Raw genomic sequence first — 52,760 nt, 5'->3', positions numbered from 1 at the left:
TCCGTACAACGCTCACAGAACCGGCTTCAGGAAGTGCGGAGGCTCGCTGCATCGCAGCGATTGCCGCCAGATTCCCCGGAGGCGTTCCACATATCTTTGGTCTTGCTAGCTGCATCGGACCCAGCACGCGCACATATGCCCTCCGCCCACATCGGTGAATGGCGGTTCCTTCTCTCGGCATATGTCCTGCGCCAGGCGACATCTGGTATGAAAGCGACACCCGTTGGGTGGCTTGACCGGACTGGGCACGTCTCCCTCCAGGATGATCCGTTTCCTCTCACCCCTGAGTTTCGGGTTGGGCACAGGCGCCGCCGACATCAGAGCCTCGGTATACGGGTGGACGGGGTTTGAGTATAGCTCTCGTTTCTTCGCAATCTCTACGATCTTGCCGAGATACATCACTGCCACCCGGTCGCTGATGTGGCGCACTACTGCAAGATCATGAGCGATGAAGATGTAAGTCAGCCCGAACTCCTGCTGCAGATCCCGCAGCTAGTTGATGACCTGCGCCTGGACCGACACATCGAGAGCTGACACTGGCTCGTCGAGAATAATGAGTTTCGGGTTCAGAGCAAGAGCCCGCGCAACGCCTATGCGCTGGCGCTGTCCTCCGGAGAACTCGTGGGGATACCGGCGCGCATGCGAACGGTCGAGCCCCACCACTTCCAGCAACTTCGCTGTCCTTCGCTCCAGTTCGGCGCCTTTTGCGACACCGTGTATGAACATGGGCTCCCCAATGATCTCTCCCACGGTCATCCTCGGGTTGAGCGAGGAGAACGGATCCTGGAACACTATCTGCATGTCCTTGCGCGCGCGCCGAAGGTCACTCTTGCCCATGGCCAGCCAATTGCGCCCGCCGAAATCGATAGTTCCCTCTGTGGGCGGTTCGAGGCGCATCAGCAAGCGACCGGTCGTGGATTTTCCGCATCCGCTCTCCCCAACCAGCCCCAGGGTCTCCCCGTTCAGGACGACAAACGATATCCCGTCGACGGCATGAACTGCGCCGATCTGCTTTTGTCGAATGATGCCCTGGGTGATTGGGTAATGCTTCACCAGGTTCTCAACGCGCAGCAGCTGTTCAGCAGAGCCTGTGCTCACCTCACTGCCGCCTCCCCTCTGGCCTTGATGCACCTGACCTCGTGCCCAGGGGCAATCGCCTTCAGCTGGGGCGCCTCGCTCCTGCACCCGGCGTCAGCGTTCGGGCAGCGTGGGGCGAACCTGCACCCATGAGGCATGTCAAACGGACTCGGCACGACGCCTTCAATAGAGTGCAGGCGATCCGTGTCCTCAGTCAGTACGGGAACCGACTGTAGGAGCCCTCTGGTGTAGGGATGCGCCGGGTTTTCGAAGATGGTCTCAACGTCGCCCGACTCAACGATCTGCGCCGCATACATCACGGCCACTCTGTCGGCTGTCTCTGCGATCACTCCGAGATCGTGGGTGATGAGCATCACAGATGCCCCGGAATCGGCCTTCAATTGGCGTATCAGGTCCAGTATCTGCGCCTGGATCGTCACGTCGAGGGCAGTGGTGGGTTCGTCGGCGATTAGGAGCCTGGGGTTGCAGGCAATCGCCATGGCGATCATCACCCTCTGCCTCATCCCACCGCTCATCTGGTGCGGATACTGGTCCACGCGGCGCTCAGGCGAGGGAATTCCCACCTTGCGCAGCATCTCTATCGCTCGCTCGCGTGCAGTCCGCTGGTTCACCGCCTGGTGAAGCAGGATGGCCTCCATGATCTGATCGCCGATTGTGAAGACTGGATTGAGGCTGGTCATCGGCTCCTGGAATACCATGGAGATATCGTTGCCCCTGATCGCCCGCATCTCATTATTAGAAAGGGATAACAGATCGCGCCCTCCAAACATGACCTCACCGCGCGCGATATTCCCTGGCGGGGTCGGGATGAGGCGCATGATAGAAAGGGACGTGACGCTCTTGCCCGATCCGCTCTCCCCCACTATGCCTAAGGTCTCGCCTGGCATCACGTCGAAGCTCACGCCATCGACAGCCGTCACTTCGCCGTCCTCAGTCACAAACCGCGTGACCAGGTCTTTCACCGACAGCAACGGTTCACGTAGTTCCGGCAATTCCAGCTCCTCCTCACAGTCCCCTGGCCTCGAGAACTACAAGAAGCGCTCCATACTGAACCTGAACCAGATTCCTTATGGGAACGACTTCGTATGCGAGGTTCTCTTCGATCTCCGAGGCCCAGCCGTCGATCTCCATCCGCAGCTCATCCAGAACACGCCGGAGTGTCGCCTGTCTGGACTGACCGCAGCAGGATCCGCAGCACTTCGCGCCCGGTTCTTGTCCCTCGGCGCCAGCCGTCTTCAGCTCGCCTTCTACGGCACGGGCGAGCATGCTCGCGACGAGCATTCTGTAGAACACTTCAACATACAGGGAGTCTGCAGCCTGGGCCACGGTCGCCAGCTGCTCCATTCCAGGGGTCTCCCTGGCCCATCGCTCCTGGCTCGGAAGCGATTTCCTGCCCGCCTCGACGAACGTGGCCACCGCGCCGCGGAGGAGTGGGCCGGAACCCGTGCAGATCAGATCCTTCGTTGCCTCAAGGGCCTTCGAGAGCACATCGTAAACGTGCCTTGACTTGCTGATCCCCTCCAGAATCACATCGCGACGAGTGCGAGCGGTGGGAGTCTGGTCGCCGATCTTCGCCGACATGAAGTATGGGACTTCAGTGACCAGAGAGAACGGGTGGGCCACGTTCTTCGCCCACTCCGAACTGCCCGCTCCGCCCACAATGTACTGGGCCGGGTCTCCGGGGGCGAACTTGCTGTAGTAGTCGTATGAGTCAGTCACCGAAGTCTCCTTGAAAACTCCAGGGTACAGCTGAATCGACCACGGCATCTCCGGCTCGCCCAGAGAAAGCGCGATGCCGCGCTCCACTGGAATCCTGTGGAGCTCAGCGTAGTGTTCCGTGCCTAGTCCGTCCGTCATGTAGTAGTACGCCCCGCCGAATCCCGCATTGTGCAGGGAATACATGACGTCTGGACGTGTCTGCTCTATGGCCTTCATGAGAGCCTGAGTCTCGGGTTTGGGATTGTCCCATTTGAGCGTCTTGTACTCGATGGGGAAAGTCCATTCTACCTGATCCTGCGGGCGCGGCCTGTAGAAGCCACGAGCGTAGTTTCTGATGCTGAACGGCCCGGCGAACCAACCCTCGTTGAGACGAGTGCCATCAGGATCGACACAGGGAAGGATGTGCCAGGTGCGCCCTGCGCGTAATTGCTCGTCTGTGACAAGCTCATCCATGAGGAAGTAGGTCATCATCGCTCCGATGGGCTCGTTTGGATGAGGGCAGGCGAAAACGAGTACACTGGCGGGCCCGCCTCCGATAGAGATCATGGGTATCTCGCTGCCGGCAGTGGACTTCCCGACGATGGTGAGTTTGGCGAACTCCGGATGTGCCGCCGCTGCCTCGTGGGCGCGGGCGTAGAGCTGGTCGACTGTAACAAACCGAGTGTACTCCGGCACCTTCGCGAGCCGATCTTCTATGGAAATGGCTGCGTTCTTCATTTGCAGACCTCCCGTTCATTCTGTTCGAGCGCACCCCGCGTCCACGCTGGCCGCGCTCAGTTCAGCTGCTTAGCGAGGCGCGGATCAAGCGCGTCACGCAGGGCGTCGCCGACGAAGTTGAAGCTCAAGACCACGAGGAAGATGCACATCCCAGGCCATATGATCATGTTGGAGTTGAGAAGCATGAAGTCCTTAGCCTCGCTCACCATGGCGCCCCATTCAGGGGTTGGCGGCTGAACTCCGAATCCGAGGAATCCTAGGGATGCAGATGACAGAATGGCGCCGGGAATGCCGAGTGTTGCGGATACTATCACAGGAGTGAGTACGTTCGGCAGTATGTGCCTGAACATGATGCGGGCGTCACTGCAGCCCAAAGCCCTTGCGGACTTGATGAAGTCCTCCGACTTCAGCGACATCACCTGAGCCCTGACCAGCCTGGCATACAACGGCCAGCTCACAACGCCCAAGACCCACATCACATTGAAGATGCTTGGGCCAAGAAGAGCCATCACCGCGATCACCAAGATGAGAAATGGAAACGAGTAGAAAACCTCCACAAGCCGCATCACGGCGCCGTCGATCCATCCACCGTAGTAGCCTGCGAAAAGGCCAAGGCACGAACCGAGGACGCTCGCTATCGAGACCACCACGACGCCGATGAGCAGGGAGATTCTCGAGCCGTATACGAGCCTGGAGAAGATGTCTCGCCCGAAGTTGTCGGTGCCCAGAATATGCCCTGGCGACCCAGGCGGCATGAACGGATAGGCGAGATCCATCTCGAACGGATCCCTAGGCGCGACCACCGGCGCAAACACTGCAGACGCGATGAACGCCAACAGCATGACCACGCCGATGACTCCGAGCCTGTGCCTTAGAAACACGCGTACAACGTGCGCGAACTCAGATCTGATCGTTCTCTTTGTTTCCTGCATTACACCCGTATCCTTACTCATATCTGATCCTCGGATCGATGAAGACGTATAGTATGTCAACTGCAAGCGTCACGAGCACGAAGCAGAGGGCGAAAACGAGCGTGGTCCCTTGGATCAGGGGGATGTCACGCTGCTTTACCGCATTCACTGCGAGCATGCCTATACCTGGCCATGAGAAAATGGTTTCAGTTATCACTGCGCCGCCAAGCAGGGCGCCAAACTGCATGCCGAAGGTGGTAGCCACTGGCAGCAACGCATTGCGGAGTGCATGCTTGTAGAGAACGATCTGCTCATGCACTCCCTTGGCTCTAGCAGTGCGCACGAAATCCTGGGACAAGGCCTCCAGCACCGACGATCTTGTGAGGCGAGTAAGGATGGCAGCCATGCCGCTGCCGAGAGTTATGGACGGCATGATGAGGTGCCTGACATACGCCCACACGCCTGCCCCAGTTGCGCCGATGCCCCTGATCGGAAGCCATCCGAGTTTCACTCCAAACAGGATGATCATTAGAATGCCGAGATAGAAACCTGGAAGCGACACTCCCAGCATGGCAAGGGTGGTGGCCGTGTAATCCACCCAGCTGCGCCGATTGGCCGCAGCGAGCACCCCCAGAGGAATCGACACCGCCAGCGCGAAGAGCGTTGAGCTTACGGCGAGGATTGCAGTGTTCCCAAACCTCTCCCGTATCTGGTCGGCAGCGGGGCGGTGGTACACGATCGACCTTCCCATATCCCCATGGAGCAGGCCGCGCATGTAGCTCAGGTATTGCTCGTACCACGGTCTATCCAGGCCAAGCTCTTTTCGCAGGCGCTCCACATTCTCCACATTCACCGTCTCTGAACCGAGCATCAGCTTGAGAGCGTCCCCCGGGGCGAAACTCACCATGGCGAACACTATGAAGGTGATGCCGATGACAACTGGTATCGTCGCCAGCAGGCGACGGACAATGAATCTCGCCAATTGCGTTCTTCCCCTCTTAACTTCAGAGGGGAGGGGTCCGCATTCCAAGCCTCGCCGCCTGGAAAGCCCGCCCTCCCCGCCAAAGCTCCCTGGGTTCGACTTCACACTCGGAACAACATGCCGAGCGTACTAGTTACTTTGAGATCCACACGTTGTTTTCCATGCTCACTAGGTGCAGACCACCCCACGGCGGCACGAAGTCGTTTACCTTCTTGTTTACAATCGAGTAACCCCACTCAAAGTACAGCGGTATCGAGGCTCGGTCCATCATGATCTGCCGCTGCGCCTGCTTCCACAGGCTCGTGATCTTGTTGATATCGGTAGTGGCAAGAGCTCGATCCAGCAGTGAGTCCACGGTCGCATTGGAGTAGAAGTGGCCGTTTGTCCTGCCGATCGAACTGCTGTGGAAGAGCGAGTGCAGACCAGTGGTTCCGGCGAAGCTGAAGTCGAAGAAGACTCCGGCGTTGCCGTCAACGATATCAGACACCCACACCGCGGAATCCTGCTGCATTACTGATGCATCGATTCCTATCTGCTTGAGCTGGGTAGCGAGGATCGTCAGTACGCGCACCTGGGATCCGGGTATGGTTCGTATCTCCACCTTGAGAGGCTGGCCATTGCGATCGAGAATTCCATCGCCGTTGGTATCGCGGAATCCTGCCTTCTGCAGAATGGCGAGGGCCTCCTTGGGGTCGTACTTCCAAAGGCTCTTGAGGGTCGGGTCATAGCCATGCGGCAGCCAAGGCGCGCACTGTCCGTAGGCTCGCTCGCCGTGAGGCGCCACAACCGCCTTGAAGGCCGCGTCGATATCCATTGCCTTTGATATGGCGTCGCGCACTGCCAGCTCGTTGAAGGGAGGCTTCGTCACGTTGAAGCCGAGGCCCCTGTATGAGCCGCCGCGTCCCATAGTCTCAAGCTTGGGGTTCTTGGCGACAGTCGCCATAGCGTCGATGTTGAACAGATACGGAACCACGTCAACCTCGCCCGCAGTCAGCGCCATTATCTGGACCGTCGGGTCTGGGATGACTACGAATTCCACCTTATCGATGTGCACGGGCAACCAGTAGTTGGGGTTGCGCTCAAGCACCGCGCCTTGGTCAGGAGAGAAGCTCTTGAGCTGGAAGGGGCCAGAGCCTATGGGGCGCTTGGCAAAGCCATCCTCGCCCAGCTTCTCGATGGCCTCATGTGGGACAATTCCTACGCTCGCCAGCCGATTGGAGTCGGCCACCAGGAATGGAGACGGCGTCGGAGTCTTGATCTCCACAGTGTAGCGATCCAGTGCCTTTACGCTCTTGATATCGCCGAGGGTGAACTTGGTGCTCACTTTGAGGAACCGGTTGATGGAGTAGACAACATCATCTGCAGTGACTTCGCGCTTTGCGCCCTTCTTGAAGATGTCGTTGCCCTCCTGGAAATACACACCCTTGTGGATTCGGAAGATCCATGTGAGATCATCCGGCGTCTCCCACTTCTCTGCAAGATGCGGTATGGGCATGAAGTTGTCCTTGCTGATGATTACCAGGGGGTCGAATACGAGCCCACACAGGTTGGTCTCATCATTGGCGGCGGTCTTGTACGGATCGAGCTGCTGCATAGATGTGGCAGCAATCTTCAGGGTCCCGCCGTTCACCGGGGTCGCCCCAATGACCGAGACTGACGCGGTTACGATCAGAAGACATGCCGCAATAGTCAGAATCGTCCTCTTCAGCATATAGTGTTCTCCCTCCTGCCATGATCACAAGTCTGGCCGTCCCAGTTGACTTGCGTTCATTATATGCACGCCATACACCTAAGTCAAGGAAATCCATGCTCAGCCCGGCCTCTTAAACCAGCTATCACCTGGCTTCAGAACTGGAAACCGAGAGTCTGAACGCAGTGGATAATCCAAGTCTGCTCATAAGCATGCGCCTGGCAGGCCCCCCTCAATGGCTTCGCTCCTTCAGCTTGAGAACAGCAGTGACCGGGTTGTGGTCGCTGTACTCGAACCCGAGGTCGTGCCCATGCACGCTCACGATCTCAATGTTGTTTGAAACAAGGAATCCATCTATCGTCACAAGGAATGATCTCCCGGGGTCATAGGGGGCGTCGACGCCTCTGTTGCTTGGCGTCGACTCGTCATACGCCCAGGCATACCCATCGGGCGTGAAGTCATCCGGAAGTGTCTGCAGCCAGCTTGGCCACGAATCGCCCGCGGCAGCCCGCTTCTCTTCTGCATTCTCAGAAAGCATGTGGTTCCAATCGCCGCCGATGACCACGTAGTTGCCCTTCTCAAGCTCAGCTTCGGCGTAATCCTTCACGAAGCCGAGCTGCTGGTCGCGTATTGTACCGCCTTTATCGTAAGCTTCGAGGTGAAGATGGGCAAGAACCAGTTCGCGCCCGCTGGTCAGCGGAATCCTGCTCTCCAAGAGGCATCTATCCAGCATGAAGAGCTGTGTGGGCCAGGAGTAGACGCCGGGCAGCGAAAACCTGCGTGACCTCGCTGCCTCGAACCTCGATAGAGTCGCCAGCCCGCCCAGGACCCGCCCATGGGGCCGCATCACGGGCACAGGCACCCACCCCACCTTGTAATTGGCAGCGAAGGATGCAGCGTACTCCGGCACGCTCTTCGTGACTGCATCATACTCATCCACGTTGTAGCTCCGCGTGCTCCTTCTGTCTATCTCCTGTATGAAGAAGAAATCGGAGTTCGCCCCCTGCAGGAACCTCAGCACCCCGTCCAAACTCGCAAGGACGTGCTCTTTGCTGATGGCCCTCGACATCGTCCCGCCATCCATGAAGAAGTCGGTTTCCTTGTCCAGACCACAGTAACCGATGTTGAAGGTGGTGATCGCAAATTCGCGATCTGCATCGAGCACCCCAGAGCGTTGGTTGTCCACGTCCACATCCTCAACGGGCGCGGGCCGATAGTCGGTGATAGACACCACTGCCACAAATCCCGCGAAAGCCAGCATCACGGCAGCGACCAGGATCAGCACTGCCTTAAGAAGCCTTTTCATGTAAATCCCCCCTCGCCGCCCAGCCCACGGCGGCCTCACAGAGAACGCAGTCAACACAACGCAACGACAATCGGACCAGCACAGCACTTTCCATACACGGTGCATAGGCCCGAGATGAGACCCTCTACTTACCAGTAACAGAACACCCGTCTAGCTGAATGTATGGAACCGTGAACTCGGCAATCGCCAGGGTCTCCTTCGACAGATCAACTACCTGTTTCAGAAGCTCATATATGTTCCCAGCGATCATGGCCTCTTTCACTGGACACACCACAGCGCCTGCTGCGATATACTGACCGCCCTTGACCACCCCGGAGAAATCGCCGCTCACGGGATCCACATTTCCGGAGAACCTGTTCACGATCAGGGCCTTGGAGCAGTTGCGAATCATGTCCGAAAGCGGCGTCCTGCCGGAGGCGATAATGACATTGGTGGGGCCCACTTCAGGCAGATTCTCATCTCCTCCAGCTGCATGGCCGTTCGACGCTACTCCATCTTTCCGTGCGGTGCGGCAGTTGTGCAGATAGCTGCCGAGCACGCCGTCCTTTACGATCTCGAGAGCGCGCGGAGGCGTCCCCTCGCGGTCGAACGACGTGGAACTGACGCCTCCTGGCATTCCCGGGTCATCGACGATGGATAGCAGCGGCGATGCGACCACCGAACCGAGCATCCCCTTCCACCTGGATCTGCCTCCTTGCACATTCTCAGCATTGACCGAGAAGAGCACTGGCTCGATGATCAAATCCATCGCTGCGTATGGAGTGATAATCACGCTGCCCTTGAAACCTGGCGCCGTGGAAGCGCCCAGGGAAGCCACGACCTTCTCGCCGAGCCTGCGGCCTGCCGCCGCTGGGTCGATGCCGTCCTTCCGGCAGGAGGCTGCAACCTCCAGATCAAAAGAGGACATAGACTCGCCATCGACGGCAAAGCCCATCCCCACGCAGCTGAACGTAGTCCGCCTCTCCGAAAGGCCAATGCCTGTTGAACTCGCGATGGCCTTCTCGGCCAGCTCCACACTGTAGCTGGCTGAGTCCACCGTGACCCTGGGATCGTAGCCGCGCGCGGAATCCACGAATGCCCGGCCCTGCTCCAGAGCATCGCGAAGAGTGATCCCGTAGGCGGAATCATCGCACAGTCCGGGCACTGCGTACACAGGTGAAGGCTGAGGAAGCCAGACATTTGGGTCTTCAGGCGATGCCTCAGCGATAGCCATGGCCGCCCTCAGGGAGTCGTCGAGCGCCTCGTCCGACAGGATGTTGGTGGCCGCGAAGCCCTGCTTCGCACCGTTCGCACCGCGCGCGCAGTGTGCACGGCCCGTCCCCGAGGCGCCGCTCCCGCCTGTGCGCGTCACTCGTATTCCTATTCCTTCGTATGCATCACCCTTGGGCACTTGTAGATCATTTTTCTCGAATACGGCCTCAAGCGTTCGGGCCTTGCGGTAGAACACCTCCGCTCCGTCAGCCCCCATAGCCAAAGCACGTTCAACCAAACGCTGGCAGAGGCCGAGCCCTCTCAAGCTGCTCCCTCCCCTACTCATGTTGGCCTCCAATGGTGACCCGGCAGCGCAGGTATGGTCCGCCGGCATCGACCTTGGCAGGCTGCCACTTCCCGCAGTGTCCGGCGCCCATGGCCATCTCGAAATCGGACGAGACCGCATCCACGCTCTGCAGCACTTCGAACGCCTGGCCAGAGATGCTTATCCCCTTGACCATCTGCCCGACCTTGCCGTGGCTGATCTTGTAGGCCTCGGCCACGCCGAACATGAACTCCGCCGTCGAATCGGCCTGTCCGCCCTGGCCCAGTCCCTTGAGAAGGAGCCCATGGTCTATCTCGGCTATCATCTGATCCAGGTTCCCTGATCCGCTCTGTATGAAGGTGTTCGTCATCCTGATAATGGGCTGATCTCGATAGGTGAAGGCTCGGGAGTTCCCGCGAGGCTCCGCGCCGAAGGAAGCGGCCGTCTCACGGTCGTGCAGATACTCCCTGAGGATGCCCTTATCGATTATGACAGTGGGCTGACCAGCCACGCCCTCGTCGTCAGCCAGAACCATGCCGGACGCCCCAGCCAGAGTGCCATCGTCAACCATGGTGACCAGCTCCGAAGCGACCTTCTGGCCGATCTTCCCTCGAGCCGCCGAGCCGCTGAGCACGAAATCCGCCTCAACAGTGTGGCCTATGGCCTCATGGGACAACACGCCCACGAGCATCGGGTCTAGGATCACAGTGTACAGGCCGCCAGGCGCGTAACCGGCATCGAGCTTGCCAACTGCAAGCTCCACCGCCTTATCCGCGAGCGCCTCGGGGCTTGCCTTCCGGATCAGGTCTTTCCACGAACCGGTAACCCCACACGTCTCGGTGGCCATCTCCAGCTTACCATCGCGGGCACAAGTGGCCGAAATATGGAAGCTGGGCTTGTTGTCGCGAATATGAACGGCCGCCCCGTCCGAGGCGGCGATGTACTTCTCGTCTTCATACTGGTTGTACCTCACAATGCTCCCAACAACCAACGGCGAGCGTTCGCGCATCCGCCTCTCCGTATCCATCACGACTCCGATGATCTCCGCGATCCCTGGCTGGCCCACCGAGTTGTAATATTCCAGATCCCCCTTGGCAAGCTTGGCAGGGGCCAGGACGGCCTTTTCGCGCCTGAGCAGTGACCCCGCTCGCGCTGCCTCCTGAGCCTCTGAGATCGCCTTCCGAAGCCCATCCTCGGTGACCTCGGTAGTAGACACAAATCCCCAGCAGCCATCCACCAGGCATCTCACCCCAGCTCCGGCCTGGGTCTTCCGTTCCACACGAAAAAGGGCGCCATTCCTGGCATCGACGGCCGTCTGCACCCGCTTGTGGCGCCGGATCTCGACATAGCCGGAACTCCCGGCAAGCACCTTTCTGAGAAGGTCGAGCATTCAATCGCCCTCCTTGAAATGAAATCTGCGCCCTTGGCGAGATCAGTGAGGTCACGGCATACCTGGACGGATCCCTGTGATCGGCAGGCAGTGCAGGGCCAGGTTTCACGAGTGCCTCAGACCCTTCTGAACCGCAGCTCGAATCCTGTCTGCCGCCGGTATTCCTCATTGAGCGCCGAGGCCGTGTCGTCGTCGATATGCACAGAGCTCCTGGCCTCTGCGTACCCCTCGAATACTCCAACTTTCATATCGCCCATCCCCCGAGCGCGCAGCAGGCTCCTTGCCGCCTCGGCCAGTTCGTTCACCCTCACACTCGCCTGCACCTGCAGGCGCCAACCGGTGGTCCGCTCAAGTTCCTGTAGAAGGCCGTCGTACCTATGCCCCACCTGCGGGCTGACAAACGATAGCGCCAGGACACCTTCCTCGCGGTATATTCCCACCTTGGGCCTGTGAGGCCGGCTCGCGAAGGCCTCCTCAACCGCACCCTTGGCCACATTCTGTTCGAGCCTCGGGAAGTTGCCAGTGATCGGTGCGGCCACCGCAGCCGACGCCGCGACCGTCACCGTCACATCATCGGCTGCCGCGCTTGCCGCGCCTGCCGCGCCCAGAGCCGACTGGGCATCCTGGAGCGTTCCATCGCTCCTGAATATCAGCTTGAGCCCTGTTTCGTCCTCGAAGGCCGCTATGTAGTCCTCCAGGGTGAGCCCGCTTCGAGGGTCGCCGTCGCATGACTCGGGCAATCTGACCGTAACCACGTCGCCCTGGAAGGAAGGGTCCCGTTCAAGCGAAAAGCCAAAACCAGCGGCAAGTTCCGATCTCAGCTTCGCTTTGATGAACTCAGCGTTGACAGTCTGGGCCACATCCACCTTCCTGACGGTCTCGTCCCGGATACGCTCAATGATATCGGCGCATCGCTTCGCGTACTCCGGGGTGGGAAAGTAGAGAGTGATCGTCCCATCGCTTCCGAACCCCAGCCTCTGCAAGCCGCATCGGCCAAGCCGTTCCTGCACTAGGGACCTGGCGGCGTTCTGCTCCATGGGGTGAGGCGTGACCGCATCAGTGTACTCAGCCTCTGTGAGCACGTGCACCAAGTTGGGATTGCCAGCGGCGGGCATGAAGCGCCGATCATCGCGCACTGCCTGTCGGAACTGCTGCTTCTCGTCGTCGCCCAGTTCGCGCCGGCCATGCCATACAGTGAGCAGGTCCCCAACCGTCACTGCCGTTCCGCCCACTCCGTTGGCCAGAAGATGACGCCAAAGCTCTGTTGGATCAAGATGGTCCTCCCTATCAAGAGCAATCTCCTGCACATGCGGGTTCAGCGAGTATCTTCTCGAGGCGCTCGGCACGCCTAGTTGCGGCCCATCCGACCTGCCCGCACCTGTCGATTGGGAAGGAGCATACTCGTGCGCCTGCCCAACCGCTGCGATCTCAACTCGCGCCTCTGGCATTTGATCCGCAAGGGATTCCGCGAGGGCCGAGAGCGATTCGTCGCTCCCATGATTTACCAGAACCAATCGTGGCTGCAAGGCTTTCACTGATGCGACTATCCCGAACGAATCCGCGTGGGCCGACAGCCCGAAGCCCTCCACTTTGCACTTCACTTGGCGCTCCGAACCGTTCAGCACCACCTTCCGATCCACCTCGGGCTTAGCAGCAAGATCTAGGAGCTTCCGTCCTGGCGACTCCTCATCCTGGTAGCCCACTATGGCAAGAAGGTTTCCGGAATCCTGCACGATTCTCTCGGCGTAGATGGGCGACACGCCTCCGGTGAGCATGCCCGAGCTTGCGATGGCGACCCACGGTCCATTTGACGCTAGGATCTTGTCGCGCTTGGCTTTGCTGTCGATAGCCTCGATGCCATTTGTGTAGAACAGATCATCCCCTCGGAGGACTTCCCTCTTGTACCTCTCGGCGAGATAGTTCGGATTCCGCTCAAATACGAGGTTCACATTCCTGATCAGCCCATCGACGTACACGGGGATCTTCTTCTTCGTCCTGCGGATGTAATTGCGGAGGGCAAGGATGATCTCCTGAGCGCGCCCAAGTGCGAAGGCGGGAATCAGGGTGCGACCGCCGTTTTCGGCTGCAGCGCCTATCGCATCCAGTAGCCTCTGAACCTCCTGCACCCTCGGCGCATGTAACCGCGATCCGTACGTAGCCTCGGTGATCACGACATCCACGCCCCGCCGCAGACCATGGCTGAACTTCTGCATCCCCACGGTCTCCTGTTCGAACGTGGTGAAGTCGCCAGTGTACAGGAGAGTCCCTTCATCCATCTGGAGCAGCACCGCCGCAGCCCCTAGTATGTGCCCGGCCGGCAGAAACATGGCCTGCACTCCAGGAGCGGCTTCAAATGAAGCGCCGTATCCATGGGTCATTGTGGCATCGAGGGCTCGCTCCGCGTCGCTGTCATCGTAGAGGCTTAGCCCCTCCCTGAACTCCGCCACCTTGATCGCATCGTACAGCATCACCTTGGCGATGTCGCGCGTGGCGTTCGTTGCATGCACCCAGGTTCCGGGCGACAGCTTCGCGACCACGGGCAGAGCGCCGCAGTGGTCGAGGTGCGCGTGGGAGATGATTATGGAGTCGATGGTCACGTCGTTTAAGGGCTCTAGGTTCGGGAGCATCCCCGTGCCTTCCTCGTTCACCCTAACACCGCAGTCCAGGAGTATGTTGCGCCCCGCAGCAGTCGTCACAAGCACACACGAGGCGCCGACTTCCCGTGCGCCCCCCAGGAACCGTATCTGCATTGTCCGTCCTCAATCCTCCGTGACCCGAGCCATTGCTCGCTACTCCGGCAGCCGCCGCATCAATCGTATGCCCCATAGCATGGGGGCGATATGCACAGGGTCAGCGCCTCCGCTAGCAAGAGCGCGCTCGAAGAGTTCTGTGGCTACCTTCACCCGTGCGGCGATCATTGCCTCGCCAGCCTCGCGCGTCGCCCTGCTCGGATCGCCCATGTATGGAACCATGTTGGGATCGCTCACCCAGGCCAAGGTGTTGGCCAGGTGCTCAAGGTCCTGTCCGAGAACACGCCCGCCCAGAGCCCGCAGGAACCTGCCAAGGCCAGCCGTCAAAGCCGCGCCGCCCTTAACCGGCGGCGGCAGCGACGGCGCTGCCTCGCGATAGTTCGCGGGCGCCCGCTCCGGGCATGATGCAAGCATCAGGGATGTCTCGTTCGTCCCGGCGTGGCTATCTGGGTCGTCACCGCACACTCCAGGGCCCAAGCCGGTCTTCTTCATAAAACCCGGATCATGCTGCACCATGTAGCGAAAGTCTAGGTTGAACGGGTCGATCAGATAGAATCTGTGATTGCGCCACAGCCTCCTGGCAGCTGCTTCAGTGGCCATCTGATGCCTCGGCCCGCCATGGTTATCGGCCACGAACAGGTAATGGAAGCCTTGCCTCGCAAGGCCCTTTCCGTACGCAGTAAGAACGCCCTCCACATGGGCCGCCGGCACCGAAAGCGACCCCTTCACTGGAAGGGCGTCTGATCCCGCGTACAGCGGAGGCAGCTTCACGAACGCCAGCTCCGGGTGACTCTTGTGCAACTCGACGGCGTATCGGATGACCAAGTCCTCTGAGATGAACACGTCGGTCCCTACAGGAAGGTGGGGTCCATGAACTTCGATAGGGCTCACGCTGATAAGAAACACGGTGTGATCGCGATCCAGCGCCGTCAGTTCCGGCAAGCGCATCTCCACATACTCCCGGATTGTGATATCGCCTGGGTCTGCCATTATGAAGCACCTCCTGCGCTAGAATAGCTGATGCATCGCCATCAGGCATCGACAGCACGTATTGACATCAGGCATCAGTTTTCAACCCCTCGGCTTGGCGCGTCCGCCCTCTCTGCGCACGGCCCGGCCCCCGAACAGCGAGGCCAGAAGCAGCGGTATGGGTATGAACACAGCACACCAGGCCAAAAGGGCGATGCTTCCAAGGCGGACCGCTCGGGTCGTGGCCTCCCCCTGCGGCGCCGACATGAGCAATGGGTAGACGACGGTGGGAACCGCCAGCAATCCGTGGATAGTGCACAGCCTCGATAGCCACAGGCCGTTCTTCGCCCCTGTGAACACAGGCGCTGCGAACCAGGTGGACAGGGCCATGAGCGTATACCCAAGCATGTCGACGGCGAACATCACCGAACCGGCATTGAAGCTCAACAGGTTCAGGGCCTCGCGGGAGAGCAGCGCGGCGCCAGCGCGCACCACAGTGAGCTGCGTGTAGTAGCAGGCGCTGACCAGGACCGCGTACATAATGGCAAACGATAGGCTAATCTGGCTCCACACGCGCTTCTCGCGTGGCGCCCATCTGTTGACCGACGCCATCATGGCCACGAACCCCCACGCAAGGATGATGCATGTTCCGTACGAGAGCATCTCTGTGTGATGACCCGTAAGGCCAACTGCCAGAAGGGCCGCAAACAGCGCAACGGCGCTAGCTGCCACTATCGACGCCCAGCGGCCAACTACGTATGTATCTCTGCCGGTCACTCTGGATCACCTCAATTCCCTTCGCCTGCTGCGTGTCTGTTCTACTCGCGCAGCCCATATCCTTCAACCGCAGTCCACCCCATGCGCCTGACGCCGACAGGAAAGCACCCTGCAGATACCGAACAGATGCCTGTTGCCATATGTGGACTATCACATCTGAGGGAGTCGATGAAGTGGACGCAATCGATTGGATCAAGCGAACCTTGGCGCCGGAGCAATGCACTTCGGAGCGGTTCATCTACGATGACATGGAATCTCAGTCAGGCGGGGAGTTGCCCATCGTGTACCGGCCTTTCGACACTGCGCGCAGGTCCCACTGGAATGACCGCGGGCACATACTCGATTTCCTCCTCGCCACTCAGGGCGAAGGCGGAGGGTTGCTGGACTACGGCCCCGGGGACGGCTGGCCTTCTCGATGCGCTGCACGGAGCTGAGTGCGAGGCTCACTGAGGTCGGATTCACGGAGGTCCTCCCTACCACAGCGGCGGCGCATTCGCATCCCGGCTGTACAGCAATCTGCCAGAGGCGAAGCGCCCGAGCAGCCTGGAACAGGTGGACGAGGTATTGCGTCCAGCAGTTCAGGTTGTTGTGGGAATGCCAGCGCCGATTGATGACAATCCGATGATCACGGCTGTGAAGTAGGGCCAGGTGGCCCCAACCTCCAATTCTCACGCGCGACCCCTCGGCGGAAGAGTCTCATGCCAGTTCAGCGTGTTGTACTTGCGCATGACCCGCAGCAAGTCGTCTATGTTTATCGCCTCGACGGTATTTCCGTCTCGCCCCACAACCGTTGTGGCTCTGAGAATGGAATTGAGCACCGCTTCCTCCGTCGCTTCCACGACTGCAAGGAAAAGGGCTGATACTGCGTCATTGCTCATCACTGCAGTCGTTAGCACCGCCGAGCCGGATGAGTGCGGAACTCGCTGCGCTGTTGAGAAGGAAATGAAGAAGTCGCCGGAGCCGTTGCTGCCGAAGAATCCCGTCCTGGCAAGGCCCATGCCCGCCCGTTTCGCCAGCCGCCTGAGCTGGCGGTGGTCCATGGGCGCATTCGTGGCGATGATCACCATCACCGAGCCATCGTCTACCGGCCCGACAGCCGATCCGTTCTCAAGATGTTCATCAGGACTCTCCGGGAGTCTCTCTTCGAGGCACTCCTTGTACGCAAACCGCCCAAGCTCGCGCCCAACAGGAGCCCCGTTTACAGTGAGCACACCTCCGAAGTTCGACTGCACAAGCACGCCGACGGTGAATCCTCCCAGCTTCCCCGGAAGCAACCTGGACGCGGCGCCGATGCCGCCCTTCCACCCCATGCAACTGCTTCCGGCGCCTGCTCCGACCGAACCCTCGTCAACGGGCCCTGAGAAGGCGTTCCGTATCGCCGAAAACACATCTTCCTTGTGAACGTGTCGCCCCTGAATGTCGTTGAGGCTGCCATCGTTGATCTCTCCCACCACGGGATTGACGGTCCCGGTGTTCACGCCGATCTCCGGGTTCTGCCCAAGTGACCACTCGACGACCGCGTCGGCGACGATCCCCACGTTCAACGTGTTCGTCAGCACTATCGGCGTCTCAATGTTGCCCAATTCGTTCACCTGGCAGATCCCTATGGACTTGCCGAAACCGTTCAGAACGTAGGCAGCAGCAGGCACTTTCTCCTGAAACAGATTCCCATCGTGAGGCAGTATCGCGGTGACGCCTGTTCTCACAGGCCCCTCCCCGCGGACCAACTTCCCCTCGCCTCTCGAAATGGTACAGTGCCCCACCATTACCCCGGGCACATCAGTTATTGCGTTGTACGCGCCTGGCTCGAGTATCCCTGTGTGTATTCCGATATCTCGGGCCCGCGGACGTGGCTGAACCCTCTCCTGAGCTTGAGGCAGAACGCCAGACAAGGCCATCACCTGATTTCAAAAACGTGCCCAGCCGGGCAGGTGTTACACCACACAGCAACACGCTGCATCACGCAGCAATCGCGCCGTACCTGCTAGGTGTAGTACGCGCCGCAATATGCATTCACCGTCACACAGACTAATCCTGCATCAGCGCCATCCCGTCTAGCGCCCCAAAAGTGACGGTCACAGCGGCTGGTTTCCTCGTGATCGCCGTAGCCGCCACTCCCGGGCCCGGATCGGCTGAGGGAGATCCTTCTTGCAGAAGGGATGAATCCGGTTTAGGCAGGAGCGCGGGCCGCACAGCCGAGAGCCGCATTTAGGGTTCAGCGTATCGCAACAGGTATAAGGCCCGGGCGGCAGGACTCTCGCCTGTCGCCCGGGCCTTGCAGTTCCAGATCGATGGTCTCAGATCGATAGCCCTAGATCAATTGTCCTAGCTCAGGCTTGCCCAGGTCATATCTTCAGCTTGATCCACTCGGAGATGACCTCGACTGAACCCTGCTCGAACTTGGGCTTCATGAACTTCATGAAGTACATCGAAGCCTTGCCTGACCTGAACTCTGGGGTGTAGGTGATTCCCTTTGCCATGATGCCGTCCCAATCGTTGAAGGTCTCCATTGCTGCAATGAGTCCCTCTCGGGTGGGGTTGTTGCCGGCCCGCTTCAGGCCCTCGGTGAAGACTTCAGCCGCAATGAAACCGGCAGCGGCGAAGGCGCTCGGCATCTCCTTCGGGAAGCTCTTCTGATAGATCTCAAGGTACTTGGCGGAATCGGCGTCGTTTCCGAGCACGGGCACCCATCCTGGGGCGATCAGGCCCACGCACGCCTCGCCGGCGAGGGCAGGCATCTGAACGGGATCGGCGTTGACGTAAGTGGTCAGGAACTGGGCATTCAGGCCCATCGTGGCCGCCTGCTTCAGGAGACCGGCGCACGGCTTCAGGGTTGAGTAGATGATGACCGACTCAGGCTTGGCCTTGATCAGCTTGAGGATCTGAGAGCTGAAGTCCACGTCGGCGGCGCCGAAGTTGACGACCTCCACAGGCTCCATGTTGTACCTGGAAAGCTGGTCCTTCACGCCGCGAAGGCCCTGGGATCCGATATCGGTCTGCTCACACGCAACCGCGATCCGCTTGTGCTTGAGGTGCTCAACCACGTACTGGGCGATGATGCGGCCTTCACTGATGTAGTTGGGCTGGACCGGGAAGAACTGCTTCTTGGGAGGGTACGCAAGAGACGAAATGCCGCTCCCCTGATAGATCGAGGGCACGTCCTTCTCCACGATGTAGTCGATAGTCGCAGCCAATCCGGGAGTCCCCAGAGTGCCCACGAGCGCGAACACCTTGTCCTGCTCCACGAGCTTCTTTGTGGCGGCGATTGAACGGGATGCCTGGAACCCGTCGTCCTCCACGATGAGCTTGATCTTCCTGCCATTGACGCCGCCCTGGGCGTTGATCCAGTTCAAGTAGGCCTCCATGCCCTTACGCATGTTGATGCCAACGACAGCAGCCGGCCCGGACTGATCCTGGAATGCCCCAATTAGGACTTGGTCAGCAGTTATGCCAGGCACTGGCGCGGCGATGATCGTGCCGGGGATGGTCACTAGGAGAAGAGCGACGAGGCACGCCGAGACCGAAAGCCAGAACTTCTTCATGCTTTTCGCCTCCACATATTTGTCATCTGAACACGCAGGACCCAAGTGCGACTACCTGCCCGCATTCCCGCCCAAGTAAGACCGCTTCACCTCCTCGCTCTTCATAAGCTCTTCGCTCCGGCCGGATAGGACAACTTTGCCTATCTCAAGAATGTAGGCCCGTTTCGAGATGGCCAGGGCCAGCCGGGCGTTTTGCTCAACGAGGAGTATTGTCGTGCCCTCATCATTGAGGGTCCTAATGATATCGAATATCTGCCTCGTGACTATGGGCGCGAGTCCGAGAGAAGGCTCGTCAAGGAGAAGCAGCCTCGGACTGGCCATGAGAGCGCGGCCGATCGCCAGCATCTGTTGTTCTCCTCCGGACAGGGTGCCGGCCGGCTGGGTTTCCCGCTCCTTCAGGATGGGGAAACGCGCATACACCCGTGTGAAGTCATCGGGGATGCTCCTGCGATCGCGGCGCGAGTAGGTCCCTATCAGGAGGTTCTCCTTCACTGACAGCTCCGGGAAGACCTGCCGTCCCTCCGGCGCCTGCACGATGCCTAACGAGACTATGCGTTCGGGCGGGCAGCCATCGATGCGCTTGCCTGCAAACTCGATGCTTCCAAAGGCCGGTCGGCATATGCCTGAGATCGCCCTTAGTGTGGTGGTCTTCCCAGCTCCGTTTGCACCGAGCAAGGCCACTATTTCGCCCTCGCGGACCTCGAGAGACACGTCAGTGAGTGCAGAGACCATGCCGTAGTTGACCTGGAGCTTACTTAGTCGCAGCATCTTCTGTGTCCTCCCCGAGGTATGCTTGGATAACCGACGGGTTTCTCTGCACCTCCGAAGGGGTCCCCTCCGCGATCTTGCTGCCGAAGTTCATCACGGTGATCGCGTTGCACAGGCCCATAACGAACGACATGTCGTGCTCCACTAGGAGGACCGTCATCTGGAATTCGTCCCTTATCCGCCTTATCACCTTCGCGAGCTCAACCCGTTCTGTTGGATTCATCCCCGCCACGGGCTCATCTAGAAGGATCATGCTTGGACGCAGAGCCAGAGCCCTACCGAGCTCGATCAGTTTCTGCACGCCATACGGCAGGCCAAGCGCCGGGCGTGCCGCGTACTCGGCAATCCCAAGGAACTTCAGGACCTCAGCGGCTCGCAGCCGGAGTTCCACCTCCTCGGCTTTCACCCTTCGCGAGAGGAAGGCCCCTCCGATGAAATCAGCGGCGCCGGCAGTGTGCATCCCGAGAAGGATGTTGTCCATCACTGTCTGGCCGCGGAACAGCTCCACGTTCTGAAAAGTCCGGCCGATGCCGCGGAGCACTACATCGTGGGGTTCGCAGTCCAGAGGTCTGCCGGCGAAGAAAATACTTCCTTCCTCGGGCCTGATGAAACGGCTGATGCAGTTGAAGACGGTGCTCTTGCCAGCCCCGTTGGGTCCAATCAGACCGTGTATATCTCCCTTCTCCACCTTGAAGCTCAGGGAGTTCACTGCAACAAGCCCGCCGAACCTAACGGTAACCCCATTGAGCTCAAGCATCGCCATGGCTCGCACCCCTCTTCACACCAGATCTGAGGCTCCTAATGCGCCACGGTAGGCTCACGAGCCCATATGGCAGGAACAGCACCACGAGGATCAGCGAGATCCCTGATAGAACCAAGGGCAGATTCTTCACGCGGCTGAACACGTGGGGAAGCAGGGTCATGAACACCGCTCCCAGTATTGAACCTGGAACACTGCCCAATCCGCCCACCACAATGGAGGCAAGCAAAGTCATGGACACTGCGCCGCTGAAGTCGAAGGGGCTCACGTATTTCACCAGATGCGCGTAAAGGCTCCCTGCCATTCCGGCGTAAAAGGCGCTTATGGCGAACGCGGCCACCTTGTACTTGGACAGGTTTATCCCCATAGCCTGCGCCGCCACTTCGCTATCCCGAACAGCCATCAGGGCCCGGCCAGGTCGCGTGTGAAGCATGTTCCTAGCCGCTTCAATCAGCAGCCATGTCACAACAAGAGCAAGGTAGTAATAGCGGAGGTCGGTGTCGAACCTAAACCCTAAGGCCGAGGCGGTGGGCACTTTCATACCCTGGTATCCTCCTGTGAAAGCCTCCCACACCGCCGAGAGCTGGCTCACCGCAACACCGAAACCGAGAGTGCAAATGGCCAGGTAATGCCCTCTCAGCCTCAGCGCCGGGATTCCAAGGCCAAGGCCAACGACTGCCGATAGCAGCGCCGCCAGGATCATCGCGACTGGGAACGGTAATCCGAACCGGCCTGTAAGGATCGCAGAAGCGTAGGCCGATATGGCCATGAACCCTGCGTGCCCAATCGATATCTGCCCGGTGTATCCTGTGAGGATGTTCAGTCCTAGGGTAACTATCACGTACACCATCACGAGGCTATAGATGTAGACTACATACGCCCTATCCACGGCCACGGTGATCAGAGGAAGCAGGATCAGAGCCAGAGCAAGCATGAGTCTCTTGCTGGTGGGCGTTGAGAGGAAGCCATGTCGCGCACGGACGCTGATGGCAGCTGCGGGCCTCGCCGCAGAAGCCGCAGAAGCTGCACGATCCGCACACGCCCTGCTGCCAGATGCTCTATCCTTCATACGTCACACCTTCCTTCTCTGAGTCGAGCCCAGAAGCCCGTTTGGCCTGATGAACAGGACGACCATGATGAGCGCAAAAGCGAATGTGCTCTTCAGCTGAGTCGATATGTAGCCCGCCACGATGTTCTCAAGAACCCCGAGAAGCAGGCCTCCCAACACGGCGCCAGGCAAACTAGTGAAGCCTCCGAGAACAGCGGCTGTGAACGCCTTGATCTGCACTTCCGCCATCATGCTCGGACTCAGGAACGTAGTAGGCGCGATGAGTATCCCCGCCACCGCCCCCAGCACGGCGCTAATGCCCCAGGTCAGCGAGTATACCCTCGGCACAGGGACCCCCATCAGCCGAGCGGCCCGGGAATTCTGGCTGGTCGCTCTTATCGCAATGCCGGCCATGGTGAACCTGAGCACCGCATAAAGCGCTCCCGCCATTGCCAGCGTCACTGCGAGCACAAGGAGGGTATCACGGGTGATGATGAGATCGCCGACGAAGAGAGGCGCGCCTCGCACTGCGCGTGGGAAACTCATTGGGTCGAATCCCCACACCCAGCCGGCTGCTCCACTCAGCACCATGAGTAGGCCGAGTGTCATTATCATCATGCTGATCAGCGGCCCGTTCTGGATCGGCCTCAGGAACACACGCTCTACGATCATGCCGAATAGCGCAGCGAATACGAGTGCGCCGAGGGCGGCCAGGACGTAGGGAAGCCCTGCGCGCACGAGCAGCGTGTGCGCAACGAACGTGGATATCATGGCCATCTCGCCGTGGGCGAAATTGACTATGTCCATTGTGCGGTATATCAACACTAGCCCCAGCGCCGCCAGGGCGTACAGGCACCCCGCCGAGAGCCCGCTTACGATCTGCTGGCCGAGCATCTAGCCAACCCCCAGTCCTAGTTCCGCCGGTCCGGCCGGGTCCCACAGTTGCGTTAGCCAAGGGCTCCCTCAGACGATCTCTATCACGGCGGAAACGCCCTGCCCTCCGCCAACACACAGAGTGGCAAGGCCCTTCTTGAGGCCCCTGTCTATGAGTGCGTGGATCAGCGTAACGAGAATGCGAGCGCCGCTCGCGCCCACTGGATGGCCGAGAGCTATGGCCCCACCGTTGACGTTGACACGGGTGGGGTCCCAATTGAGTTCCCGGGCAACCCCCAGAGACTGAGCTGCGAATGCCTCATTGGCTTCGATGAGGTCCATGTCGCCTACGGCCGCGCCGATCTTGGCGAGTGCCTTCTTCGTGGCTGGAACAGGGCCCATGCCCATGATGGATGGCTCTACTCCAGCGTACCCATAGGAACGGATCACCGCGAGAGGCTTGATCCCAAGCTTCGCTGCACGCTCGGCGCTCATCACCACCACGGCTGCAGCCCCGTCGTTTATGCCAGATGCGTTCCCAGCTGTGACTGTTCCGTCTTTCTTGAACGCAGGCTTCAGCTTGGCGAGGCCCTCGATCGTGGCGCCTGCCCGAGGATATTCGTCCTTGGCGAACAGAATCGGATCGCCCTTCTTCTGCGGAATCTCCACAGGCACGATCTCGCGTTCGAACTTACCAGATGCGATGGCCGCGTTCGCCTTGATCTGGCTTGCGAGGGCGAACTCGTCCTGCTCCTGGCGGGTGATTCCGTACTTGGCCGCTACGTTCTCAGCCGTGATTCCCATGTGCACGTCGCCGAACGGGCACCACAGGGCGTTCATTATCATCTCGTCCTTGATCTGGCCATGGCCCATGCGCATACCCCATCTGGCGCTGTCCATGAAGTAAACCGCGTTGGACATGCTCTCCGCCCCGCCAGCTACCACGATTTCGTCATCGCCGGCCCCAATGGCCTGGGCAGCCAGCACGACTGACTTCAGCCCGGAGCCGCACACCATATTCAACGTAGTGGCGGGAACCTCGACTGGCAGGCCTGCCTTCAAAGATGCCCTACGCGCGGGATTGGAGCCCTGCGCCCCAGTTAGGATGCTTCCAAGGAATACTTCATCCACAGCTCCAGGCTCTACACTCGAACGCGCCAGTGCCTCCTTGATAGCGATAGCCCCGAGTTCCCAGGCTTGGAATGGCGCCAGAGTGCCATTGAACGAGCCGATTGCAGTTCTGACCGCAGATGTAATGACGACCTCTCTCATTCCTCTGGACTCCTTTCGAGCTGGTGTTGATAGCCGAAGGCGCTTACACGTCCCTCGATGAACTCCATCGCTTGCGCAAAATCGGTGAAAAGCCGCTCCTCGCCGGATTGTATGTGCCTTACCAGCACCCGCCATCTTGGCGGCGCCTGGCGTTGGCCATGATCTACGGCCTCAGCCTCGATTCCCACCGATTCGGATTGGCCGATCGCAGCCCCAGCTTCATCAATCTCCTGCGTGAATCGCACCACGAAGGACGCCATCACAACTTCGCCACAGCCGCCCATGTTCTCCTCCTCCGCCGCGAGCATGCGGAACGCTAGATTGTCACGCCTCCGTCGACTGAGAGAACGGCCCCGTTCACGAAGTCCGACTCATCGGAGGCGAGGAATAGATAGGCGTTCGCGATGTCCTTTGGAAGCCCGAGCCGGCCCACTGGGGTCTTGGACTTCATTCCATCGAGCACAGTCTCCGGCATCTTTGCAGTCATGTCAGTCAGAATGAAGCCAGGGGCAACAGCATTCACGCGTATGCCCTTCCTGCCGAGCTCGCGCGCCCATACCTTGGTCATCCCGATCACGCCGGCCTTGGCAGCAACGTAATTCGTCTGCCCGAAGTTGCCCTGAATCCCAACCACCGAGGAGGCGCTCACGATCTTCCCCTTGCCGGCGGGCGCCATCACTGCCGCAACCGCCTGGGTGAAGTTGAACACTCCCTTGAGGTTAATGCTGATGACCCGATCCCACTGCTCCTCAGTCATTTTCATAAGGCTAGCATCCGCGGTTATGCCAGCGTTGTTGATGAGAATATCGATTCTCCCGAACTTTTCGACTACCGTAGCCACAGTCTTCTTTACCTGCTCGCTTGAGGACACGTCAACCTGCAAGAACAGAGCCGCGTGCCCCGCAGCGGTAAGCTCCGCCTCGAATGCCCGGCCCGCGGCCTCGTTGTAGTCCGCGATGACCACCTTTGCTCCCTCTGCCGCGAATACCCTGCAGGTCTCCTTGCCGATTCCCGACGCACCGCCTGTCACTATCGCTACCTTGCCATCAAGCCTCATCGAACTGCACCTGCCTCATATTTCATTCGGGTCGTACATCGCGCATGTCAAGGTGAACGGTGCGGGGCGAGAAACACAATGCCCGCACCCTACGCTGTAAGCGTAAGATGCGGGCGTTGCCCGGGAGTTGCAGAGGAGTTACACTCCATACTCCTCATGTTCCAAGGATTCTCCTGTAAAGCTCCTTCGTGCTGGGCATCGGAACGACGCCGAGGTCATGTTCGAGCCTGTCAACACACCGTTCATACGCCCTGACAGCCGCCGAGCGGGACCCAAGCTTGAAGTGGCACAGCATCAGCAGCCGGTAGGCTTCCTCCCAGCAATTGTCCCTGGAGATGAGCCTCTCGCACACATGAATGCACTCTTCGTAGTGCCCACCCTCGGCCAAGAGCCTCGCATACTTCGACGCAGAACGCAGATACAGCGACAGGACACGCTCCCTCTCCACGGAGCACCAGTCCTCATATAGCAGGCCAGCCAGATAATCGCCCTCGTACAGCTCGAACCCGCGCCTGTACACCTCAAGAGCATCGGCAGGTGAACGGTCGTTGAGGAGGTTGCCCTTCGACATCAGCGACTCAAACTCCTCAGCATCAATCCAGTAACTAGATGCGAGGTTCAAACCATACGCATCCCCCTGCCTGACGATGTAGAATGAGCTTCCCCGAGCAGGCCGAGAGGGCTCAAGTGCATTCGACAGGGCGTTCAGAGCCACCTTGAAATCCCGATTGGCAGTCTCGTAGTCAAGTCCTGGCCACAACGTTTCGAGTATTCGCTCCTTGGGGACGAGCTCGCGCCTGAAGGTAATGAGGTACTGGAGCAGGCGCACGGCCTTCTCGCGCTTGAAATCGCGAAGACCCACGTCATCGCGACCGCGAAACACGCGGAACTGCCCAAGCGTCCTCACGTATAGGGTATACCCTGGATGGCTCTCCACCCTCGATAGCCCCAGGGACGCCATGAGCCACGACACATACTCCGGACGCACATCCAACCTCCGCGCCTCAAGAAGCACCGGAACGAACACATTCGGGTCCTTCGGGCCGAGGAAGGTTGGACGAGCGGTGAGAAACTCATATGCGTGGGTCTGCATAAGTCCGAACAGCGCCCGCGATGTGTCAGCGAACGTAGCTGATGCAGCATGCGCAGGCAGGAGTGCGATCGCCTGCCACAGCAGGCTAACACACACCCCATAGGTGTCTCCGCACTCCTCGAACACGGCTTCTGAACGGTGAAACCACTCGAGCGCGTGCTCATATTCCCTATGGTAGAAGAATGCCGCTCCCATAGAGACCATCGCGAGCGCTCGCAACCAGCCATCTCCAGCCTCATCACATATCCTTATGCTCTCCCGCGCATTCGCTGCGGCTCTAGGAAGCTCACCGTAAGCACCCTCTAGAAACGCCAGGCCAAGCAGGGGTTCAGCACGGCCCCGGGCCACATGCAGTTCATCCGACAGCTGGATGGCCCGTTGGTACGCTTCCTGGGCCTCCCGCATGTCCTCAACCGACATCAAAGGTTTGAGCTGTAACGCATGTCCAAGGCGCATGTAAGCCACTGCCTCGGCAAATGGCGACCTGAGCCTCTCGGCGAGGGCGATGCCTTCCCGGGCACAAGAGAGAGCACGCACCGGTTCGCCGAGGAATGAGTAGATCAGAGACAGCAAGAGCCTGCTCTCCCTGTGTGAACGCGGCGGCCTATCAGATCCGAGGTCCTCCTCTGCCTTCATCCGTCGCTCCAAGGCTCGCTGTGCAAGGCTTATGCGCCCAGTCCGCAGGTAAACGCGGATGTCCATTTCGCTCTCAACCGCATGCTCCGACAGGGCGTCCGCCTCTTCGGAACAGTGAACCGCCCCCTTGAGATCCCCCTGGTTCGTCTTGTTCTCTGCCATCATGCGCAGTATCTGGGCCCGTTCGAAACGGGAATCGGCGGGAAGAAGCTCAAGCGCCTCTGTGAGCAGCCCCTCTGCCGGGGCGGGTTGGACCGTGTCAAGATACACTTGGGCCTTCCCTGCTGTGGCCATGGCCTCTGCTGCACGATCCCCTGAGGAACGATACACAACTGCCGCCCGGTCCAACAGTAAAAGGGCTTCATCGAAGCGACTTCGCATGCGAAGTGCAGTAGCGTGGGACACGAACAGCTCGGGCCGAGACTGAAGCAGATCAGCGGGTATCTGCTCCACCCAGCCGATGAGGGTGTCGGCCCTGCCATCAGAGAGCAGACGGTCTGCTACGCGGGTCAGTTCACGGGCGGCAGGATGAAACTCGCCTGCGGCGATCAGATGACCTATGGCCTTCTCGTGGTGGCCGCGGTCGCAGTACACCCGTGCAGCTGCGATATGGGCCTGCTGCGCCGGGGGCAGGGCCCGTGATTGGACTCCCGCCTGAGGCAGTTCCGGCGCCCGAGCGGCCAGCCGCTTTCTCAGGAACTCCTGCAGCACATTGTGGCATCGCGCCGCGCCTCCCTGGTCATACAGGAAAAGCCCTGTCTCGCGGGCCTTGAGGAATAGCTCAGCGCCACGTCCTGAGGGGACCACGGCGTCAGCCAGTCCAGTATCGATCTCATCCAGGATGCTGGTGCGCTCCAGGAAATCCACAAGCTCGGCATCAAGCCTCTCAAGGACCTCGCACGCGAGGTAGTTGGCGAGGCCTGAAAGCGACGAGAAATCACCAGCCAGAATTCTCTCCAGTGCCGCTCCCTTTCTGAGCGCCTGATTGGTGAGCTCCATTCCCATCGCCCATCCCTCAGTGCGCAGATGCACGAGGTTGGCTTCGTCGGGAGAGAGCGGGATCCCGTACCCGTCCGCAAACAGCTTCTCCACCTCATCCATGGAGAAGGCGAGTGCATGGGCGTCGATCTCGAGTACCTCTGCCCGAGTTCGCAACCTCCTCACCCATTCATACCCGACCTTCTCCCTTCCGGCCACTATCCAATGAACGCGGCCGGGCTGGAAGCCCACGAGAGTCTCCAAGGCCCTCCCCACCCTTGGGTCGGAACCAGAATGATCAAAATCGTCGACTATGAACAATGGCTCATCCAGTTGGGAAACCGCCCGCACTGCTCCGGAGATGACCCGCGCCGCCTCGTCGAGATCCTCGCGGAGCACCTTCGCCAGGGATGGTGAGTCGATGCTGCCTGGGCAGCGACAGTTGATCGAGCAAGCCAATCCAATCAGAAAAGCGACAGGATCCCGATCATCGCCAGTGAGCGAATACCAGAACTTCGGGCCTGCATAGGAGTCGAACAATGCGCTAAGCTCCGTGCTCTTCCCGTAGCCAGGACCGGCCTGCACAAGGGTTAGGCCATAGTCGATGGCTTCGGAGAATAGCGCAGTCAGGCGTGGTCTTGATATGACTGTCCTTCTACGTCTAGGGGGTATGATCTTGGCATCAGCAATAACATCGGCCACTGGCATGGCCTCCAACCAGACGAAAATCCCTTCTCGGCTACTGCCTGTTCGTGTAATCTTCTCCTCGGTTTGCGATAGTCCTGCAGAACATGGCTGAACCCCAGTGCTGCCTGAGCGCCGCAACCCATGTGCCTGCCGGACTCTGCCTGCCGGACATGCGCCTCCCGGACATGCGCCTGCCGGACTATTGACACATTGCGCGCGCGGAGTTATGCTCGGGGCAATTAGTGTTTCGTAACTGGAACACCCATTGCAACACCCATTGCTGGGCCCATTAGCTAATTGCACTGGATCCGTTGTCCGTTCATTGGGCGGGCATTCTCGGGAGGGGATATGTATGGAAAGCGAGGGGCTTACTAAGGATGCCGCCGGGGTGCTGGCTCGTCTTGGGTTCACTGAGTATGAGGCCAAGACCTACGTGGCGCTCCTGCAACACAGCCCCGCCACAGGCTACCAGATCAGCAAGGAGGCTGGCATTCCCCGCTCGATGGTGTATGAGGCCCTGGGCCGACTCGCCAATAGAGGCGCCATAATGTCTCTTCCGTCGGGAGATACAACTCGGTATGCACCGCAACCGGTGAACGCGCTTCTCGACTCGCTTCGCCATAGATACGAGGATGCGCTTGACAGCGCCCACGAGACCCTCATTCGGATCGGTGAATCAACCCCGCGGGATCAGGTGTGGAACATCGAGGGACGTGATGCCGTTCTTGCTCATGCTCGGGAGACGATTCGCCGAACACAGCACGAACTGCTTGTTTCCATCGATGATAGGACCCTCGTAGAGATCCTGTCCACACTTCGTGAGGCGCACGACCGGGGTGTACGCGTTCGAGCGCTGCTCTCGGGAGAAGCGGAGATCGACTTCGGCGACGCAATCCGCCACCCGCAGGCAGAGAGCAGCCTGCAGCAGTTGGGTGGTTCGCTCGTGATCGTGAGTGACGGCGGCGAGTGCCTGATCGGGGGGGATAGCGCCGGAGAGACCTGCGTATGGACTGGCAACCGACATGTGGTGTTCATCGCCCAGCAATACATCTGGCAGGAGGTCTTCTCCCAGAGGGTCTTCTCCCGTTTGGGCAAGGAGATCAACACCCTGTTCTCCGCGGAAGAGCGGAGGGAGATACTAGGTGAATCGTAACCTAATCGTGAGATAGAGAGGCTTTGACTGATGATCGCACAGACCGCATCCAATGAGAGCTACGCCGGTCTCAATGACGGCGAGATCGCCCGCCTTCGTGAACAGTATGGAGAGAACATCCTATCGTCTGGCAAGGGCGTTTCTCCCATTTCTATACTTCTGGAGCAGTTCAAGAGCCCACTGGTGTATGTGGTGCTCGCAGCGGCTCTAGTGTCGCTGATCATGCGTGAAGTCAAGGACTTCGCCATCATCATGGCAGTTGTGCTTTTCGACGTAGTCCTCGGCTTTGTGCAGGAATATGAGACCACGAAAACCTACGAGAGCTTGAAGGGCCTGGTGAAGCCCATCGCCACGGTCGTCCGCGGAGGAGTCAGGCGAGAGGTCGAAGTGCGTGAGCTAGTTCCAGGGGACGTAGTCATCCTAAACGCCGGCGACAAGATCCCAGCCGATGGCCGTATTCTCGAGAGCGTCAGGCTCACTGTGAGCGAGGCTATTCTGACCGGCGAAAGCGAATCAGTTCCTAAGCGTCACGGCGACACCATCTACATGGGCACAACAATACTCGCGGGCCATGCAGTCATGGAAGTGAGCGGCATCGGGCCTAGGACTGAGCTTGGCAAGATCGCCGCATCACTGAGCGATACTGCCGAGGAGAAGACTCCTTTGCAGAGGCGGCTTGAGGAGTTCAGCCACCAGCTCACCAAGATCGTAATAGTGCTCACATTGGCCTTATTCGCCGCTGGCGTATTGGCCGGCAAGCCCGCCCTCGACATGGTGAGAGTTGCCATAATCCTCGCCATTGCAGCCATACCAGAAGGACTTCTGATCGCAGTCACGGTGATCCTGGTCCTCGGCATGAAGAAAGTGCTGAAGCGCAAGGGTTTAGTCAAACGCATGCTCGCTGTTGAGACCCTCGGGTCTGTGACCGTGATCTGCACCGACAAGACTGGAACCCTAACCGAAGGCCACATGAAGGTTACCAGCGCCAAGTTTGAAGACGAAACCATGGCTCTGAAGATCCTAGCCCTGAACAACAACCTCGAGGACTCCCTTGAGACATCTCTCTGGGATTACTCCTCAGGTAAGGTCGGTGCGGGATTCCAGGACATGGTCAAGGAGTCCCCTCGCCTTGCCGAGGAGCCGTTCTCCAGTGAGACCAAGCACATGAAGACCATCAACCGAATCGGCAGTCAGGCATTCATGCTTCTCAAGGGAGCGCCTGAGGCCGTAGTCAGCCAATGCACGCTTTCTGACGAAGGCCGGAAAGCCGCGTTGGAGTTGGCCGACACGTGGGCAGACCGCGGTCTCAAGCTCATCGGCCTGGCCTATGCGCCGGTGTCCGTTGGCGACGAGCAGGCTTTCCAGCTTGAATCCGGGGATCTCGCCCTAGAGGAGTTCGAACAGGCGGTCGGCGCATCCAATTCCGGATACACATGGGCTGGCCTCGTGGGCATCGAAGACCCAGTCCGCGAGGGGGTGCGAGAGGCTGTGGAGACGTGCGCCAAGGCCGGAATAAGAGTGAAGATGATCACCGGCGATCACAGGCGCACAGCCCTGAAGGTGGCCCGGGAGGTCGGCCTCGACAGATTCGGCTCGGATGTCGTGGAAGGCACAGAGCTTGACCTGATGGACGACGCCACACTGAAACAGCGCGTTCAGGACGCGATTGTGTTCTCAAGGATATCTCCTCATCAGAAACTCCGCATCGTCGCAGCGTTGCAGGATCGCGGCGAGGTTGTGGCCATGATAGGAGACGGAGTGAACGATGCGCCAGCCCTCAAGAAGTCGAACATCGGCGTGGTGGTGGGCACAGCCACAGAAGTTGCGAAGGAAACAGCTGACCTTGTGCTGCTGGATTCCAACTTCGCTACGATAGTCGGCGCCATCGAAGAGGGTCGTGTGGTCTTCCAGAACATCAAGAAGGTAGTATCATACACCCTTTCCAACTCGTTCGCAGAGATACTGTTGGTGTTCACGGCAATGCTCCTTGGCTGGCCTGCCCCAGTGGCGGTCGCCCAGATCCTCTGGGTGCACCTCATCTGTGATGGCCCTGTCGACATCGTGCTCGGTTTCGAGCCCAAAGAGGACGGGATCATGAGCGAGCCGCCTCGGCCCGCCTCCGAACCCATACTCGGCAGGATGGGCATGGGCCTGATCGCAGGGATAAGCACCTCAGCAGCCCTTGGCATCCTGGTGCTGTTCGGCCACTACTGGCGCACGCACAACGACATTGCCCTGGCTCGCACAGTGGCCTTTGAGACGCTCGCTGTAATATCGCTTGTGTATGTGTTCGCCTACAGAAGCATGCGAAGGAGCATGTTCACCACTGGAAGCATCACATCCAACAAGCCTCTGCTGGCATCGGTGATCGGCGGGTTCATCCTGGCCTTCGCGCCGCACCTCATCCCAGTGATAGGCAAGACCCTAGGCGTTGTGGCCCTAGGCTCCACAGAGTGGGCGGAGGTCTTCGGAATCAGCATCTTCCTGCTGCTCATGGTGGAAGTGGTTAAACTCATCACCCTGCATCGTCATGTGCGGGTTCCGGAGCTATCTCAGCGGTGACGTCCTGTTCTGCGAAACATGGCGGGTGCGGTCCAACGCACCCGCCTGTCGCAGGCAATATGCAGGGCGTCATGGCGTACCACACGCCAGTGCGCCGGCGCTAAGGCACAAGCAGCAATGTCCGGAGTATCAGATAGACCAGCACAGCCACGATGATCCACCGTAGCCACCAGTACCACCAAGGATAGTAGCTGGCGAAATCCACGCCAAACTGCATTGGAGCGCACACCTCCATCATGGCGCGAACAGCCGGCGCGCCGAATCCATGTCACGCACGGTCTCCAGTGGCACTCTGCGCCCGGTCGCGCGCCGCCCCAATACAGCATATTCAGTGCAACCATAGGTGCGTATACCCCTGCAGCGCAACTGCTGCCTGTCGCTCCTCATGCAGGATCAGCGGGTGTGCCAAGGCGGCAGCGACGGCTCTCGCTTCCAGAAGCGTGGACTGGTCAGCCAGCCACTGTTCCAGTAAGGCGGTAGTCGCCGAGAAATCCCACTCGGCCATCAGTTGCAGTCCGATGGCGACTGACTCGCGCACTCGCCTTCTCCTCAGTCAAATCGTGCACGGAATCGTTGCATCTGTAAGCTAGAGCAAGCCATTGGCGCGGTGGCTTCGGCATGTCCTCCGTGGTTTTCGCTATCGAGGCGCCATGCCGATCCAGGGATGGACCGTCTTGATCCACCCCCTGATCACGTTGTTTGCAGCCTTCGTGCTTCGCTGGACTGCAATTGGCCACCCACGGCATGAGAACGTGTTTTAGGAGCGTGTGGAGCTGTCCCGAGCCCCGGTTTCCCATATTCTGACCGCAGTTTCTGCGCGAAACGAGGGCCGCCTACTGATAAGCGACACTGGGTGGATACTTGCGGTCCAGCTTCTGCTCTTCGATGGACAGATACTGACCACCCGTTGGATCAATCCGGACCATCTCTCCAGTCGAATCATCAAGCAGGGCTGTGCGCCTTGCGTTTCCGTGCGCATAGTGCGCGGCCGAGAGCATCTGGAGCGCATTCAATAAGAACTCGAGGCATTTTCTGTCAAGATGATGTCGCCCTTGTTCATAGGGGACATTATCTCAGTCGCGCTCAAGGAGGACAATATCACAGACGCATAACATATCATCCGAGGCGCCTCTTGACAACTCCCGTCATATGTTGTTTCATATGATCAAAGCTGAATGATGAGCCAACTGAAAGACGTTGAAGGGGAAGGTAGCCACGCAGGCCCTGACCAAAGCGAGCGGAGGACGGTGTGAGCTCCGCGCGATGGGTGTGGTGAGTGGACCCCGGAGTCGCAGGCCGAAAGGACCCGAAGGGCGCCTAGTAGGCCGAGCCGGAAGCCACCGTTATAAGGCATGGGCATCGCCTCCTGTTACCGGCAGGCCGTGCTCTGTAATGAGATAGGTAGGCTATTCTACCTAATTAGGGTGGCACCACGAGTGTGAAGCTCGTCCCTAGCGGGATGGGCTTCTTTTTTCGTACTCCTCACGCTCCGATGCATCAGTTCGCCTACGAGGCATCGCGAAAGGCAGGCAATGCTCGTATGACACGCCAGGTCGGATCAGTCTGTATAGCAGTTACACGCGAGCTATGCTCGGGATGCCGCGCATGTGAGCTGGCGTGCAGTTTCGCTCATGAGCGCTGTTTCTGGCCTGAGCGGTCGCGCATCCGGGTCCACAAGGTCGATGAAGAAGGGCTGGACCTTCCGATCGTGTGTCGTCAATGCTCCGATGCGCCCTGCGTAGCGGCGTGCCCGGCGGGCGCGCTCACTGCTGCCATCATTGGTGGTGGCGCTAGTCGTCTATCACTCGACGAATCCCTATGTATGGGGTGCGAAGCCTGCAGAGAGGCATGCCCCCACGGCGCCGTCCACTTTGCAGCCGGACGGACGGCCCCCTTGATCTGCGACTTGTGCGGAGGCGATCCCCAATGCGTGGCGCGATGCGCTACTGGCGCCATCTCATTTGGGGAAACTGTCCTCCACGGCAAATCTTCGGCCCGGCGGAGTGCAGGCGTCGCCCAAGGTCCAGTCTCTCCCGCGGCCCAAGCAAACCCAATCCAAGCAAACCCAATCCAAGCAAACCAAGTCCCAGCGAACCAAGTCCCAGCGAACGAGGTCACGACGCTCTGCGCGAGGGCATTTGGCGCATCGGCCGATGCACATGCATACGCCTACGCAGGCCGCACTATGCGCGCCAACCTCTCCGCGCCGCGGTTTACGGCTGAGCCATCCGACCCTTCCCTCGCCCTCAGCTACATCGGCGGACGCGGCGCGAACGTGGCCACGCTAGTTCGGGAACTCGGCGCAGCCCCGGATGTGGACCCGCTCTCCGCCGAAAACGCCCTGATCATCGGGGTCGGTCCTCTGGCCGGAACCATGTTCCCAGGATCAGGCAGAGTCAACTTCACGTCCAAGTCGCCCCAAACAGGCATACTCGGTGACTCGAACGCAGGCGGGTTCTTCGGAGCTGAACTCCGGTACGCGGGCTATGACCGGGTGATTATCACTGGCGCCGCATCCGAGCTTTCCTACCTGGTCATAGAGGATGATCAAGTGAAGCTGATCCCCTGTCCGGAGCTTGCAGGCGCGGAAATCCCAGCAGTCCAGCACTATCTTCATGCAGTGCATGGCCCGCGGGCGCAGGTGGCAGCCGTGGGTCCAGCGGCAGAGGCAGGCGTGAAGTTCGCGGGCATATTCTGCAATCTGGTCCGCGCTGCAGCTCGGACCGGTATGGGCGCAGTGATGGCATCGAAAGGGCTCAAAGCCATCGTGGTCCGAGGCACAAAGCCTGTTGCAGTCTCTGACCCTGATCGCTTCGTCCGGCTGGTCGCCGCTGTGGATTCCCGCATCTACTCGCATTCAGACTATGGCTCCCGTGTAGCACTGGGGACCACGAGGCTCCTCTCTTCCCTCAATTCCATGGGATGCCTCTCAACTCGCCACTATCAGATGGGCCGGTTTGAGCACGCCTCCATGGTGAGCGGAGAGGCTCTCGCTGACCGATTCCGGGTGAAAGGCAAAGCGTGCCAGTCGTGCACCATACCATGCTCCCGGTTCTTCGAGATAACGGCGGGGCCTCACGCGGGCCTGCGCAGCGAAGGCCCGGAATTCGAGGGGCTCGCCGCCTTCACATCGCGGGTAGGCAACCCGGACCTCGCTTCCGGGCTCGCCGCAACTAGCCTGTGCAATCGCCTGGGAATGGACGTGATCACGACTTCAGAGTGCATTTCCTTCTCCATGGAGTGTTTCGAGCGTGGAATCATAACCTCTGCGGAGGCCGACGGGCTGGATCTGTCCTGGGGCAACATGGACACCGTGTTTGCCATGATAGAGAGAATCGCGGCACGACATGGTTTCGGTGACGTGCTTGCCGACGGAGTCCGAGAGGCGGCCCGCCGAATTGGTCGGGGAAGTGAGGAGCTTGCAATGCACGTAAAGGGCTTGGAGCTCTTCATGGCGGATCCACGGGGAATCAAGGGTTACGCTCTGGGCAATGCGGTCGCAAGTCGAGGCGGCGACCATCTGCGCTCGGAACCGTCCTTCGAGTTCACGGAGGACGCAGCTGCGGGCCTCGCTCGTTTCGGTTCAGCAGAATCAGCCTTCCGCCTGGGGAGCCGTGGGAAGGGCAGGGTCGTGAAGCACTATGAGGAGCTTTCAGCCCTTGCCGACGCCCTCGACGCGTGCAAGAACACCATCACCAATATGGAGGTCCTTTCCTTCGCCGACGCGGCGCAACTGCTGGCAGCAGCCACAGGGCTGCCATTTTCGGAATGCGCAGTCAGAGATGCATGTGAGAGGACAGTCAATCTCGAGCGATGTTTCATTGCTTCGCTTGGGATACGGCGCCGCGATGACACCCTCCCGCGCCGGTTTCTCGCAGAGCCCATGCCTGAAGGGTGTGGCGAAACCAGCGGAAGCACAGTGCCGCTAGACGAGATGCTCGATGAATACTACGACGCCCGCGGCTGGGATCGGGCATCCGGAATTCCAACCGCTGCTACACTACAGCGGCTTGGCTTAACCCAGTGGGCAACAACTCGAATCGGAGACCATCCATCCCAGTCAACCAAATAGATAGGAGGCACTTCAAATGAAGAAAAGAGTACTCATGGTCCTCATCCTCGCCGCGCTTCTATCGTTATCAGCCCCAGGGCTGGGCCGCGCACCCCTGCCGCCAGTAAAGATAGGAGCGGCAGGTCCATTCACGGGAGACCTCTCCAAGATCGGCCTCGACGCTCTGAACGCCATTAGAATGGCTGTTGACGAGGCTAACGCCAACGGCGGCATTGATGGGCGGAAGATCGAGATCGTTGAAGCCGACGACGGCGGTGACCCATCAAAGGCCATCCTCGTCGCTGAGAGGCTCGCGATGGACAAGGCGGTCCTGGGAGTGGTCGGCCCGATGAACAGCCAGACTACACAGGCAGCGCTCCCTACTTACCAGCGTGCAGGCCTTGTGGTCATCAGCCAGTCCGCAACCAATCCCGCCCTCACCGACATGGGCTACAAGGTCATGCACAGGATATGCCCCCGCGACGATGCCCAGGGGCCGGCGGCAGCCAGGTTTATCGTGGAAGTCATCAAGGCGAAGTACGTGTATCTGATAGATGACAAGACCTCCTACGGACAGGGCCTCGCAGATCAGGTCGAGTTATCTCTTAAGGCATCTGGAGTCAAGTTCTCCCGTGGGCAGGCAACCACGGATGATAGGGACTTCTCGCCCATCCTCACCAAGGTGAAGGCGGCAAAACCTGACCTGCTATACCTCGGTATGGCGAATCCGGCACAGGCAGCAGCCCTCATCAAGCAGGCGGCGGGGCTTGGCTTATCCCCGAAGTACATGGGAGGGGATGGCGTGAAGGAGAGGGACCAGCTCATTGCTGGAGCAGGTGGGCTCGCCGAGGGGATGTACGTGACGTCTATAGGACGCGACATCAAGGAAGTCGCCGACGCCCGCGAGTTCATCCGCAAGTTTGAAGGCAAGTACGGTGCGATGAGCGTGTTCTCCGGGCAGTCGTACGAGGCGACCAACATTCTGATCGCCGCCATGAAGCAGGCCTCATCCCTAGGGGCATCCAAGTTCAACCGGGCAGAAGTCCTCCAGGCAGTGGCGAAGACAGTGAGTTTCAAGGGCATTCTAGGCTTCCCCATCAGTTTCGACCCGAAAGGCGATGTGGTGGGCTCGAGTATCTTCGTGTATCAGGTCAAGGGGGACGACTTCGCGCAAGTAAGAGAGTACCCGGCGGCGGCCGGCAAGTAGCAGCAGCAGCATGCAGGCCAAAACTGCCTGCAGTGCGCGGTGGCGGAACAACGAGGTGTATCCCATGGATCAGCTTCTCGCCCAGATACCTCAACAGATAGTGAACGGCCTTACTCTCGGAAGCGTCTACGCTCTCCTAGCGTTGGGCTACTCGATGGTCTACGGCATCCTCAAGATGTTGAACTTCGCTCACGGCGATGTGCTGATGATCGGCGCCTTCGCGGGATGGGGAGTGCTGTCGCTCCTCACCCGCGGCGGCGCGCCAATCGTGAGCCCGATTCTGATCCTTCTCGCAATGGGGGCAGGTGCAGTGGCAGTCACCTCATTGCTCGGCCTGGCCATCGAGAGATTCGCCTACCGGCCCCTGCGCGGAGGCTCACGTCTTGCGCCACTCATCTCGGCCCTCGGCGTGTCGATCGTCCTGGAGAACGCCGCGATGCTGCTCACTTCGGCCCGAGCCAAGGCCTACGCCACCGAACTCCTGATCCCACAGGACTGGGTGATCCATTTCGCAGGAGCCACCGTGAGCGCAACTCGTCTGGCGATGATCGGGACATCCCTGCTCATCATGACCATGCTCGACCTAATCGTGTCTCGCACCAGGTTCGGCTGCGCGATGCGGGCCACCAGCCAAGATGCAGAGGCAGCGGAGTACATGGGGATACGCACTTCAATGGTGATATCCGCCACATTCGTACTTGGCTCTGCGCTCGCAGGGTTAGCAGGGGTCATGGTTGGCATGTACTATATGCAGGTAGACTTCATGATTGGCTTCTCGGCGGGTCTGAAAGCGTTTACGGCCGCAGTGCTCGGCGGGATAGGGAATTTCCACGGAGCGATGGCCGGCGGGCTCGTTCTGGGCCTCGCTGAGAGCGTCGGAGTGTTGTTGGCGCCTCCCGTGTACAAGGATGCAATCGTGTTCGCAGTGCTCATCCTCACCCTTATTCTCAAACCTGCGGGCCTGTTTGGTCAGGAGTCGCGTACAAGAGCGTGAAAGGCGGAGTGGCATATGTCGTTTGGATTCAGCCAGATCCTCAGGAAAAGAAGACCGTCGCCTCAAGGCGGTTCTGAGCCTGGCATTCTTCCAGCCGCCCCTCGGGAAGCAGGTTGGCTGTCCCGGGCCGCCGTATTCGCGGCATACGCGATCATGCTCCCCATACCTCTGCTAACAGGCAACTACTACCTCATTAGAGCAGGTGGATCAATCGGAATCTACGTGATGCTCAGCGCAGGTCTTTCCATAGTCGCGGGCCACGCTGGACTGCTAGACCTTGGCTATGCTGGGTTCTACGGCATCGGGGCCTACGTGTACGCACTTCTGGCCTCACCGCACTTTGGAATCCATCTTCCGTTCATCCCGGCGGCCATGGCATCTATTGCGGCGGCACTGCTCGCTGCAGCCGCAGTGAGCCTGCCCACCCTGCGGCTGCACGGCGACTATCTCGCCATGGTCACCCTCGGGTTCGGCCAGATAGTCAGGATCCTGCTCAACAACGCGGATCGCCCCATCAACATCACGAACGGGCCTAATGGAATCGTGGCTATCGATCCTCCCCGTATTCTCGGCCTCACGCTCTCCTCAATGCACTCGTCGTACGTGCTGATATGGGCGTTTGCGCTGGCCACGCTCGTGGTCGTGAGCAGGCTCGTCGGTTCAAAAGTCGGCAGGGCCTGGAACGCGCTGAGGGAAGACGAGACTGCAGCGTCGTGCATGGGCGTGAATGTGAAGCGCTACAGAGTGACGGCTTTCCTTGCGGGCGCTGCGATCGCAGGGCTTGCCGGAGCGCTGTTCGCCTCCTGGCAGGGCGCAGTTTTCCCTCAGAACTTCACGATGTCGGAGACCATTGCCCTCTACTGCATGGCAATCCTGGGCGGCATTAGGAGTGTTCCAGGGATCATGCTCGGAGTACTTCTCCTGCAGATCCTGCCGGAACTCCTTCGGGCATACAGCATCTATCGCATGCTTATCTACGGCTTCTCCCTGGTTCTGCTGGCAGTGTTCAGGCCCCAGGGGCTCATGGCGGTTGGTGAGAGGCTGACCCCTGCCGTTGCCCCCGGCAGAATAAGGGCGGGCAGCGTGCATGTCAAGCCAAGGCGGGCATCTCTAGCATCGCCGCCATCGCGGCGGCGCCGGCCGCCCCAAACGCGCCAGACGCGCCAGCCATCCCAGCCCGTACTCGAGATATCTGGACTCACGTGCCATTTCGGTGGGCTTGCTGCAGTGTCGGATGTCAGTTTCACGCTTCACGCAGGTGAGATACTCGGCGTGATCGGGCCGAACGGCGCAGGCAAGACCACGCTCTTCAACCTGATTACTGGCCTTGTGAAGCCATCGACTGGGAGCATATCCTCGTCAGGCCATCAGTTAGTGGGGCTTCCTCCCAACGAGATCACCGCCATGGGGATCGCCAGGACATTCCAGAGCATCAGGCTGTATGACACCCAGACAGTCCTGGAGAACGTCCTCGCCGGCTGCCACCTTCACCAACCTACAGACGTCATCGGAGCGATCCTGCGGACCCCCGGCCATGCGGCACAGGAGGCGGAGGAAGTCGCATGGGTGAGGAAGGTGCTGACCTCCATTGGACCGGAGCTTGCATCGCGCGAGGCGGACCCAGTGAAATCACTCTCCTACCCTGACCGCCGAAGAGTGGAGATCGCCCGCGCACTGGCCACCAGATCCCGCGTTCTGCTGCTCGACGAGCCCGCCGCCGGCATGGCGCCGGACGAGATCGCTGCTTTGGTCGACGACATCGCAAGGCTCCGCGCACAAGGCTGCACGATCATGGTGATAGAGCACCACATGGATCTGATCGCCGCTGCGTGCGACCGAGTTATTGTGCTCGATCACGGCGAGAAAATCGCCGAGGGTTCGCCATCCCAGGTCGCTGCCGATCCTGATGTCGTGCGGGCTTACCTCGGGTACTCCGCCGCCAACAGAGAGGCCGCACTGCGCCCCACATCGAGCATGCCGAGGGGCGCCGCGGGCACAGCCGCCACACCTGTGTTGGATCTGCGCTCTGTGCATGCAGCCTACGGCCAGGCAAAGGTGCTCGATGGAGTGGATCTTGTCGTCTATCCCGGCGAGATCGTGGCCCTTCTGGGGAGCAATGCTGCGGGGAAATCCACAATGCTCAAGACGGTGATGGGGCGCCTTCGTCCATGCGCCGGGGAGATTCTCCTTGCAGGCCAGCGCATAGATGGGCGACCCACCAATGAAATCGTGCGCCGGGGAATCAGCATGGTCCCAGAGGGTCGCCGGATCTTCCCCGAGCTTACGGTGGCGGAGAACCTAGAGACATCGTCGTTCGCAGCTGCCCCTCGCGGCAGCCGTGATCGGGCCGCTGTGCGCTCCGGCATGGAGCGTGCTTACGAGCTGTTTCCCGTTCTTGCAGAGCGAGCGAAGCAGCTCGCAGGGACCCTCTCTGGAGGAGAACAGCAGATGCTTGCGATTGGGCGTGCCCTTGTGACCTCGCCTGCACTTATATGCATGGATGAACCGTCCATGGGCCTGGCGCCGATAATGGTCGAGAGAGTGATGGAAGCGATCATCGAGATAAACCGAATGGGAACTGCGATTCTTCTCGTTGAGCAGAACGCACAGGCGGCCTTATCAGTTGCGGACAGGGCATACGTTATTCGCGGGGGACGTGTGGTCGCATCCGGTTCCTCTTCTGACTTGCGCGCAGATGAGCAGGTGACCAAGGCCTACATGGCCTGATCACCCCGGGGTTGGAATGTCGCATCAGGCCATATACTGGAGCAGATAATTCCATTTTATTCAATTGACAGAAGGCTTCTCCGTCAGTATAGTTATTCCTAATAGCCACGGCGGCTTCCCCATGGGGGTGAGCGCTGTGGCGCATTTTCAAAATGGGGAGGATGATGTAGGGATGAAGAGACTGGCAACTGCGTGTGCACTTGTGGCACTGATGCTAGCCCTTAGCGCAACGGCCATACCTGCCGAACAGGTGATCAAGATCGGCTTCGTAGCCCCTCTCGTCGGCGACGTCGCGTCCTTCGGAATTTCGACTAAGAACGCAGCCGAGCTCTGGGCAGAACAGGTCAATGCCAAGGGCGGAATCCTGGGGAACAAGGTCCAGCTCGTCATCGAGGACGACAAAGGCGTTCCAGCTGAGACCGCGAACGTCGTCTCCAAGCTGATCGACCTGAACAAAGTCCTCCTGATTATGGGTTCGTGCACAAGCAACTGCACCCTCGCTGGAGCCCCAATTGCGCAGTCGAAGGGTGTTCCTATGATCTCCGGAACTTCCACGGCAGAGCCCGTAACCAAGCTTGGGAACTTCATCTTCCGCGCGTGCTTCATCGATTCCTTCCAGGGCCTCGTAATGGCCAAGTTCGCCCTCAACGAGATGAAGGCGGACACAGCCGCCATGCTCTACGACGTGGGCAATGACTATACTAAAGGCCTCGCCGAGAACTTCGAAAAGGCGTTCAAGGCTGGCGGAGGCAAGATCGTGGCGGCCGAGTCCTATAGCACCGGCGAGTCGGATTTCTTCGCTCAGCTCACTAAGATTAAGAAGGCCAACCCCGACGTGCTGTATCTGCCCGACTACTACAACTCAGTGGGGCTTCAGGCTTCACAGGCGCGCCAGCTCGGGATCAAAGCGACTTTCCTCGGATCCGACGGCTGGGACTCTCCGGAGCTCGCCAAGATCGCTGGCAACTCAATGGATGGGAGCTTCTTCACCAACCACTACACACCGGAGAGCACCAACCCGATGGCAGTCTCGTTCCTCAAAGCCTACAAGGCCAAGTATGGCGTGAACCCCGACGCACTAGCAGCCCTTGCCTATGATGCCTGCTTGATCGTGGAGAACGCTATAGGGAAAGCCGGTAAGCTCGACCGTATCGCGATCCGCGATGCGATGGCGGCGACCAAGAATGTTCCGGCAGTATGCGGTGTGCTCACAATGGGCCCCGATAGGAACCCAATCAAGAGCGCCGTTATCCTACAGGTAGTTGGGTCCAAGTTCACGTATAAGACCAGCGTCACCCCGTAATAGCAGGCAACCTGCCCCCATGGCCAATACGGCGTGCAGCATGCAGCGCATTGCCAACGATGCCAACGATGTCGATAGCGCGAACGAGGCGGGAGCACCCCGCCTCGTTCGCATTCCCCTTGCATCCCCATTACATCCCGCGCAATTGTGCCCGTGACGCTTTATTGACAACTCTCTGACTTCTAGACTACGATTACAGCGTGATACGCAAAAGCACAGGGTTAGGAGGTCCTGCCGTGAGCAACGTTGAGAAGGCAGTTCTTGATTGGAGTAAACTCGGGTTCTCCTACATCAAGACCGACAAACGGTACATCGCCCACTGGAAAGATGGCAACTGGTCAGAGGGCAAGCTCATCGAGGACAATGTCCTCCACATTTCCGAGGGCTCGACTGCCCTCCATTATGGGCAGCAGTGCTTCGAAGGGCTGAAATCCTTCACAATGGCGGATGGGCGCGTGGCGATCTTCCGGCCCAACGAAAATGCCAAACGGATGCGGCGCAGCGCGGAAACGCTGCTCATGCCTCAAGTGCCAGAGGAGATGTTCGTAAATGCCTGCATCGAGGTTGTAAAGGCGAACATGAAGTGGGTGCCGCCTTACGGACATGGCGCTTCGTTCTACCTTCGGCCTCTGCTAATCGGTGTTGGAGACAACCTAGGTGTGAGACCCGCTCGGGAATACACCTTCCTGGTTCTGGGCTCGCCGGTGGGACCGTACTTCAAGGCCGGTCTGCAGCCGGTCAACTTCATCGTCACTGATTATGATCGTGCGGCGCCAAACGGCACCGGGCATATCAAGGTGGGCGGGAATTACGCCGCCAGCCTCTTGGCGCATGAGCTCGCAGCCAAGGCAGGCTTCCAGGACGCGATCTACCTTGACCCGGCCACCCACACATACATCGAGGAAGTAGGTGCAGCCAACTTCTTCGGCATCACCCGCGACAACAGGTTCGTCACCCCGAAGTCGAACTCCATTCTCCCGTCGATAACCCGGTTCTCGCTCCTACACATCGCTGGGAATTGCCTTGGGATGCAGGTCGAGGAGCGACCGGTGCGAATCGACAGCATCGACGAGTTCTCCGAGGCAGGCTGCTGTGGCACCGCCGCAGTCATCAGTCCAATCGGCGCCATCTCATACAAAGGCAAGCTGCACGTGTTCGGCGATGGCAAGCAGGTCGGTCCCGTCTCCCGCAAGCTATACGATACCCTGGCGGGCATGCAGACCGGCCTGGTTCAGGCGCCAGAAGGCTGGCTCGTTGAAGTGAAATAGGACCTCCCGGAGCAGCGAAAGGGCGCGGCGCGGTCGACCATTCTGACCCGCCTCGCGTCGCGCCCCGATAGCCTTCCGTCGTGCTTTCTCGATGTTCTCACCCCCCGCCCTCGCCCCTCGGCCGCTCACCACTCTCCCCTCTGCCCGCCAGCTCCCTCCATGCTCATGACCCGTGGGGCTCCTCCTGGGCATCGCGGCATCTTGCCTGCCGTCGTAGGCACGAGGCGCCATGGGTATCGAAGACTCAACTTCCCTCGGGCCTTGCCGAGAATGCCTAAGATAGGTTATGATTATCGACAGAATATTCGGAGCCACGCCAGGAACCAGCTCGGGTCGTGGCGTGAGCTAGAGCGCACAGGGCGGCTGTGCGAGGGGACTGAGGAAATGGAGATCTTGCAGATCGTGTACATAGCGTGCTTTCATCTGTCTGCCCTTTTTATGGCCATTGCGGCCCTCCGGGCATTCAACAGAAGGCACGTGTGGGAACCGCTTACCCTGCTCTCCGTCATCATGACCGGAATGGTGTTCTGGGTGATCGGCTATGGATTCAGCGAGCAAGGGGGGACAGAACGTATACGGTCTGCAGGCGATGCGCTCAGCATCGCTATGATATCCGTCGTTGCTCCGCTTCTCCACCTTTACTCCTTGAAGTATGATGGGCAGCGTAATACGCTCAGGGCAGCTCAGTATCTGCCTGCGTTCCTACCCACGGCTATCGCCTTGTTGGCCCTCGCCACGCAGGATCGCTTTCATCTGTTCTGGTCTGGACCCGGCCGTACGGCCAGTGACGGAGGCCCTGGCTTCTGGTTCTACTACATCACAAGCTCTCTCTACATGCTCGCAGCACTTGCCACGTTGATGCGCTCCTGTGCCCGCGGGTTCTTCCGTGCTCGCATCCACCTAGGATACGTGGCCGTTTGGACTGTTGGGTTCCTGATAAGCCGGATCATGAAACTGATGGTGGCGCCATATTATGCCTTGCCATTCAGCCTGGGCCCGTTCTTGGTGCTGACTGCAAGCTCTCTTACTCTTCAGGCAGCCCTAACAGCTAGGATGCTCGGCGTTGAGCCTATCCCGATTAGAGCAGTAGCGGATTCCATGGGCGAAGGGATCATCCTGGCAGACCGAGCGGGACTATTCGTATTCGCCAACTCTAAAGCCAAAGAGATCCTGGATATCGGAGACACGGTAAGGCCGGGGATTGCAATGGACGAAATCGCTGAACTTGCTCCATTTCGCAAGGTATCCCGTTCACAGGACGGCTGCAAGCCATGGGAATCCGATGTCGATCTCACTAGGAATGGCCAGCACTTTGTGATCCGAGCATCTTCCCGTCCTATCCTCGACCGGCATGGAGTCATCGCAGGGCGCGGCGTAGTTCTACGCGACATCACTGCCGAAAGAGTAGCCCAGCGCCAGTTGGCGTCCCGTCAGGCCGAACTGGAGGCCCTGTACAACGTCGCCCGTCTTGGACACGCGGACGGGTCTACAGAGGGTATCAGTTCCGATCTTCTGAAAGCTCTGGTTGAGGCTGCTGGCGCAGATGAAGGCGCGGCATTCACTACTGAGGAGAAAACAGTCGCCTGCCTGAGCCAGACGGACGGTTTCCCGCGAGCGCACATTGCGCGCATCATGGCTCGACATATTGAACACTTTCAGCAGATCAGATCCGCACAACATGAACAGGCTGAAGGGCGAGAAACAAAGCCGGACGTGCGCATAATACGAAAGACCACTAAGGAACTCGATCTCAAAGTGGATTTCCCCCGCATGTTGGTTGCATATAGTGGTCTCGGCGAAGTAATGGATGTCTTTTTCGTGCTGCTGGCGAAGGATGAAAGGGCCTTTGAGGACTCGTCAACGAATCGCGTGGCCGAGGCAATGGCTCTCGATATCATGAACATCCTGCGCAGGCGTATCACTGAGACCCGCCTGGATTACCTGAGCAACCACGATCCGCTCACTGGCCTTCTCAACAGGCGGTGTTTTCTCACCCATGCCGAGAAGCTCGATGCGGACTGCATCCGCCCAGTCGCAGTGTTTCTGTTCGATCTTGACGGCCTAAAGGTAGTTAATGATATCCTCGGTCACCTGGAAGGAGATAAGCAACTGGTGGCAATCGCCAACATACTGCGGTCAGCATTTGGCCCCTCAGCTATCATCGCTCGGATGGGAGGCGACGAGTTTGCGGCGTCGTTGCCTGGAATGGATGGAAGAGGAGCAACCGCATGCATCCGCAAGGTGAGGCAGACCATCGACGAACGCAACGTCGAGAGCAGCTCACCGCCAGTCCTGGTTTCAGCCGGATGGGCAGTATGCTCACAGCCAGGCCAGTCCATGATGGACGCGTATGGCAAAGCTGACAAGTCGATGTACGATGACAAGATCTCCACAGATGGCGCCGCGGAAGAACAGATCGTCACATGGATCAGAAAGACCTTCACAGGATCGGATCTTGAGGTCAGGCTTGGAAGGGCGAGGAGGCATGCGCGCTCCTCGCCGTGGCAACAGACAGATATTGGCGACTGATCGCTACATGGTCTTGCCCTCTTCATTCTCGTGGCCCAGCACGTGCCCGTGCTCGTGCCCATGGTCTCCACAGCATCCCCCATCCGCATGCCCGTGCTCATGGCAATGGTCATGCCGGCCTTCGTGCGCGTGATCGTGTCCGTGTCCGCCGCACCCGCACGTTTGAGGGGAGGTCGCCAGGGAACCACGTAGGTACGCCTGTACGACTTGATCAGCATTGCCCGACGCGCCCGCCACGACTTCGATGCCTCGAACTATCAGATTCTCGATCGCTCCCTGGCCAATTCCGCCAGCGATAACAACTTCCACCCTGTGCTCCTGCATGAATGCGGGCATTCCGCACACACCGTGACCCGGACTGGAGATCGTCTCCTTGCTCACGATCTTTCCATCCTCAATAGCATATGCAGTGTATTCCGGCGCCTTTCCAAAGTGGGGGTAGACTACCCCATTCTCAGTGCCAACGGCTATTATCATATAGACTCGCTTCCTCCCCTTTTGGTCTTGCCATCTTCAGAGGCCTCGGGACCTGATGTCGCCGCGACCACCGCATCCGCGAGGGCTTCCATGGTTGGGTGTTCATACTCCTCGGCCAAGCCCGCATCAGCCAATTCCGAAAGGCGCGGATCGATCGGAAGCTCTCCGATGAACTTGACTCCCAATTCCCGAGCGAGTTCGGCGCCGCGCGGCTTGCCGAACGGGTAGATGACTTCGCCGCACTTAGGACATGCAATCTGGCTCATATTCTCCACAAGGCCGATAACGGGCTTATTCATCATGCGCGCCATCTGAACTGCTTTCTTCACAACAAGCACCGCCACATCCTGAGGAGATGACACGGTGACAAGCCCATCTAGGGGAATCGACTGCATCACCGAGAGCGGGACATCGCCAGTGCCCGGCGGGAGATCAATGATCATGAAGTCCAGATCGCCCCATACCACGTCAGTCCAGAACTGCTTCACCGCTCCTGATAGGAGTGGCCCCCGCCACACAACCGGCGCTTCCTCCTCATCGAGCAGCAAGTTCAGGGAGACCACCCGAATCCCGAAGCGTTCTGTGAAAGCTGGGAAGATCCCCGCATCTGAAGTTTCGAGCCTGCCATGCACCCCGAACATCTTCGGCATACTTGGCCCGGTGATATCCGCATCCATCACGCCGACAATATGCCCCCTGCGGGCGAGGGCGGCGGCCAAGAGAGCCGTAACCGATGATTTCCCCACCCCGCCCTTTCCACTCATCACCCCAACCACGCGCCCCACGTGGGATAGCTCCCCCTGTTCATACCCTGTCATATGTTCTGCTCCTTCTCGCGACATAATCGGCATCACCGCGCGCTTCTACGACTGCCTTCGGCGCCGGCAGCCCAGGTCAGAACAATGGCCCCCCGTCCGCCGACAGCTCGTCCATGTTACGTTCTCTCCTCCACAATGCGGGCAACGCTGCCCGCTGCCAGCCGGCACACCACAGGGCGCGCCGTGCACCACTGCTCTGGCCGGATCAGACGCGCACCCACAGTCAGGGCAGACCGCCTGCCACTTAGCAAGGCAGTACTCGCCACCGGAGATGTCAAGCCATAGCCCTTCAGTTAGCGCCTCGGCGATCTTGGCACGTGCAGATGCCAGAATCCTCTGGAACGTCCCCCTCGATACACTCATGCTCTCCGCGCATGCCGCCTGGTCAAGCCCATTAAGATCCTTCAAGCGCACAGCCTCAAGTTCATCGACTGTGAGAACAATTCGCCTGCCGCTGCCAGCTAAATCAGGGCTCAGAGACTGGCCAGGGCCCAAATCCGGGCTGTGGATGGAATCCGAGCCAGGGCCCTCGCCAGTCTCCGCAGGGTCCGATGCCTTCAGGCGCGGCCCGAACGAACAGACTAACGGGAGGCTGTCCACACATCTCCACTTCCGCGGCCTCGACATCCACTCACCCCTCGCGAACTCTATTCGTGCATATGCACATAATGATAGTAGCGTGGTTCTGTGCGTAAGTCAACTGGTTTGCCACGATGCCACAATCATCGTGGCGCTCACTTGGCGGGTTGACTCGCACGCCCTCGGAGACTTAGGATTACCTTGAGTCCACAAACCGGCAGCGCCATTCCACACAAGGCGCCAGGGGAAAGAGCGAGGCGTGGTCTTTGAGCACTCTTTATCCGCTTGCCTTCAAACCCGAGTTCAAGCAGCGACTATGGGGCGGGCGCCGCCTGGCGCATTACTTTCCGCACATGCCGGCTGGCCCCATAGGTGAGGCATGGATTCTATCGGCACACCCTCACGGCCCAACCGTGGTGGAGAATGGGCCGCTGAGTGGTCGAACCATCCCAGAGCTTCAAGTTGAGTTTGGCCAAGGCCTGGTGGGTTCCGCCGCGATCAGTCGTTCGGCCCAAGATGCCTTGGAGTTTCCGCTCCTAGTCAAGCTGCTGGACTCAAGAGAGGATCTATCAGTACAGGTCCATCCGCCTAGCAGATATGATGGCCTTCGCCCCGGGGAATCGGGGAAGGAAGAGATGTGGCTGGTTCTCCGGGCAGACCCAGGTGCGAGGATAGTATATGGACTTCGACCCGGCATCACTCGCCAGCAACTCGAGACCGCATCCAGGGCCGGAGCCGGGGACATCATGACCTGCCTACGGCAGGTCGAGGTCTCCCCTGGCGATGTGATCCCCATCCCGCCCGGTGTTGTTCATTCGCTGGGAGCAGGTGTGGTAGTAGCTGAGGTCCAGCAGAACTCGGATACTGTGTATCGATTGTGGGACTACGGAAGGCTCGGGCCTGACGGCAGGCCGAGAGAACTCCATGTGGAACAGGCGCTTGATGTTATCGATTGTGGAGCAACACCAGCGACAACCCGACCAGATCCGCCTGGCCCTGGGACTGTGCAGCTCCTATCCTCGTTCTCAGGCATCGACGTATGGCGTTCGACCTGCTCGGGCCCATGGACGCGAAGCGCCTCCAGGGCCACCTTCAGATCGATTGTGGTCATCAGCGGCATCGGCGATCTCAGCTGGGGCACAAACGAGTCAGGGCGCCAGCGTCTGGGCCTCAGTGCCGGATCCTCGATCCTCATACCTGCAGACTGCCCTGATTATGCAGTCTCCGGGGACCTAACGCTGCTGGAAACCAGCATGGCTCATGAGGATGCGCCCGCAAGGATGTCGCTCCCGCACCGCTAGTTCAACCTAGCGCCACAGTGGCGGCAGAACATGCCTGCCTTGCCGGCTGCCCGTCCTCCGCTGAGCCACACACGCAGGGTTCTCGGCGCGCACGGCGCACACGGCGCGCACGCCGCGCGCGATGTGCCCTTCCGTCTCGCAGACCACGCCATCACACACGCCGCTTCCTGGCATTTTGCAGGCCGAACCCCAGCGGCGCCAGGCTCGCAATCAGTGCAAGGCCAGCTACGACTCGCGAATACTGCCTTGCGCGGTACACTCCTCCCTCTCCTATTCCAGGCAGCGGGACCGGGTCCACAGGCAGGCCGTTCTTCATGGCTAGCCCCCGCACGTCCAGGAGGTTGATGACTGGCACTCCGGCGGCGGCGAACTCGAAGATGAGACCGCGTTCTGGATCGGTGGACATCACCGGCGGGCGCATGACGAGACCATTCGGAAACTCAAGCGACGCCGAGGTATTGCCGTAGTTGGCGGTGGCGCCTCCCACATTCACGAAACAGCTTATCGGGCGGCCCACCCTGGCGGCAGCCTCTTCGAACACCCGATGGCGAGCAGCGATGCTTGCCGACACCGATGGCTCGCGGATGACCGGAACGCCCGCGCTCATCGCTGCCTTCTCCATCACAGGCCGTCCGTCTCCGAAGATGGCGCCCCCTCCCTGATCAGACTCTCCGCCTAGCGACACCGCCTCCAGCTTGTATGGGATGATGCCGAGTTCGTTAAGCCTCGCGAGCATGGGTACGAACGTGAGCTCTGGGATGTTGGCGCCGTACATCGATGCCCCTACGGAGTAGATCATGACCGGCTCAAGATCTAGGGCACGGGCAGCGGATAGCGTTGCAAGTATCAGAGCGGGAAACGAGCCGCTTGACCCCACTGCCACAACATCCCCCGCCGCGAGCCCCGCTTCCCTGAAATACTTGACCATTACCGCCGCAAACGCAGGGTTAGTGGAAGTACGCTTTGCCTCAAGCACGCCGACGGACGTAGTCATCAGTGTGAACTCATCGCCGATCAGGCCAGTGCCGTTCGGATCGATCTCGGGATCGATGGAAATGCCCAGCTCCAACCGGAGGTCACGCACTGCGGCGGCGCCAGCCTGCATTACCTCGGCCGCGATCACCTGCTCATCGTAGCAATCGGCGCGCCCAGCTGGCGCTGCAAGCCGGGCCCCCCATGAGCCCATGAGCGCAATCAAGGCACTGAGCAGCAGAAGCACGACGCTAACCGTTCCGCGCCTTGCTCCCCAGGCCGGTCGCGCCAATTTGCTCATCGTTCCCGATTCGCCCGTCACACTCACCCGGCTCCTCCTGCTTTCTATGCCAGTCACTTAACGAACACCATGGCTAGCCTGACCACTGCCGCCAGGAATAGCACAGATGCGAACGTTCTTACAGCTCCCTGCCTAGCGATGTCGTTGGCTATTAGGCCTGGAATGATGTAGCCCACAGCTCTAAATCCCTGGCCAGATAGGTTTCGAGCCCAACTGAAGTAAATGCCAACCCTCGAGAGCCCGAGGCCGAGCCAGAATCCGACCAGCACCATCGCCATGAACCGGCGCCTCCCATAGAGGATCATAAAGCTCGATAGAACCCACACAACACCGTAGGCTGCCAGGGCCACCGCGAACGTCGCGATGATCCTCGCAGGCTGATCAAGATATAGGGCCAGATACCCCGGCACAATGAGCCCACCGCCATACAAGCCAGTCAGCTCAGTGAAGATGAAACTGACTATGAGGCCAATTCCGATGGAGAGAGTGATGGTCACAGTGATTCCCCGTTCCGTTCAGAATAGTCGGCAAATGTGAGGCCCATTCCTTTGGTGTTGCCCATAGCGAACAGCAACGCCCCCGCAGGCAGCGATTCGGCTATCCGCTGCATTACTTCCTCGGGATCAGCGACCGAAGTCAGGTCGATGATGCAGCCGCCCCTGACGCCAGCGGCCGCAAGACGTCGAGCAGCTACTCTCCCTGCTTGCCCAATCAGGAACACCTTCGCAGGCTGAATCACCTGTGCGACTAGTGGAGCGAGTTCGCCGATGCGCGGCAGCCGGTCGGCCCTGTTGTTCATCACCACAGCTATAGGCAGGTTCTGGCCCCCACGAACAGTGGCGAACGCCTGTGCCTCAGTTCCGTGCAGTGCCCGCGGGCCCGGCGCCTCCCGATCAGCACCTGACCGGACGGGGCGAGCCTGGCCAGCGCGCGCTTCCGCGACTATCTCGAACCTCTTAGTGAGCATCCTCCATATCATCAACGTGGAGGTGTAGTCGTTAGCAGCGAAGGCGTTCGCCACCACGTAGGAGAGTCCATTCCGCTCCACGCGGATGATCCTCATCGCCCCGGGGTCGCCCTCTGCCCGAAGCATCCCTTCCAGCGCGACGTCGCGCGGAACCGAAGCCAGCTCACAGGCTGCCAGAGCGCAAGCCACATTCTCCTTAAAGCTCACATACTCGAACTCCTCGTTCACTTCGTCGGCTATCTCTGACCCATCCACGACGTGGACTTCAGCCCCGAGCCTTCGGGCCGCCGCTTCGAATATGGGCAACATCTCACTCTCCGCGGTCACCAGAGCCCCACCTCGAGGCACTGTGAGGGCAAGCGCCTCTCCCACATCGCGGAGTGTCGGCCCCATCACATCGAGGTGGTCCTCTCGAACGTTAGTGATCACGCCGATGGTGGATCTCACCATCTGGTGCTCAGCGACCCACTGATTCTCTGGCTCCAAGGCCATGCACTCCAACACAATGGCATCTGCACCGCGGGATGCTGCGAATCGGGCAACTCTCATCTGCTCTGAGATGTTCGCCCGACCCCGCCTCTTGATGAGCTGCTCGGAGCCGTCTTCCAGGATGAGGCTTGGCGCCGTGCCGGTTGTCTTCGCGATCACCCGCAGGCCGGCTCCTCTCAATCCAGCAGCAATCAGCCGAGTTGTGGTGGATTTGCCCCGAGTTCCATTAACCTGAATGCGCACGGGTATCCTGCGAAGCGTGCGCAAATGGATCGAGTACTCAACGATGGCCGCAAGGGCCAGGAATACGCACAGAACAGAGAATATCGTCATGCCAGGCCTCCCAGGATCCGCCTTCCCTAGTCGCGTGCGCGTAGGCCGGTGCGGCCGAGCGCTATCACGTCAAGCATCTCATCGTGTATAAGCCCGTTCGATGCCGCAAGCCTCCCCGATTCGCAAGACCATGCCTCTCCAGACAGGTCCGTGAGCGCCCCGCCCGCCTCGCGAAGTATCACGGCGCCGC

General features: G+C 59.6%; 40 protein-coding genes and 1 pseudogene. 11 read left to right on the top strand and 30 right to left on the bottom strand.

Features of this window, described 5'->3' with window-relative positions; genetic code table 11:
• Positions 1-105: 105 nt before the first annotated feature.
• The 12 genes and pseudogenes from VB144_11285 to VB144_11230 all read right to left on the bottom strand — a co-directional run bounded on the left by VB144_11285 (position 106) and on the right by VB144_11230 (position 15,825).
• Positions 106-1,098 (bottom strand): annotated as a pseudogene (locus VB144_11285) (dipeptide ABC transporter ATP-binding protein).
• Positions 1,095-2,090 (bottom strand): ABC transporter ATP-binding protein, encoded by a 996-nt coding sequence (locus tag VB144_11280; protein ID MEA4884214.1) that lies wholly within the window; start codon positions 2,088-2,090, stop codon positions 1,095-1,097. Before VB144_11280 ends, VB144_11285 begins: the two are co-directional and overlap by 4 nt.
• A 13-nt stretch (positions 2,091-2,103) precedes the next feature.
• Positions 2,104-3,534 (bottom strand): M14 family zinc carboxypeptidase, encoded by a 1,431-nt coding sequence (locus VB144_11275; GenBank protein ID MEA4884213.1) that lies wholly within the window; start codon positions 3,532-3,534, stop codon positions 2,104-2,106.
• Between the two features lie 56 nt (positions 3,535-3,590).
• Complete coding sequence (locus VB144_11270; GenBank protein ID MEA4884212.1) at positions 3,591-4,487, bottom strand: ABC transporter permease; 897 nt, start codon at positions 4,485-4,487, stop codon at positions 3,591-3,593.
• Positions 4,480-5,427 carry an ABC transporter permease gene (locus VB144_11265; GenBank protein MEA4884211.1) on the bottom strand — a complete coding sequence of 316 codons (948 nt, stop codon included), beginning with the start codon at positions 5,425-5,427 and terminating at the stop codon, positions 4,480-4,482. Before VB144_11265 ends, VB144_11270 begins: the two co-directional genes overlap by 8 nt.
• A 133-nt stretch (positions 5,428-5,560) precedes the next feature.
• Positions 5,561-7,138 (bottom strand): ABC transporter substrate-binding protein, encoded by a 1,578-nt coding sequence (locus VB144_11260; protein ID MEA4884210.1) that lies wholly within the window; start codon positions 7,136-7,138, stop codon positions 5,561-5,563.
• Between the two features lie 211 nt (positions 7,139-7,349).
• Positions 7,350-8,423, bottom strand: coding sequence for an endonuclease/exonuclease/phosphatase family protein (locus VB144_11255; protein ID MEA4884209.1), 1,074 nt, complete (start codon positions 8,421-8,423; stop codon positions 7,350-7,352).
• A 124-nt stretch (positions 8,424-8,547) separates the two neighbouring features.
• A complete protein-coding gene (locus VB144_11250; protein ID MEA4884208.1) occupies positions 8,548-9,939 on the bottom strand; it encodes a TldD/PmbA family protein in 1,392 nt (463 codons plus the stop codon).
• Between the two features lie 13 nt (positions 9,940-9,952).
• Positions 9,953-11,329, bottom strand: a complete 1,377-nt coding sequence (locus VB144_11245; protein MEA4884207.1) for a TldD/PmbA family protein — start codon at positions 11,327-11,329, stop codon at positions 9,953-9,955.
• Positions 11,330-11,445: 116 nt separating this feature from the next.
• Entirely contained in the window at positions 11,446-14,079 is a 2,634-nt protein-coding gene (locus VB144_11240) for an MBL fold metallo-hydrolase (GenBank protein MEA4884206.1), read from the bottom strand.
• Between the two features lie 39 nt (positions 14,080-14,118).
• Positions 14,119-15,069, bottom strand: coding sequence for a creatininase family protein (locus VB144_11235; GenBank protein MEA4884205.1), 951 nt, complete (start codon positions 15,067-15,069; stop codon positions 14,119-14,121).
• An 81-nt stretch (positions 15,070-15,150) separates the two neighbouring features.
• The gene (locus tag VB144_11230; protein ID MEA4884204.1) at positions 15,151-15,825 is read right to left on the bottom strand and encodes a hypothetical protein; all 675 of its coding nucleotides are present in this window, start codon (positions 15,823-15,825) and stop codon (positions 15,151-15,153) included.
• A gap of 173 nt (positions 15,826-15,998) precedes the next feature.
• Here VB144_11230 and VB144_11225 point away from each other — a divergent pair, with 173 nt between their 5' ends.
• On the top strand, positions 15,999-16,259 hold the full coding sequence (locus VB144_11225; GenBank protein MEA4884203.1) for a hypothetical protein: 261 nt from the start codon (positions 15,999-16,001) through the stop codon (positions 16,257-16,259).
• A 234-nt stretch (positions 16,260-16,493) separates the two neighbouring features.
• Here the strand turns inward: VB144_11225 and VB144_11220 are convergent, their stop codons facing one another.
• From VB144_11220 to VB144_11175, 10 genes are all read right to left on the bottom strand, one after another.
• Positions 16,494-17,717 carry a P1 family peptidase gene (locus VB144_11220; protein MEA4884202.1) on the bottom strand — a complete coding sequence of 408 codons (1,224 nt, stop codon included), beginning with the start codon at positions 17,715-17,717 and terminating at the stop codon, positions 16,494-16,496.
• Positions 17,718-18,170: 453 nt separating this feature from the next.
• On the bottom strand, positions 18,171-19,367 hold the full coding sequence (locus tag VB144_11215; protein ID MEA4884201.1) for an ABC transporter substrate-binding protein: 1,197 nt from the start codon (positions 19,365-19,367) through the stop codon (positions 18,171-18,173).
• Positions 19,368-19,418: 51 nt separating this feature from the next.
• The gene (locus tag VB144_11210) at positions 19,419-20,135 is read right to left on the bottom strand and encodes an ABC transporter ATP-binding protein (GenBank protein ID MEA4884200.1); all 717 of its coding nucleotides are present in this window, start codon (positions 20,133-20,135) and stop codon (positions 19,419-19,421) included.
• A complete protein-coding gene (locus VB144_11205; protein MEA4884199.1) occupies positions 20,119-20,898 on the bottom strand; it encodes an ABC transporter ATP-binding protein in 780 nt (259 codons plus the stop codon). The genes VB144_11210 and VB144_11205 overlap by 17 nt, the downstream gene beginning before the upstream one ends.
• Positions 20,885-21,964 (bottom strand): branched-chain amino acid ABC transporter permease, encoded by a 1,080-nt coding sequence (locus tag VB144_11200; protein MEA4884198.1) that lies wholly within the window; start codon positions 21,962-21,964, stop codon positions 20,885-20,887. The genes VB144_11205 and VB144_11200 overlap by 14 nt, the downstream gene beginning before the upstream one ends.
• Before the next feature lie 3 nt (positions 21,965-21,967).
• Entirely contained in the window at positions 21,968-22,837 is an 870-nt protein-coding gene (locus VB144_11195; GenBank protein MEA4884197.1) for a branched-chain amino acid ABC transporter permease, read from the bottom strand.
• Between the two features lie 69 nt (positions 22,838-22,906).
• A complete protein-coding gene (locus VB144_11190) occupies positions 22,907-24,088 on the bottom strand; it encodes an acetyl-CoA C-acetyltransferase (protein ID MEA4884196.1) in 1,182 nt (393 codons plus the stop codon).
• Positions 24,085-24,372: a hypothetical protein gene (locus VB144_11185; protein MEA4884195.1), complete on the bottom strand. Its 288-nt coding sequence runs from the start codon at positions 24,370-24,372 to the stop codon at positions 24,085-24,087. The genes VB144_11190 and VB144_11185 overlap by 4 nt, the downstream gene beginning before the upstream one ends.
• A 32-nt stretch (positions 24,373-24,404) precedes the next feature.
• Positions 24,405-25,145: a 3-oxoacyl-ACP reductase FabG gene (fabG, locus tag VB144_11180; GenBank protein MEA4884194.1), complete on the bottom strand. Its 741-nt coding sequence runs from the start codon at positions 25,143-25,145 to the stop codon at positions 24,405-24,407.
• A 154-nt stretch (positions 25,146-25,299) separates the two neighbouring features.
• Positions 25,300-28,554, bottom strand: coding sequence for a BTAD domain-containing putative transcriptional regulator (locus tag VB144_11175; protein MEA4884193.1), 3,255 nt, complete (start codon positions 28,552-28,554; stop codon positions 25,300-25,302).
• Between the two features lie 337 nt (positions 28,555-28,891).
• Here VB144_11175 and VB144_11170 point away from each other — a divergent pair, with 337 nt between their 5' ends.
• Together VB144_11170 and VB144_11165 are read left to right on the top strand one after the other, a co-directional pair.
• A complete protein-coding gene (locus tag VB144_11170) occupies positions 28,892-29,692 on the top strand; it encodes a helix-turn-helix domain-containing protein (GenBank protein ID MEA4884192.1) in 801 nt (266 codons plus the stop codon).
• Between the two features lie 30 nt (positions 29,693-29,722).
• Positions 29,723-32,254 (top strand): HAD-IC family P-type ATPase, encoded by a 2,532-nt coding sequence (locus VB144_11165; protein ID MEA4884191.1) that lies wholly within the window; start codon positions 29,723-29,725, stop codon positions 32,252-32,254.
• Between the two features lie 328 nt (positions 32,255-32,582).
• Here the strand turns inward: VB144_11165 and VB144_11160 are convergent, their stop codons facing one another.
• Both VB144_11160 and VB144_11155 read right to left on the bottom strand, forming a co-directional pair.
• Positions 32,583-32,792, bottom strand: a complete 210-nt coding sequence (locus tag VB144_11160; GenBank protein MEA4884190.1) for a hypothetical protein — start codon at positions 32,790-32,792, stop codon at positions 32,583-32,585.
• A gap of 295 nt (positions 32,793-33,087) precedes the next feature.
• Complete coding sequence (locus VB144_11155; protein ID MEA4884189.1) at positions 33,088-33,252, bottom strand: hypothetical protein; 165 nt, start codon at positions 33,250-33,252, stop codon at positions 33,088-33,090.
• 1,187 nt (positions 33,253-34,439) lie between these two features.
• Here VB144_11155 and VB144_11150 point away from each other — a divergent pair.
• The 7 genes from VB144_11150 (at position 34,440) to VB144_11120 (ending at position 46,333) form a co-directional block, all read left to right on the top strand.
• A complete protein-coding gene (locus VB144_11150) occupies positions 34,440-36,326 on the top strand; it encodes an aldehyde ferredoxin oxidoreductase family protein (protein ID MEA4884188.1) in 1,887 nt (628 codons plus the stop codon).
• A 16-nt stretch (positions 36,327-36,342) separates the two neighbouring features.
• A complete protein-coding gene (locus VB144_11145; GenBank protein MEA4884187.1) occupies positions 36,343-37,512 on the top strand; it encodes a branched-chain amino acid ABC transporter substrate-binding protein in 1,170 nt (389 codons plus the stop codon).
• Between the two features lie 64 nt (positions 37,513-37,576).
• On the top strand, positions 37,577-38,506 hold the full coding sequence (locus VB144_11140) for a branched-chain amino acid ABC transporter permease (protein MEA4884186.1): 930 nt from the start codon (positions 37,577-37,579) through the stop codon (positions 38,504-38,506).
• A 15-nt stretch (positions 38,507-38,521) separates the two neighbouring features.
• Positions 38,522-41,233, top strand: coding sequence for a branched-chain amino acid ABC transporter ATP-binding protein/permease (locus tag VB144_11135; protein ID MEA4884185.1), 2,712 nt, complete (start codon positions 38,522-38,524; stop codon positions 41,231-41,233).
• A 172-nt stretch (positions 41,234-41,405) separates the two neighbouring features.
• Entirely contained in the window at positions 41,406-42,536 is a 1,131-nt protein-coding gene (locus VB144_11130) for an ABC transporter substrate-binding protein (protein MEA4884184.1), read from the top strand.
• Positions 42,537-42,772: 236 nt separating this feature from the next.
• Positions 42,773-43,804, top strand: coding sequence for a branched-chain amino acid aminotransferase (locus tag VB144_11125; protein MEA4884183.1), 1,032 nt, complete (start codon positions 42,773-42,775; stop codon positions 43,802-43,804).
• 384 nt (positions 43,805-44,188) lie between these two features.
• On the top strand, positions 44,189-46,333 hold the full coding sequence (locus VB144_11120) for a diguanylate cyclase (GenBank protein MEA4884182.1): 2,145 nt from the start codon (positions 44,189-44,191) through the stop codon (positions 46,331-46,333).
• A 3-nt stretch (positions 46,334-46,336) separates the two neighbouring features.
• Here VB144_11120 and VB144_11115 read toward each other — a convergent pair whose 3' ends face one another.
• From VB144_11115 to VB144_11105, 3 genes are read right to left on the bottom strand one after another with little or no spacing between them, the layout of a single operon-like run.
• Positions 46,337-46,810 (bottom strand): NifB/NifX family molybdenum-iron cluster-binding protein, encoded by a 474-nt coding sequence (locus tag VB144_11115; protein ID MEA4884181.1) that lies wholly within the window; start codon positions 46,808-46,810, stop codon positions 46,337-46,339.
• On the bottom strand, positions 46,807-47,628 hold the full coding sequence (locus VB144_11110; GenBank protein ID MEA4884180.1) for an Mrp/NBP35 family ATP-binding protein: 822 nt from the start codon (positions 47,626-47,628) through the stop codon (positions 46,807-46,809). The genes VB144_11115 and VB144_11110 overlap by 4 nt, the downstream gene beginning before the upstream one ends.
• A gap of 45 nt (positions 47,629-47,673) precedes the next feature.
• Positions 47,674-48,255, bottom strand: a complete 582-nt coding sequence (locus VB144_11105; GenBank protein MEA4884179.1) for a DUF134 domain-containing protein — start codon at positions 48,253-48,255, stop codon at positions 47,674-47,676.
• A 218-nt stretch (positions 48,256-48,473) separates the two neighbouring features.
• Between VB144_11105 and VB144_11100 the strand changes: the two genes are divergently transcribed.
• The gene (locus VB144_11100) at positions 48,474-49,508 is read left to right on the top strand and encodes a type I phosphomannose isomerase catalytic subunit (GenBank protein ID MEA4884178.1); all 1,035 of its coding nucleotides are present in this window, start codon (positions 48,474-48,476) and stop codon (positions 49,506-49,508) included.
• A 151-nt stretch (positions 49,509-49,659) separates the two neighbouring features.
• Here the strand turns inward: VB144_11100 and pgsW are convergent, their stop codons facing one another.
• The 3 genes from pgsW to pgsB are packed head-to-tail and all read right to left on the bottom strand — an operon-like array spanning position 49,660 to position 52,570.
• On the bottom strand, positions 49,660-50,808 hold the full coding sequence (pgsW, locus tag VB144_11095) for a poly-gamma-glutamate system protein (GenBank protein ID MEA4884177.1): 1,149 nt from the start codon (positions 50,806-50,808) through the stop codon (positions 49,660-49,662).
• 26 nt (positions 50,809-50,834) lie between these two features.
• Positions 50,835-51,278, bottom strand: a complete 444-nt coding sequence (gene pgsC / locus VB144_11090) for a poly-gamma-glutamate biosynthesis protein PgsC (GenBank protein ID MEA4884176.1) — start codon at positions 51,276-51,278, stop codon at positions 50,835-50,837.
• Entirely contained in the window at positions 51,275-52,570 is a 1,296-nt protein-coding gene (gene pgsB, locus VB144_11085) for a poly-gamma-glutamate synthase PgsB (GenBank protein ID MEA4884175.1), read from the bottom strand. The genes pgsC and pgsB overlap by 4 nt, the downstream gene beginning before the upstream one ends.
• Between the last annotated feature and the right edge of the window lie 190 nt (positions 52,571-52,760).

It is taken from the genome of Clostridia bacterium, from assembly GCA_034926675.1.
GTDB lineage: Bacteria > Bacillota > DTU025 > DTU025 > DTU025 > JAYFQW01.
The sequence above is the reverse complement of the archived record's forward strand: the minus strand, read 5'-3'. Positions and strand labels throughout refer to the sequence as shown.

Bases quoted from the DNA above. Each gene is read 5' to 3' on its own strand.
- VB144_11165 (MEA4884191.1), top strand. From the start codon at position 29,723: ATGATCGCACAGACCGCATCCAATGAGAGCTACGCCGGTCTCAATGAC.
- VB144_11200 (MEA4884198.1), bottom strand. From the start codon at position 21,964: ATGAAGGATAGAGCATCTGGCAGCAGGGCGTGTGCGGATCGTGCAGCT.
- VB144_11140 (MEA4884186.1), top strand. From the start codon at position 37,577: ATGGATCAGCTTCTCGCCCAGATACCTCAACAGATAGTGAACGGCCTT.
- VB144_11195 (MEA4884197.1), bottom strand. From the start codon at position 22,837: ATGCTCGGCCAGCAGATCGTAAGCGGGCTCTCGGCGGGGTGCCTGTAC.
- fabG (MEA4884194.1), bottom strand. From the start codon at position 25,145: ATGAGGCTTGATGGCAAGGTAGCGATAGTGACAGGCGGTGCGTCGGGA.
- VB144_11110 (MEA4884180.1), bottom strand. From the start codon at position 47,628: ATGACAGGGTATGAACAGGGGGAGCTATCCCACGTGGGGCGCGTGGTT.
- VB144_11235 (MEA4884205.1), bottom strand. From the start codon at position 15,069: ATGGCAGACCCAGGCGATATCACAATCCGGGAGTATGTGGAGATGCGC.
- VB144_11145 (MEA4884187.1), top strand. From the start codon at position 36,343: ATGAAGAAAAGAGTACTCATGGTCCTCATCCTCGCCGCGCTTCTATCG.
- VB144_11115 (MEA4884181.1), bottom strand. From the start codon at position 46,810: ATGATAATAGCCGTTGGCACTGAGAATGGGGTAGTCTACCCCCACTTT.
- VB144_11150 (MEA4884188.1), top strand. From the start codon at position 34,440: ATGCGCGCCAACCTCTCCGCGCCGCGGTTTACGGCTGAGCCATCCGAC.
- VB144_11210 (MEA4884200.1), bottom strand. From the start codon at position 20,135: ATGCTGCGACTAAGTAAGCTCCAGGTCAACTACGGCATGGTCTCTGCA.
- VB144_11135 (MEA4884185.1), top strand. From the start codon at position 38,522: ATGTCGTTTGGATTCAGCCAGATCCTCAGGAAAAGAAGACCGTCGCCT.
- VB144_11155 (MEA4884189.1), bottom strand. From the start codon at position 33,252: ATGCTCTCGGCCGCGCACTATGCGCACGGAAACGCAAGGCGCACAGCC.
- VB144_11130 (MEA4884184.1), top strand. From the start codon at position 41,406: ATGAAGAGACTGGCAACTGCGTGTGCACTTGTGGCACTGATGCTAGCC.
- VB144_11170 (MEA4884192.1), top strand. From the start codon at position 28,892: ATGGAAAGCGAGGGGCTTACTAAGGATGCCGCCGGGGTGCTGGCTCGT.
- VB144_11255 (MEA4884209.1), bottom strand. From the start codon at position 8,423: ATGAAAAGGCTTCTTAAGGCAGTGCTGATCCTGGTCGCTGCCGTGATG.
- VB144_11215 (MEA4884201.1), bottom strand. From the start codon at position 19,367: ATGAAGAAGTTCTGGCTTTCGGTCTCGGCGTGCCTCGTCGCTCTTCTC.
- VB144_11190 (MEA4884196.1), bottom strand. From the start codon at position 24,088: ATGAGAGAGGTCGTCATTACATCTGCGGTCAGAACTGCAATCGGCTCG.
- VB144_11260 (MEA4884210.1), bottom strand. From the start codon at position 7,138: ATGCTGAAGAGGACGATTCTGACTATTGCGGCATGTCTTCTGATCGTA.
- pgsB (MEA4884175.1), bottom strand. From the start codon at position 52,570: ATGACGATATTCTCTGTTCTGTGCGTATTCCTGGCCCTTGCGGCCATC.
- VB144_11205 (MEA4884199.1), bottom strand. From the start codon at position 20,898: ATGGCGATGCTTGAGCTCAATGGGGTTACCGTTAGGTTCGGCGGGCTT.
- VB144_11245 (MEA4884207.1), bottom strand. From the start codon at position 11,329: ATGCTCGACCTTCTCAGAAAGGTGCTTGCCGGGAGTTCCGGCTATGTC.
- VB144_11270 (MEA4884212.1), bottom strand. From the start codon at position 4,487: ATGAGTAAGGATACGGGTGTAATGCAGGAAACAAAGAGAACGATCAGA.
- VB144_11185 (MEA4884195.1), bottom strand. From the start codon at position 24,372: ATGGGCGGCTGTGGCGAAGTTGTGATGGCGTCCTTCGTGGTGCGATTC.
- VB144_11240 (MEA4884206.1), bottom strand. From the start codon at position 14,079: ATGCAGATACGGTTCCTGGGGGGCGCACGGGAAGTCGGCGCCTCGTGT.
- VB144_11105 (MEA4884179.1), bottom strand. From the start codon at position 48,255: ATGTCGAGGCCGCGGAAGTGGAGATGTGTGGACAGCCTCCCGTTAGTC.
- VB144_11120 (MEA4884182.1), top strand. From the start codon at position 44,189: ATGGAGATCTTGCAGATCGTGTACATAGCGTGCTTTCATCTGTCTGCC.
- VB144_11275 (MEA4884213.1), bottom strand. From the start codon at position 3,534: ATGAAGAACGCAGCCATTTCCATAGAAGATCGGCTCGCGAAGGTGCCG.